The following is a 57,671-nucleotide window of genomic DNA, read 5'->3' on the forward strand; positions in this document are numbered from 1 at the left end:
CACGCGACTTCGACCGACAGATCGCCGAGGTCCAAGTCCGTATCGCCATCATGAACGGCTATACCGCGCTCGGCCTACCCGTCACGAAAACCGTGGGATAAATGTGTCCAGGGAAAGGGGAAGTCCGGTCAGCAAGAGTTTTGTGCAACAAAGCCATCCGAATGCAGCACACGCGGAAGCGAATTCAACGCGGGCACGCGGGTGTTGAAATGGTCGTGATACAATCCGGATAGTCTGACCCGAACTCTTTTCGTCGGGCTTTCAACAGCTTCTTGGGCAGGAACAAGTCTGCCTACTAGCAATGAAGCAGAAGTTCGGCTCCAAAGCATTTGCGCAAACTAAAGGAATACGGCCCTTCAGAGCACTGCGCCGAGAACCGATGCACCGCGTTCGCACGGTCGCCCGCTCTAGCAACTTTGATCCATCGTTTCCGATGGCATTTCCGTCGTGTCATGCCGCCGGACAACCCTGGCCGGGACGCCGGCGACAGTTGACCGATCTGGGACGTCTCTCAGAACAACACTTCCCGCTGCAATCTTGCTGAATTCGCCGATTTCGATGTTGCCGATGACCTTGGCTCCGGCACCGATCATGACACCGCGTCGCACTTTCGGGTGACGATCTCCGTGGATCTTGCCTGTCCCGCCCAACGTCACGTTTTGCAAGATCGAGACGTCGTCCTCGACAACGGCCGTCTCTCCGATCACGACGCCCAACCCGTGGTCAAGCATGATGCCCGTCCCGATCCGTGCGGCTGGGTGAATATCTGGCCCGAGGACCAGAGACGTCCGGTTGGACAACCAGAATGCCAAAGCGCTTCGGCCATCGTTCCAGAACCGGTGTGCAATCCGATGCGCCTGCAACGCCTGGAAACCCCTGTAGTTCAGCAAAGCATGGGCCCGGGTGGTGCAAGCGGGATCGCGTTCGAAGACGGCACACAGGTCACGGGCTGCGCTGGCGGCTATGCTTGGGTCGGCCTCCATGGCGTCGGAAAGGATAGCGGCAAGGGCGTCGCCATCCATATCCCGGGGCAGGAGGAGATCAGCAAGGTGGCGGGATAAAGCGTCTTGCAGGCTCTCTCTTTGAAAGAAGACGCGCCCAAGAATTCCCGCCAGAAACGGCTCATCTTTCGCAACGGCTTCGGCCTCGCTCCGGATTATTGCCCATGCTTGCGTTACGGGGTCTTCAATGTAAGCGGAAAGCTGTGTCTGCATTTCCCATCTTCCCTCTTTGTACCCCGAACAAGATCGGGTGAGCCGGATCAATGTAAGCACCCAAAAGAAAACCGCCAGCCACCAGCCTCGAATTTTCAGGGTCCCGTAAGGTCAACCACACCTGGTTCCGAACCGCATCTCCGGGCGCGCCCGGAGATGCCGGCCGGGAGGACCCGTCAGTCAAACGGGGGATTAGAAGAACTGCCGTTCCTCCGCGACCCAGCGATACCCGCTGCCGTCGCGCTCGACACGACCCAGACCGGGAAACGGGAAATGCATCCCGATCAAACGCTCACGGCTGGCCACCACTCGGTCGAAAACGCGATGTCGGATCGCGACCGCTGCATTTGCATCAACGTCAAATGCCACCGATACCTCGGGGTGCGCGAGCTGAACCACGGCATGATGCACTAGGTCCGACGTGACCAGCAAATGCTCGTTTCCGTCCTCGATGACATAGCCGACATGCCCGGGGGTATGGCCGAACATGGGCTCCGCGATGATCCCCGGAAGTCCGACATCGGTGCCCGAATGAAGCTTGATGCGACCGTCATAGGCTTTTGCGACGTTTTGCGCGATCGCGAAAAAACTTGCCATTTGCGGCAACCGGGCGTGCGCGTCGGACGTGACCCAAAAATCAAACTCCCGCGCGTGAATGATCATCTCGGCATTGGGATAGACCGCGGCATTTTTGGCACCCAGAACGCCCGAGACGTGGTCGGGATGCATGTGGGACATCAGGATGTGGGTGATGTCCTCCGGGTTGCAACCGGCGAACCGCAAGGCGTCAGGAACACCGCCGAGCGTGGGCAGAAACGACTTGCCGCCGCCTGCGTCAATCAGGATCTTCCGCGTGCCGTCTTCGATCAGGTATGCGTTGACGTCAGTCTGCCAAGCGCCGGGGCCGCGCCCGGCTTCGATCAGACTGGCTTCATACCCCTGCTCATCAATTCCGTTCAGCGTGTCTGCGTTGATGATGTCGACATACCCGTCGGACAACGCAGTGATGACGATTTGGCCGACTTTGAATCGTTGAGCACCTGAGAGCTGGTGCAATTCGAGTGCATTTGCCCCCAGCGGCATTGCCGCAGCAATAAGAGCACCAGAGCCATTCTTGAGGAAACTTCGTCTTATCATGATTGCGTTACCTTTCTTGATCATTGGTTTTTGAGCGTCACTCAGAATGCCCGATCAGCTCGATCCGATAGCCATCCGGGTCGGCAATAAACGCGATCTCCTCGCGTTCCCCTGTCTCCTGCGGTGCAGCTTTCATCGGGCCCGCCTCACGCAGGATTTCGACACCCATTTCGGCCAGCCGCGCACAGGCACCGTAGATATCCGACACCGCCAAAGCCACATGGCCATACCCGCTGCCGTGCGTGTAGCTGTCACTGTCCCAATTCCAGGTCAGTTCGACTGTCGCGCCGTTCGGGTGGGCCGCGTATCCCATGAAGACCAGCGTGAAGCGCGCATCGGGAAACGTCTCGCGTCGCAACTCGGACATGCCGAGTGCGTCACGGTAGAACTCAATCGATCGATCGAGGTTGGCAACACGTATCATTGTGTAAAGAACACCGTGCGGAACAATCGGTGACGACGGGGAGGAGGTCATGTCTGCGTGCTTTCTGAGTGGAGAGTTGTTGGGAGGCAGGACATGCCAGCCTCCCGATTTGATCTGAGATCAGCGGCAGATTTCGCCGCTATAGCGAACCAGCCCGACCAAGTTGTTATTGTCCCGCAGATCGACCAGACCGTAGCTGTTGAACTGGCCGGAATAGCCTTCCAGCGTGCCACGGGTGACATCCGGCTGAATGTCATATGTGATTTCGAGCATGAAGCGGCCGGGCTTCCCCGGAACTTCGGTCAAGATGCCGAGGTCTTTGGTCTGGAAGGCCCCGCCGTCGCTGCGCCCGAAATAGTGCTCCATGTCCATTTCCATACCGGTTTCGGTCACCCGAGTGGCCGTGATCTTGCCAGCTGCATTTTGGACCGTACCGGTCAGCACAGCCGAGATGATCATCGGCTTGTCGTCGCCTTCGCCAAAGAAATTCGGGATGGCGACGCCACCCATCCGGATGCACTCTTCAGCCGGCGCGGCGGTCGACTCAGCCATGGCGGCGGTCGACGAAACAGCCAGCGCAATCATCACTGTAGCGAATGAAGTATGTTTCATTGTTTTTCCTATTTTTCTTTATTTCAGAGGTAGTAGGGGGAGTTGAGGCCACGGCTTGCGGCCTCGGCGACACGCGCATCAAAGACGCGCGTATAGAACGCGGCGTTCATGTCAGCCGCGATTTTCGGGAATGCGTCGATCGCGAACGCAGTCGCATTTTCCTGGGTGTCGAATGCATAGAGGCCACCCACGGAGTCGGTGCCGTGCCCGCTAAGCCATGTTTTGGAGATCAGGCCCGCGTTCTCGCGCAGCAACGGGTTCTGCTCCCGCCACGGCACCTTGCCAAAGGGCAACGACACCTGAATTTCGGTGTAGACGAATGCACCCGGTTCCTGCTCGACCTTGCCCCCGAAATGCGGTGATGCGATATCCGCGCTGGCTTCCGCCGTAGCCGAGGTATCGAAAACACGGGTCGTTTGCGCCACACCGAAATCGCGGGCCAGCGCCGGGAAGAAGTGCGTGCAGTAGTGCAGCGCGCCTTCGATGCTATCAAAGCTGTAGAGCCCGCCGACCGAGTGCGTGTTAACGCCCGAAAGCCACGTCTTGTCGAGGAAACCGGTCTCCGCGGCGATCGCCTTGTTGAGATCACCCCACGGCACGTCCGAGAATGGGACCGAGGCTTGCAACTCGGTATAAACAAAAGCTTTACGTTCCATGTACTAAAGTACCCTTCTTTCTGGTTTGTGATTGCGATGACGGTGCCCCCTGCCCGGCAATTGCCACCGGCATTGTTGGGGCCGCACCACGAGGCCACGTCGCTCCAGCGACAAAGCTCCGCCACTCGCATGCCGGAACATGCGTGAAGTCACGGTCATTCGTTTGAGATTTGCTCCTCTACTCGGCTCTTGTCTTGCCGGGCAAGTCATAATATAACGATCGCTATGATGAGTACGTTGATCGCCGATTGCGGTCAACTACAAAATAGAACGATCGTTATTTTTTTGCGCAAGACTCGGAAACAAAATGAAGAAATCTGAACAAACCCGCATCAGGTTGATCGAGTCAGCAAGCAATGGCTTTCGGCGGGCTGGCTACGCGGGGGTCGGGGTCGACTCGATCGCCAAGGAGGCAGGCGTCACGTCGGGCGCATTCTACGCGCACATGGGGTCAAAGGACGGAGCCTTCCGCGCAGCGCTATGTTCCTCACTTGACCAGGTGCTCGTCACGTTGCCGAAATTCCGCGAGGAACACGGCGACGACTGGCCGATCGCGTTTGCCGACTACTACCTCGGGACCGAGCACCGGATGGACACGGAAAACGGTTGCGCAATGGCCGGGCTCTCGCCTGACGTGGTTCGAGCGGGCGACGACGTAAAACAGGAGTACGCCGCCTTGATGAGACGCATCGCGTTGGAGGTCGCAAAGGGCATCCCCGGAGACGGACAGCAGACCGAAAAGCTGGATAAGGCGTGGGCCTTCCTGTCGACCCTGATCGGCGCGCTCACCATCGCGAGGGCCGCAGGATCAGACGCGGTGGTTTCAAGGATCTGCGCCGCGGGCAAGTCAGCAGCCCTGGCCATCTTGGAATCGCGCTCGCAATAGGAAACCGGTCTTCGGGCACCTGACATTCCCTAGAAAGGCGCGTGTGCGTTTCAGGCAGGCACTGACCTGGGCCTCGCGCCGATACGTACCACGACCGTTCTGGTACGCCCCTTCCCCGGATACTCGACAATTGACCCATCAATGCCACGGCCATCCACGATGATTTGGGCTTGGCCGTAACCGATATGATCCGCGTCCCCGATCTCGATTTCCAGCCGTCCAAGTTCACCTTCAAGCATGAACTCCGCCTGTCCCCAGTCTTTCGGCAGGCACGGGTCCAGCCGCACGCCACCGGGCACCGGATGAACTCCAAGGATCCCTGAAACACCCAGTTGCCAGACCCAGCCGGCCGCGCCGGTATACCATGACCAGCCACCCCGACCGGTCTGCGCACCCGTTCCGGAGACATCGCCGGGTAGGACGTAGGGCTCGCGACGATAGTGATCGGCGGCTTCCCTTGTGCTGCTACGCCCGATTGGATTGATGATGTCGAACACCTGATACGCACGGTCGCCGTCCTTGATCTTGGCGTAGGCGGCACCAAGCCAAGCGGCGGCATGGGTATATTGCCCCCCATTCTCACGAACGCCGGGTGGATAGGCTTGAATGTATCCCGGATCACGGTGTGTCTGGTCGAAAGGCGGCGTAAGAAGCCGAATGAGCCGAGCCTCCTCATCGACGAGTTCCGTACCGGCCGACTTCAACGCGAGGCGCGCGCGCTCCCCCACCGGGCGGCCCGACAGAACCGACCAGGCCTGCGCAATGAGATCGATCCGACATTCGTCATTTACAGACGCCCCCCACGGTACGCCATCATCGTCGAAAGCCCGCAAGTACCATTTGCCATCCCAAGCGTGCGCTTCCAGCGCCTCGGCAAGATCATCCGCGTGGGCCAGCCAACGGTCCGCGTCATCAGGATGCCCCGCCTGTCGTGCCAGTGGCGCAAAGAGACCGACCGTCGCAATTTGGAACCACGCGAGCCAGACACTCTCGCCATGCCCCTTGTCCCCTACCCGATCCATGCCGTCGTTCCAGTCACCGCCGCCCATCAGCGGAAGACCATGTGAACCGGTGGCCATCATTCGATCCAGCGCGCGAGCACAGTGATCGAACAATGTGCCGGAGTCCCCGGTCTCAAAAAGTGCATATCGATCATGTTCCTCGGGCCGCAGTTCAGCGGCCCTGAGAAACGGAACTACTTCGTCGAGCAGCGCCAGATCGCCCGTCGCCTCGACATAGCGCGCGATGACATAGGGCAGCCAAAGATAGTCATCCGAGCATCGGGTCCGCACGCCACGTCCCTCCGGTGGATGCCACCAATGCAGCACATCGCCTTGCTCGAACTGATATCCTGCCGCCCTGACGATTTGCCGACGCGTCCCGGCCGGGTCGCCGATCAGCAAGGCCAGAACATCCTGCAACTGATCGCGGAAACCATAGGCCCCACCCGCCTGATAGAAGCCCGCTCGCGCCATGATACGGCACGACCGGTTCTGGTAAGGGAGCCACTTGTTCAACATCAGATCAAATGATGGATCGGGGGTTTTGGCCTGAACTGCACCAAGCCGGCGCGTCCATTTCGCGCGCAACGCCTCGAAGGCGCGCTCTACCTCACCGGGGTCTTTCCACCTCTCGACACTCCCCCCCAGACTGGCGGGATCGGTAACCTCACCCAATGCAAAGACAACCTCGGTGTGCCCACCAGCAGGAATATCCAGATGCACCTGATACGCCGCACATGCGTCTCCGCCTTTTGGAAAGCGGCCACCCAGATCCCAACGCCGCAGCCCTTCCGGAGCGGAGATATCGCCTTCTCGCCCAAGGAAATCATGCCGGTCGCCAGTGAGGCTGTGAGGGTCCGCCGAGGCAGTCAGGAAGGCCGCTCGCGACGCAAATTCAGCATTCCAGAGATTGCGACCGACGATGGCCTTCAGGTCCGCATCGTAACGGCTGACAACGTGGGGGCGGGAAATGCTACCAAGCGCTCCCAACAACCATTCGGCATAAAAGGTGCCCGATATTCGTCGGTCCTGACCAGACCGGTTGGTAAGCCGCAGCCGGACCAACTTGACCGGGGCGTCAGAGGGGACAAAGCACAGCAGATCCTGCTCCAATCCGTGACTGTGTTTGCGCCACCTGGTAAAGCCCATCCCATGCCTGATCTGGCAATCGGCTTCTTGGCCTGCCGGCTGCGGTGTCGTCGTCCAGACATCGCCATTGGCTTCGTCCCGAATATACAGGACTTCACCCGGCCGGTCGGCAACTGGGTCGTTCGACCAGGGTGTCAACCGATGTTCACCGCTGTTGATGCCCCAAGTCATCCCGAATCCGGCTTCGCTGACAAGACAGCCGAAATTTTCGTTGGCCAGGATGTTGCACCAAGGGGCAGGCGTCCGCACGCCGGGTGCCAAGTGGATCAGATAGTCGCCGTTTTCCGGGTCAAACCCACCGTATCCGTTATCAAATTGCAGATTGTCCGGCCTCTCGATGTCGGGGACCGGATCGTACTGAATCGACAGCCCCGGCTCGAATGGTGGCGGCTGATCCGAAGGCTCCAACGCCTTGTCCAGTATTTCCCCAAGGCTCTGGCTCCCATCGTGAAGCACCACGTGAGCCGCCGCTTCAAGGCCGCGCCGCAGAGGTTCATCCATCTGGTCACCCGCCAGAAGGTGAATACCGCCGCGCATTCCCAGCATTCCCGTCGCGTGCGTGTCGCTGATTACAGAAAGGACCTTTTCCCGCAGGGGTTCTTCATAGCTGGTCGCAGCGTCCCTCAAGATAACCAGATCGATCTTCAGCCCGGCCTGGTGCCACAGACGGTGACCCCGCACCAGAACATCCAGAAGCGAAGAATTTTCCAGATCTGACAGTTCGAGCAACAGTATAGGAAGGTCCCCGGAAATCCCGAAACGCCAAAGATCCGACTGGCCGTTCCATCCGCTCGTATCCGTCATAGGAGCGGTTCGGAACGTCTGGTGCGTATGTAACAGCAAGGATGACAACACCTGCAGTTCTGGCAAATGCTCGGGGGCTATTCCAAGCTTCTGAACCTTGCGTACAGCCTCAAGCAACGCATCCCGGAATGCGTGGTCGATAGTAGCAACAGGATATCGTTGCGCGACACGCAAACATTCATCACGCGATGCGCCCGCCACGGTCAGGAAGACGAGCTGCCTGCTCTCCATAGGCTGCAACGAGACCCGCACCTGAAGTGACATTACCGGATCCAGTGTCCACCCTGCCCCGTTGCCAAGACCGCGCTGCAAACCTTCTGGTGAGCTCAAGCTTCGATTGCGTCCCACAAAGCGGCGGCGATCCGTCTCATATGCCTTGACCATGTGACGCGTGTCGGTCGCTATCAGCTTGTGCAACAAGACAGGTGGCCGGGCTTCCGGACGCCGAGGCCTGCGCGTGAACACCAGCGCATCTTCATCAGGCAGATAATCGCTTTGCACGAAGAGCTTGCTGAAGGCCGGATGGCGCTCGTCTTCCAAGGCGGGGGCCAAGACAACCTCTGCATATGTCGTCAAATCGATTGTCCGTTCGGCCTCGCCCTCATTGACCAGCGTGATCCTCCGTATCTCCACGTCTTCGTGGGCGGCCACGGTCACATCCATCCGCGCCAGTATTCCATCGTGCCGCCGCAAGAGTTCGACCATGTGCTGATGAAAGACACATCGGGTTTCGGCTTCGGCATGTCCCGTCGGCGCAGCGCCAACCGACCACAAGTCACCCGTTTCAGCATCCTGAAGGTATATCCACATTCCGAACTCGGTGCGCGTCGGGTCAGGTCGCCATCGCGTAAGGCTGCTATCCTTAAGACGAAGACCACCGCCACCGCTCTGCGTCAGCACCGATGACATGCGTCCATTCCCCAGAATGTGCACCTGCGGCACGACCAGGCTGGACGACGGAATCCATGGTGCCAACTCTGGCACTTGATGCGTATCTGTGGCGTGGTCCCAGACCTCACCGGCACGGCCGCTTTCAAGTGGAACATCCCACGGCACACGCTCCTGCAACAGCAGATCCATGGCCCGGACGGCTTTTTCCCTCAGGAAACGCCGAACCATGATGTCATCCTGAAGAGCGTTGATGATTGCGGTTTGAACCATGCCCTGATGGTGCGCCATAAAGGCCGTCACTAAGACAAACTCGCGTCCGGGGCCGACCCGGTCGGGCGTGAAATCAAGGGCTTCGACAAAGCCATACTCGGTGAGTGCGCCAATCTTACCAAGCGCGGCAAGGTTCTCGGCTGCCGCCTCAGGCCAGCCGCACAGCGCCAAGGCCGAGCCATAGGGCGCGATGACAAGATCATCGGTAAGCCCTCTGCGGATCCCGAGACCGGGCACACCAAAGGCGCGATATTGAAAGGTTCCGCGCGCATCCACCGTGCCGAACGCAGATTCGGAGATGCCCCACGGCACACCCCGTTCCCGGCAATATGCACGCTGGAAGTCCACGGCGGTCAACTCGCTCTCTCCCAACAGCGTATCGCGAAAGCTGGGCAGGAAAAGCGGTGGCATCAGGTACTCGAAAATCGACCCGTTCCACGACAGGATCGAAGGTTTGCCCTGAAGCCGCGTGATCGGCCGGCTGAACGCGAACCAGTGTTCGATGGGCGCGTCATGTTTGGCGATTGCAAAATAACTGGCCAAGCGGGCCTCGGTCGCCAAAAGATCGTAATGGCTGGTGTCCATCTTCCCAAGGCTTTGGTTATAGCCGATCCAGAACAAGCGCGCGGACGTGTCGTACAGAAACTGGAAGTCCATACTGAACGCCAACCGGTCGGCATTGCCGGCCAACTCGCCGAGGGATGCGCGCAATGCGTCTTGCTGGGCTAACCCCAACTGCGCCGACCGCCGCAGTTCATCCACCCATTTCCCGGTGGCGCTGCACGCATCGGGGTTAGCTGTGTGCCAATCTGCAAGAATTTTAATAAGCCGTTCCCCCGAGACCGCCTCATCAATCGAGGACACATCTGATGTCAGGCTTTCAGAAATCTCGTGGGCTATCGACGCAACCGAATCCGGGCAATTCTCGATCACGTCCAGCCAGGGCATAAATGTCTCGATGTCGCGAACGATTGCATGCAGATCGTGGTGGAACCGTTCCAGCCATGTGGTAATTTCTGCTGCCTGCTCATTCGAAAGATCAGGCGAATTTTCGATCGCATCCAGGGCGTGCCTTTCGAGCGCCTGCCAGTGCTGCCCCCCGAGAGCCGATAAACCAGCCTTCAGTCGCATCGGCGATGCCACGGTAAATGCAATTTCTTCGCGAATGGCCCTCTCGCTCCGGCTCAAATCCGAAAGGCTCTGACCGGGCACGTCGCGGAGTGCCATGCATAAAAGATCCAGCGCGACCTCAAGGCTTTTGAAACTCGCCGCCTCAATCACCGGACGCTCGACCAGTTCGAGGCAACCCTGCTTCAGCGCGATCAGAGATACCGCCAGATTGCCGCTGTCGACGGTCGAGACGTAGCAAGGTTCCAGCGGCTCCAGCGTGCGAGTGTCATACCAGTTCAGGATATGACCGCGATACATGGTCACCTGCCCCAGCGTGTCGAGGGTGTTGCGACAGCGTGCGACGAGGTCGCTTGTCGTGATAAAGCCCATGTCACGCGCACCCAGGGCCGACACAAGGAACATGCCAATGTTGGTCGGTGATGTCCGGTGTGCGACCTCCGACATTTCGCCGAACTGATAATTGTCGGGCGGCAGCCAATGATCATCCGGCCCTACGAAGGTTTCGAAGAAATGCCAGGTACGCCGCGCAACCTGGGTCAGGAACCTGCGCTGAAGCTTGCTGAGGGACTGCGTGCGGAAATAGCGTGGCCGTGCGCTCCAGACTGACAACTCCGGCGCGATCAGCCAGAGAATGAGCACGGGAACAGCGGGCCAGATCGCCTGAGGATCAAAGAGCGCCAGGTGCCCCGCCATCAACACAGCGAGCACGGACGAGGGCCACATCAATTGCCAGGATGCCTTTCGGATGCTGCCCCGAGAGTACTTCGCCGACGAATGAGCCGCTGAGGTCCATTCCAACCGGTTTCGGCCGCTAACGCAGACGCGCCAAAGCGTGCTTAAAATCGCATCCAATGCAATCAGCGTGTCGCTGACCAGAAATGCGATGCTAAGAAACCAACGCCCCCCGGTCGCTCGGATATTGTGGATTGCATTGCCGAGTGCGCCGCGCCGGATCCCACCTGTTGCGATGGCGAAAACTTCACCGATCAGATAGCTTCCGGGGGCCGCAAGTGCCAACGCCGTCCAGATCAGCCCGCTGCCGGGCATGAGCAGCCAACCGCAAAGGAAGAACAGCAACAATGCAGGCGACATTAGGCTGCGGCGCAGGTTGTCGACGATTTTCCAACGATCAAGCGCCGACATCGTTGCATCCATTTTCCCGGCCGCCGTTGGCACCCTGCGCCCTAGCCATGGGATAAGCTGCCAGTCTCCGCGCATCCAACGGTGCTGACGAGCGGCAAATTCAGGATATGTCGCAGGCAGGTCTTCGTAGAGAACGAGGTTGCTGACCAGCGCAGCCCGCCCATGAAGGCCTTCGAACAGGTCGTGACTAAGGATATGGTTCTCCGGCACGCGGCCTGACATGCTTTGATGGAGGGCGGCGATATCATAAATGCCCTTTCCCACGTAAATGCCGGTTCCAAACAGATCCTGATAAACGTCGGACACGGCCCGGCTATAGATGTCGATGGCGGTGTCCCCGCCGTAGAGATGCGTGAAATGTGTCCCTTTTCCGAGCGTTGGCAGAATTTCAATCCGTGGCTGCAAAATGGCATGACCCGACACAACCCGTCGGCTTTCAGGGTCGACGACCGCCCTGTTCAGCGGATGTGCCAGAATTCCGACAAGGCGTGCCGAAGATCCGGGTGGCAATTGTGTATCTGCATCCAGCGTGATCGCATATCGAGTGCCATGCAGGGTATCGACCGGCCCCGCGACCAAATCGAACGCCTGCCTGCCCTCACCCAGAACATAACGATTGAAGTCCTCGAGCTTGCCGCGCTTGCGCTCCCACGCCATCCAGCATCCCTCGACCGGATTATGCCGACGGCGGCGATGCAATAAAATGAACGGCGGCCCGGCATCCGAGAGATAGCGGCGGTTGAGGTCCTCGATCCTATTTCGCAATTCGGCTTCGATGCCTGCGTCTTCGGGCATGACCTCGGACTCGGCGTCGGAAAGATCCGACAGGACGACAAATCGAAACGCCGGGTCCGGATTCGCAATGCGCAGTATTTCGATTTTTTCCGAGATCACATCCAGGTCTTCACCGGGTGCAATTATGACCGGTATCACGACGGCTGTTGCACAGTCCTGCGGTATGGCCTTGGAGAAATCCATCTCGGGCAATGCGCTTGGTTGGCTCAGGCGCGTAATCATCCAATGCCCGAACCAAACGCTGGGGATCGTTGCCGGCAGAAACGAAAGCGCAAGGCCGGCGATCCATTGGCCAATCGTCGCATCCTTGACCCAAAGATAGACCACCGGCACGCAGATCGCCGCGACCACCAGCGTGATGAGCCCTGCGGCGTAGAGCGCACCCTTGTATCTCGACAATCCGCGTCGAACTGCCAAGAACCACGCGGTCCGGCACTTCAAGACGACCTCTAACGCCGCTAGCCCGTCGCCAATCAGCCAGTATCCGACGTGAAATCTGTCTGTGCCGACGTTTTCGTTTTGGGCCAAGGCGATCGCATGGCGTGCAATTGCGGATTCCGAACTGTCACAACGCCACGCCAATTCTTCGACAATGCGCCGATACCGATTGCGGGTTTCGAACGTCATACGGGGGTATATTTCGGAGGGATCTGCTGCCAGTGCCGCTTCGATGCAACTGACTTCGTCAACGAAGTCCGGCCATTTGATTGCATCGACAATGATTAGGTTGGATATTGCTTTGGCAATGCGGTCGACAGGCAGGCCATCGCTCGCGGCATGGGTTTCGGCGCTCAGCTCCACCGGCGGCAACAACCTCGGTTCTATCGCACCAACCGCATCGATGAAACGCTCAAGGCATGTCAGCCGAAGCATGGACGGCATCGCCCACAGTTCGGCGTTCGTCAGTTCCGCCGTCTTTTGATATTGAGTGGTGAATTGCGTCAACGCTTTCAGCGTGATCTGTGGCTCCAATCCATCGAAGACGGCCTGCGACACCGCGAATATGCGCGGAGTTCCTGCGCCTTGCAGGCCTGCGATCCCCGGAAGCCTATCATAGAACTTGCGCGGCAAATTTTCGTTCAAGCGTCGCAGGGCACGGATGATCTGATAGTCATTGTCCAGAATCCACTCGGCCGCCCGTGCGTGATCCGGGTGCGGATCGGCGCAATAGAGGCGGACCTCCTCGAACCAGTCATTCAGCGTGGGCAGGGCACGATAGAGATCGATCAAGGCAGGCAAACCCTTAGCAATCGGGTGATGCAGTCCCGCGACGTCCAGTCCAAGCTTGCCATCAGCCGAGGTTCGGGCGGACTCTTTCATCAATCGGTGCCAACCGGTTGCCTGCCCTCCTTGGGCAAGGCTGTGCCAAATGCGTGATGTCCATTGCGACCGCTAAGACAGCGCACCAGCAGCACGGGGGTATCGGCATTATCAGTGACATACCGCGCCACATCACCGGTGGGCACGTCACCGTGACCACTTTGGCCATGTGTGGCCATGACCACGAAATCGGCCTTGTCTTGCAAAATGACATCGATCAGTGCGCGGCGAACGTCGCCACCGTGGCGGATCTTGATACTTGTATTCAGGCCGTTGTGTTCCAGTCTCTTCTTGATCTGAGCCAGATAGGTCCTTCCAGCCTGGTCATTTCGTTTCCTGACCAGGCTATGAAGGCGATCCGCCTCTGGATCATCTGAACCGAACTCCGTCAGGCCGGGCTCGGGAGCGATGTAGCAGAGCAATATCTCGGATGTTTCAGCTTTGGCCAGCAGCGTGGCCTTTGGAAGCGCCGCTTCCGCGCGGGAGGAGCCGTCGAGGGGCACAAGAATTCGGCGATAGCGCGTGTCAGGCTCGATCTTTGCGTCATCCGGTATCATCAGGATGCCCGCGCTACGTGATGAGAGGACCCCCCAGACCGTTTCGCTTGAATGCCAACCCATGCCGCCGCCGGATCGAGGCGAGGCCGCGATATCCCCTCGCCGCAACTCCATGAACGCCTTGATCTGGTTTATGCATTCGCCCTCAAGCAATTTGATCTTGCACGGCGTTCCGTTGCCTTCCGAACCTTTTGTCAAAAGTCCCAAGCGTATCAGAATACGTTGTTTTTTTATATCCCAGTCCACCGGGTCGATTGGACCTTGGCCGTCTGCGGATCCGCATAACATCTGCACCAGCAACAGATCACCACCAAAGGCATTGGCCACCTTTCGAGCATGGCGAACGCTCGTCATCTTTGCGCTGCTTTCATCCAAGAACAGCAGAACGTCCGAATGATCAATCCGTTCGTTTGCATCAGGTCGTCCAGACGCATCATGCGTAAGGGAATTTCGCGTTCGTACCGCCACCTGAGGATACCCCTTCAAAACAAAATTGGATTTAGGAACGAACCCGATCAGCCAAGGAGCGGGCGAAATTGTAGTGTCTGCGCAAGCAGGCAAGCGCCGCGGCGCACCTGAAAACAGGCTATTGCGCGAACTCTAGACCCGGCAAACACCAGCATCATTGACTCCCGTCAATGCCCAGCAAAAGCGATGCGTAACACTCTGCCTGACCGATGCGGTCATACCCGGCCTCGTTTCGGTATGATGCCTGATGTCGCAACCATCTGGCGGCACCTCAGGGGAAGGTCACGTGCGACGGCGTCAGTCAGCCCGATCAGAGTCAGAATAGAGAGCCGTGAAATGAAACAACTGCACAGGAATGCGCTGGCGAAAATGGTCGGCACTCTTCTTCAGGAAGGCTTTCTTCGCGTCGTCATGCCAGATGGCGACATATACGATTTTGGCGACAAGATCGGAGAGCCGATAACGGTTCGACTGCACGATAACGCGACTGTCGGACGCCTTGCGCTGAATCCCGAGCTGGCACTCGGAGAAGCCTATACGGATGGATCATTGACCATCGACGGCGATGACCTGCATGGCTTTCTCGCCTTGGTCATACGGAACACTCGCAAAGCCGCGGGGCAACGGATCTGGTGGCAGAAGCCGATTCTGAAATCTCGGGCCGCCCTGCGATGGCTTGCACAGAACAACTTCATTGAACGTGCTCGCGGCAATGTGGCGCATCATTATGATCTGTCAGGCGACCTGTACGACCTCTTTCTCGATGAAGACCGGCAGTATTCCTGTGGCTATTTCAAAGATCCCGGCGAGACGCTGGATCAAGCGCAGGCGCACAAGAAAGAGCATATCGCGCGCAAGCTGATGATCGAACCGGGCATGGAGGTGCTCGATATCGGCTGCGGCTGGGGTGGCATGGCGATTACCCTGGCGAAGGACTACGGTGCGCGGGTCACTGGCATCACGCTGTCGCAAGAACAACTTGCCTATGCGCAACAACGGGTGGAGCACGAAGGGCTTTCGGACCGGATCGACCTGCAGATCTGCGATTATCGCGAGGTGAAGGGCACCTACGACAGGATTGTCTCTGTCGGGATGTTCGAACACGTCGGCCTGCGGCACTACGGTGAATATTTCAGGATAATCCGAGACCGGCTATCGCCCAATGGCATCGCGTTGATCCATACGATCGGCTGGGCCGCCCCGCCGGAGGGCACAAACCCATGGATCGCCAAGTACATCTTTCCCGGCGGCTATGTCCCCACTGTCTCGGAAGCCGCAAACGCAGTGGAAAAGGCCCGGTTGTGGACGACCGATATCGAATGCTGGCGGCTGCACTACGCCTACACGCTGCGTCATTGGTACGACCGGTTCGCTAAGAATGAAGATAAAGTGGCCGCACTGTACGACGATCGCTTCGTCAGGATGTGGCGCTTCTACCTCGTGGCATGCGAACAGACCTTCCGTCACGGCCCGCAGGCCGTCTATCAGTTCCAGGTATCACGCAGCGTCGACGCAGTTCCGCTGACGCGCGACTATATCTACGACCGATCAGACCCTAGGCCGACGCCCCGTGCCATCACCGGCAAACGCCCCACGCTTGTCGCCGGCAACGCCGCGACATCCCAACCGGTGCCCGCCGTTGAACTGGATTTCACCCAACCACAGGAGCAAGGCAATGATCGGCAAAATCCTACTGGCCGTTGACGGATCTCAACATGCACACCGGGCCACCGGCATCGCTGCGGAATTGGCTGGAAAGCTGAACGCTGAACTTATCATCTCGCACGTCTTGATGCACGGTCGACCAGCCGATGAACTGGTACGAATGGCTGAGGTCGAACACCTCGTGGAGGAAGCCCACACGCTTGTCTCGCCCGGAATGCCCTATATCCGGGGCGCGCATCAGGAACTCCTGAGCGGTGATTCCTCCGATCCCAGAACGGCCCGGATCATTACCGCCTTGGGTGAGCAGCTGATCGCCAGGGCAAAGACGTCTTGCGCCGCACACGGCGTGAAGACGATCAAGTCGTCGATCCGGGCAGGCGACTACGCCGACGAGATCCTGAAGGACGCCTCGGATTTCAATGTCGACATGATCATCATCGGGTCACGAGGCCTCGGAGTAATCCGAAGCACCGTATTGGGAAGCGTGTCGCAAAAGGTGCTGCACCATTCGGAATGCACCGTGACCGTCGTCAGGTAGACATTCCGATGCGGGAGCCGAAACCGTCCAACATGATGCACGGTGTCAGACAGACCCGTCGATTCTCCACAACAGGCGAAATTCCGTCACGACGGTCCTCGGGATCCCGTGGTAGCGCGCGATTTGCGCATCCGATAGGCCCAGGTCCGCCAGCGCTTCAAGACACCGCTTCGGCGTTGGCCCCAGAATGTTCAGATAGTTTTGCAACGTGACGGGAACGTCATCGCGGCCCGGACGGGGACGGGGCCTGATCGCATGGGCACCCGGTCCAAAAACTCCCATTACATCAATTTTTCCGCAGTTATTGTTCATGTCGCGCCTCCCACCTCCACCATGAATACGGACGAACATGATGATACAGCTAGAGACGTTCGCGGGGCTGACCGTTGATCTGCGTCAAGACACCTGAAGAAGTTCGCAAGACGGCAGGATATCGCTGAACGCGCCAGATCGACCCGAGGCGCTGCATGGGTTATAATGAACCGCGTAGGTGTCCATGAATTGGCAATCGACCGACCTCCAACGATCCATGCGATCTACGTATGGAACTGCGTGATGATATCGACGAGAGGCTGATACGCGAGGCTCTGACGCCTTCCGGCAAAGTGAGACCAAATGCACGGGATAGCTGTCGCACCTCTCATCCGAATAGCAACGGGGCAGCCAAATTTTCTGCGTCGGGCTTTCTGGCGGTTCGATCAGGTGTAACTTAATGCAATCGCAAGAGTTAAGTTCAGAGGTTTGAACTTTTACGTGCATCGCGGATCAAGCAAAGAAAGAAACCGGTTGCACCAGCGTCAATGTATTTGCAGGAACCCCATCAGCTGAAGAAAGGGCAAGTGACATAGATCGACGTACTAGCACCCGGCAATCGGGGTGATTGCAATATCGGCCGACGGCACGTGTCGAAGGCCCTGCAATAACCGTCTTTCTGAACACTGCTTTAATAGGGCTGCACCCCGGCACTCAAAGATGCTGGCTGTCTACTGATGCTGCTGCACGAAATCGACAATCTCGTCCGACGGACGTGCCCCGGAGAGACGCGCCACCTCGCGACCATTGGCGTATAGGATCAGGAGCGGGATGCCACGGATCCCGAGCCGCTGCGACACGCCGCTGAACTCTTGTGTATCGATTTTTGCAAGGCGGACCCTTGACCGGAGCGATGCGGCCGCCTTGGCGAATTCCGGGGCCATCATCAGGCAGGGACCGCACCAGGAAGCCCAATAATCCACGAGTAGCGGAAGGCCGTCCGTGCGCGTGGCCTTGTCGTGGACCTGAGCATTAATTGCAGCAACTTCTCCATCGTTTAAGGCCGCCCCGCATGTCGCACACTTTGGGCGCGCGCCAAGCCTTGCAGTCGGCACCCGGTTCACCTGCGCGCAGGCAAGGCATGTCAGATTCACGACGTCCTGCATCTCTCCAACTCCCAATCTCCGGCCCCTGCCAGTGGCCCTTGCGTCATATATCCTTGGCACGCGGAACGTTCGGGCTAAGCCATCACGCATGCTCCGCCGTCAGGAGAAAAGGTGTTTTCTCAATGCAGCGTCGATCTTTTCAAGCGGCATCTGCGTGAAATCCTTGTCGATTTCCATCCAGATACTGGCCCGCGTCTCAGCATCCAGTCGGTCACGCAGAAAGCCCATCATCCGGGGTGCCGCGACAACGACCAGCTTTTCGAATGCCCCGGACTTCAAAGACGCCGCCAACCTGCTGGCAATTTCTCCTGCGAAGCCGTCCGGGCCCTTGTCGGGTGCGTTATGGGGGGCCAACCGATGTTGCGAAGAGCCCACGCTTGAATGGGTTACACCCTGAGCATCCGCAGGCGCATTCGTCGGCAGTGCGTCCCAAACATGATCTTCAAGCGGGATCAGGGGCTTGCGCCGGTCGAACGGCAGGTCAAACAGGCGTGCGGTTTGGCCATCGGCAACGATGACCCAAGTCTTTGTGCGTTTCATTGAATTTGGCCTTTCGGGATCTGTTGGGGGCCACGCTCAGGCGTGGGCGCGCGCATGTTCGCCTCGTACCCGCGAACCACGCGTCGACCGGCATATGGTCCGCGGGTGGCAGTCACGACCGTGCATTGACCCTCTGGCATTCCATCGCGTTCGTAGTAGACGACGACCCAATCCCGGGTACGCTCACGCCGATGTGCGTTCGGCGTGTTAGAATAAAGCGCGGTAAGCCGCCATGGACCGCGCCGGGTATGCAGGATCGGCAACCACGCGGTCCCGGACGGATTGAAGCGGCGCGGTGCAATCTTCGGGAGCACATCTTCAGCGGCCTTGCGGCGATACTCCGCATCGACGTCCAGAACGCGATTGACGGGCGGTGCCGGCGCGACCGGCTCGGCAAGGCGTGGACGGCGACGGGCCAGTATCTCGGCCAGGGAATGTCGGATCGCCTGCGCCCGTCGCGGCCCGATGCCCGGCAATGCTTCCAACCGCCCATCGTGCGCTGCCGCTTCCAGCGCTTCCAACGTATCGACGTCGAGCATGTCGTGGATATTCTCGGCCAACTTCGGGCCGATCATCGGCACGGTCTGGAACACCCTCATGGGGTCCACATCGCCCCGCAGCCGGTCGATCAGGCTGAGGTGTCCGGTTTCCAGCAACTCCTCGATTGCGGCGGCGATCGTCCGGCCGATGGTTGGCAGCGCCTCCAAGCCACGCCGCCCCTCGTTCGCTAGCACGTCGCGCAATGAACCGGGATACCCGGAGACGTAGTCCGCTGCCTCGCGGTAGGCGCGCACACGAAATAGTTCCGCATGCTGAGCTTCCAGCAGATCGGCGATCTCTCTCAGCTTCTGCGCGATGAAAGCATTTTCATCGTTCGGCAGTGACGCTGACATCTCCAAAGAACTCCTGCCTGATTGATCTGTCGCCACGATAGCGCGGCAGGGACCCCTGCCGGTTGATCTTGCTCAAGGCATTCGCACGTGCCTGCACCACACTGTTCCACAGGATTTGCGCCGCAGGAGTGGGTGAATTGACCAACGGATCAGAGCCGGAAAACAAGCCGCCAGCAAGATGGGGCTGGATCGTGCTGGCGGCGTTTGCCATTGGCATGGCCATCTTGCCGTGGCTGGAAGACAACTCCTCGACGCAGACGGTCTCCTACAGCGCCTTCAAAGCCCGCGTGGAAGAGGGCGCGATCCAGGACGTGCTGCTGAGCGAGTCGACAATCCTCGCAACACTAAAGGAAGCAAGTGCGGGCGCGCCACAGCTCCGCGCGATTGTCCCCGTGCAAAACGACCCGGATCTGCTGCCGCTCTTGGAAGAAAACGGTGTGGCGGTCACGGCCGTCAATGCGGGGGGGCCGTCGATCTTGTCGATGTTACTCCCGTGGGTCGTGCTAATTGGTTTCTTTATCTGGCTGACGCGGCGCATGAGATCCGGGCTGACCGGCCTGCCCGGCGGAATGGGTGGCCTGATGTCCGGACGGTTCGAGAAACCGTCGGAATCCAAGCAGAAAATCACGTTTGCCGACGTCGCCGGCCAGGACAACGCGAAACGCGAGGTTTCGGAACTGGTCGAATTTCTGCGCGAACCCGAAAGGTTTGCCCGCGTTGGTGCGCAGGTGCCGCACGGGGTTCTTCTGATGGGCCCGCCAGGCACCGGCAAGACCCTACTGGCAAGGGCATTGGCCGGCGAAGCGGAGGTGCCGTTCTTCTCGACATCCGGGTCCGAATTCATCGAGGTGTTTGTCGGTGTGGGGGCTGGACGCGTCCGCAAGATGTTCGAGGCAGCGCGGGCAGCGGCACCGTCGATTATTTTCATCGATGAATTGGACAGCATCGGGCGCACCCGCGGCACGGGGCTGGGCGGCGGCCATGACGAACGCGAACAGACACTTAATCAGATCCTTGCGGAACTAGACGGGTTTTCGGGCAAGGAGGCGGTCGTCGTCCTTGCGGCGACAAATCGGCCCGACGTGCTCGATTCCGCGCTTCTACGCCCCGGAAGGTTCGACCGGCATGTTACACTGAACCTGCCCGACAAGGCGGCCCGGCGCGCGATCCTTGATATTCATGCCAAGGATCTGCCCCTTGCCCCCGAAGTCGATCTGGACACGGTGGCCAGCGGCACGCCCGGATTTTCGGGGGCCGACCTCAAGAACCTGTTGAACGAGGCGGCGATCACGGCGGCGCGGACATCGGGAGATATGGTCCGGGCCGCCGATATCGAGGAGGCCCGTGACAAGGTGATGATGGGCACCGTCCGCACGCTTGCGATTCAACCCGACGAGAAACATCGCCTTGCCGTTCATGAGGCGGGCCACACTGCAGTCGCCCATTTTCTGCCCGATGCCGATCCGCTCTATAAAGTCACGATCATTCCGCGCGGTCAGGCGCTTGGAGGGACGCACATGCTGCCGGTGAACGAGCGTCATACCTTGCCCGAGCCATATCTTAAAGCGCAACTCGCCACCTTGCTGGCGGGACGTGCGGCAGAGCGGCTGGTGTTGAAATCCGTAAGCTCGGGGGCCGACGACGATATCCATCGCGCAACGTCGCTGGCGCGGGCGATGGTCGCGCGCTGGGGCATGGACGAAGACCTGGGGCCAATTGATCTGCGTGAAAGCGAAGATCACCCATTCCTTGGCCAGTCTATCGCAAAACCCCGACATTTCGCTGATTCCACGGCTGGCCGCGTCGACACCGCAGTCCTCGCGCTGCTCAAGGAGTCCGAGGCGACGGCAACCGCGATATTGACCAATCATGAAGGCGAGCTCCTCGCGCTTGCCGCAGAACTCGAACGGGAGGAGACGCTTGACGCAAACGCCATCCGCAAATGTCTTGACCCGGATAACGTCACCCCCTTGCATGATAGATCACGCCCGACCTGACAGACCTGCAGAGGCCTCCGGGCGGTCATGATCAATCAGACCGACACGTTTGGCGTGGCGCGACCGGTTACTCGTGGCGCAGCGCTTCTATCGGGTCGAGCCTTGCCGCACGGCGGGCCGGAAAGTAACCGAACACAACGCCCACAGCCGCAGAAAATGCAAAAGCAATCAGGATGATGGAGATGTCCGGCTTGAACGGAACCGACAGCGCGCGTGCCCCGGCGTATCCGAACGCAAGGCCGAGGACGACGCCGATCACCCCGCCGACCAGCGACAGCACGATCGCCTCGACCAAGAACTGCATCAGGACCTGGCTGGCCTGCGCCCCCACGGCCAGGCGAATGCCGATCTCGCGCGTGCGCTCGGTGACGGACACGAGCATGATGTTCATGATCCCGATCCCACCGACCAGAAGGCTGACCATCGCGACGGCCGCAAGAAGCCCGGTCAGGATATCGGTGATTCCCGACAGCATGGTCGCGATTTGCTTCATGTCGATGACGTCGAAATCGTCCGCCTCGCCCGCGCTGATCCGGCGGCGCTGGCGCATCAGCGCCTCTATCTCCTCGGCGGCGCGCTTGGTCGACACGCCATCGCGCACCGAAACGAACAAGACCGAAACGTCGCTGTTCCCCGCGATCCGGCGCTGGAATGTCCGCAGCGGCATGATAACAAAATCGTCCTGATCGCTTCCGAAGGTCGACGCACCCTTGGACTTCAATAGCCCGACAACTTCGCAGGACAGGTTCTTTATCCGTACCGTTTGGCCCAGGGGATCGGTTCCGCCAAAAAGCGTATCACGCACGGTTTCCCCGATGATGCAGACCGGCCTGCCTGATTGCAGTTCTGCAGACGAGAACGGGCGTCCAAGGGCGAACTCCCATTGCGCGGCCTCGAAGTAGCGGTTGTCAGTACCGACGACATCGGTCTGACGGTTTTCGCCGCCAAAGATCACACGGGACCGCGTCTGGCTGATTGGGGCCGAAACCGCGACACTGGATATCTGCTCGTGCACGGCGTTATTGTCGCTCAGACTGAACATCGCCACGGTGGTGCCTGGCGGGCCACCACCCATCGGATCCTCTCCGGGCAACACCATGAGCGTATTGGCCCCAAGCTTTTCGACGTCGGCCGTCACCTGCCTGGCTGACCCCTGCCCCACGGTGACCATCGCGATAACTGCTCCGACGCCGATCACGACCCCCAGAACCGTCAGGAAGGACCGCAGCGCATTTCGAAAGATCGCCTGAATCGCCAGTCGGATCGTTTCCAGCAGCATGTCAGACCACCCGGCGTGCCAGTCCGTCACGTTCGATCTTGCCATCGACCATCCAGATCAGGCGCTCGGCGAACTCGGCCATGTCCGGCTCATGGGTGACCATGATGATCGTCAGACCCGCCTCCTTGTTTAGTTTCTCAAGGACCTCCATGATTTCCACGGAGCGCTTGGTGTCCAGGTTGCCAGTTGGTTCATCGGCAAGCATGACACGCGGGTTTCCGGCCAGCGCGCGGGCGATCGCAACGCGTTGTTGCTGACCGCCAGAGAGCTCGGACGGGTCATGCGCGGCGCGATGTTCCAACCCCATCTTCGCCAGGGCGGCCATCGCGGTACGCGCCCGTTCAGCCCGCGGCATGCCTTGGTAGATCAGGGGCAGTTCCACGTTCTGAAGTGCGCTTGTTCTGGAAAGGAGATTATATCCCTGAAAGACAAACCCCAGGTAATGCCGACGCAGAAGCGCCCTCTGGTCCCGCGTCAGAGTCGCGACTTCGGTCCCGGCGAAATGGTAGTGACCGGAGGTCGGGCTATCCAGGCAACCGATCACGTTCAGGGCCGTAGATTTGCCCGATCCACTGGGGCCCATGATTGCAACGAAGTCCCCTTCGTTGATGGTCAGGTCGATCCCGTCCAGCGCACGCACCTCGGCCTCTCCCCGGCCATAGACACGGCTGATGCCCGACAGCGCAATCAACGGCTCCTTGGTGACAGCCTCAGCCATCGAGCTGCTCCACGATGATCCGGTCATCCTGACCAATGCCACCGCCAAGAATCTCCGTCACCTTGCCGTCGCTCGCACCCCGCACGATCTCGACTTCGCGGGGTGCTCCGTCATCAAGAACCCATAAGGTGCGGTCGTTTGCCCTTGTCAGACCGGCATCGGGGGCGTCGGGTATCAGCATTCCCAAAAGGCCACTGCGCTCTTTCGACGTATCGTCCTTTTCCGGCATGATCGGCGGCGCGTATCGCAACGCCGCATTCGGCACGACAATGGCATTCCTGATTTCGGCCACGTTGATGTCCGCGGTCGCCGTCATGCCGGGACGCAGCAACATATCCGCATTGTCGATGGTCAGGATCGCCTTGTAGGTCACGACGCCATCCACGGTTTCAGGTGCGAAGCGTATCTGCACGATCTCGGCGGGAAATCGGCGGTCGTCATAGGCATCGACGGTGAAATACGCTTGCTGTCCCATGCGCACCTGTCCGATGTCGGCCTCGTCTATGTCGACGCGCAATTCCATCTGCGAAAGGTCTTCTGCCACGGTGAAAAGCACCGGGGCCGACAGGGCCGAGGCGACAATCTGCCCCGTATCCGCGGTGCGATCCAGTATGATGCCCTCGATCGGGGAACAGATGCAGGACTTGTCGTACTCGGCCTGATGCAGATCCAGATTGGCCTCTGCCAGAGCACGGTCCGCCTTGGCTGACTGTAATTCGGCCTGCGCCCGGATAAACCGTGCTTCGGTTCCTACAAACTCCTGCCGTGACGTGACCCCGCGCTGTTCCAGGCGGACCGCATTCTCATAGACTTCTCGTGCTTCATTCCGCGACGCCTCGGCCATCGTCACGCGCGCGATCGCTGCATCAAGCGCCGCCTTGCTGACAGCCAGTTCAGCCTCCAGTTTGGTGGTATCAAGCGTGGCCAGAACAGTGCCCACGCTGACGCGGTCGTTATAGTCGACGTGCACTTTGGCCAGTGTGCCCGAAAGCTCGCTTGAGATTTCAACAAGATTGGTCGGCTCGACCGTCCCGGTCGCCGTCACGATCACATCGAAGTCGGCCGTGGCAACCGGAACCGTGACGTATATCGGCGCATTTGAGCGGCCGGACATGGACATGCCCAGATAGGCCAGAACAAGCACAATAACGACGAACATACCGATCAACGGCGCGCGCCGCCGGCGACGCGTCGGCGTGTCCAGCAACAGCGTGGTTGCAATATCGTTTGTTCTATTGGCCATTTCCCAAGCCCGCCGATTACGCCCTTACCCTTAAGTTTAGGAGTATACGCGAGCCTCAGATTGATCGGAGTCAAATCTGCCGATAAGCCCGGTTGTCGCAAGCAGACCTCAAGCCGCCCCGGCGCGATTTGGTCTTCCGAGACCGCAATGACGAACGCTGCCCCCCACGAAGGTCGCGCTGAACTGGCGCAGGCGCATGGTGAACGTTCCGTCCACCACTGGCGGTCCATTCTCGTCGCGTGGCCCGCGATATCTGAACCGATGGACTGCCAACCACGATGTCGGCTCAAACCGGCACGAGGAGTGATAAGGGCCACGCCAACCACCTGAGCATTGCCGCAGATCCGCCCCGGCCCCTGGCCGGAGAAATTGAGCGCGGTCAAGACGTGGCGATCAGATCGCGCCAGAGTTGGATCAAGCGCATCAACGAAGGGCAGATCATGGCACAGAACTCCAATATCGTCCTCGACTTCGCGCAGGTAAAGCGGGGCGACGTCGGCCTTGTTGGTGGCAAGAACGCCTCTCTGGGCGAAATGATCGGCGCGCTTGGACCGAAGGGCATTCTGGTTCCGCCGGGCTTTGCCACGACGGCGGATGCGTTTCGTTCCTACCTTGCACACAACAATCTAAGCGACGCGATCGCAGAACAAATGGACGCGCTTGCCGCTGGTCGGGTCAGCTTGCATGCGGCAGGCGAGCGTCTGCGCGCGCTCATCCTTGGCGGTGACTGGCCGGAGGAGATTGCCGATGCCATCGTGACCCACTACCGCGCCCTCGGTCGCGCGGCGAACGAGGCGGACCTGCCCGTCGCCGTCCGATCCAGCGCCACGGCAGAGGACTTGCCCGACGCAAGTTTCGCAGGCCAGCAGGAGACGTTCCTGAACGTTGTTGGCGAAGCGGCGCTGCTGGACGCTTGCAAGCGGTGCTACGCGTCGCTGTACACCGACCGGGCCATTTCTTACCGCCATATTCAAGGGTTCGACCACGATCAGGTCGTGCTTTCCATCGGCGTTCAGCAGATGGTGCGGGCCGACGTCGGCGGGTCGGGCGTCATGTTCTCCATCGACACGGAATCCGGCTTTCCGGATGTCGTGCTGATCAACGCGGCCTGGGGACTGGGTGAAAACGTCGTCCAAGGCGCGGTCGACCCGGACGAATACCAGGTCTTCAAACCATTCCTCGACAACCCAGACATAGTGCCGATCCTGGAAAAGCGGATCGGGGCCAAAGCGATCAAGATGATACATGACCGCGACGGTACGCCGCGAAACGTGCCGACATCCAAGGCCGAGCGAATGCACTTCGTCCTTAGCGACGCCGAGATCCTGACACTGGCGCGGCAGGCCTGTATCATCGAAGACCACTACGGTCATCCGATGGACATGGAATGGGCGCGCGACGGCGTGACGGGTAAGCTCTATATCGTGCAGGCCCGGCCCGAGACGGTGCAATCGCGCCTGGATGTGGGGTCATTGAAAACCTACGCCGTGCGCGACCCCGGCCCCCTGCTGCTGAACGGTCTCAGCGTCGGAAGTGCTGCGGTCGCGGGGCGTGTGTCGATCATCGAAAGTGCCGACGAAATCGATCGCTTCGTCGATGGCTCGATCCTGGTGACCAGCACGACCGACCCCGATTGGGTGCCGATCATGAAGCGCGCGGCGGCCATTGTCACCGACCACGGCGGACGTACATCGCATGCCGCCATCGTCAGCCGCGAACTCGGTCTGCCGGCCATCGTCGGATGCGGAAACGCGACGCACGTCCTTCACGATGAACAAGATGTGACCGTTTCCTGCGCGGGCGGCGAAGAGGGTGTCGTGACCGCAGGAATCTCCGAGGTCATTGTGACCGAACAGACGTTGGGGGATCTGCCCAAGACCCGCACCAAGATCATGCTGAACCTTGCCAATCCCAGTGCGGCGCTGCGATGGTGGCACCTGCCGGTGGATGGGGTCGGGCTGGCGCGGATGGAGTTTGTCATAAACAGCGCGGTGCGCGTTCACCCCATGGCATTGGCGCATGGCGAGCGTGTGACTGACCCCGATGCACGTAAACAAATCGCGCGCCTGACCGCCGGATATGACAGTCAGCCCGATTACTTCGTCGACAAATTATCCCGCGGCCTGTCGCGGATCGCCGCGTTCTGTCATCCGAAGCCGGTGATCGTGCGAATGAGCGACTTCAAGACGAACGAATACGCCGACCTGCTGGGCGGGCCCGATTTTGAGCCACGGGAAGCAAACCCGATGCTGGGGTTCCGTGGCGCATCCCGCTATTATTCCGACAATTACCGCGACGGATTTGCGTTGGAATGCCAGGCGATTGCGCGATTGCGCGGGAAAATGGGCTTTGACAACGTTGTCGTCATGATCCCGTTTTGCCGCACCCCCGAGGAAGCAGATCAGGTCCTCGCCGTTATGGCGGAGAATGGGTTGGAGCGCGGTCAGGCCGGGCTTGAAGTCTATGTCATGTGCGAAATCCCCTCAAATGTCCTGCGCGCCGCGGAGTTCGCCGCCAAGTTTGACGGATTTTCAATCGGATCCAACGACCTGACGCAATTGACGCTTGGCATAGACCGCGATTCCGACGCGCTGGCCCCATTGTTCCGCGAAGACGACCCCGCCGTTCTGTGGATGATCGAAACCGTCATTCGGGAGGCACATAAGGCAGGGTCCAAGGTCGGTTTCTGCGGTCAAGCTCCAAGCAACGATCCGGCCTACGCAAAATACCTAGTTCAGTTTGGCATCGACTCCATCTCGGTGACGCCCGACAGCTTCTTGGACGTGCTGCGCAACGTCGCGCAGGCTGAATCCAGCTAGAAGGCGACGACGGAACACGTCTGAAAAAGGGCCGCCGTCTCGACCGCATCGCAAAGTTCCGTGCCCTCGGTGCCAACGGTCGCGCTGGCGGCGGCAACGCCCCACCGCAGCGCCTCCTCCGGCGGGTCGCCGCGAGCCAGTGCCAGCGTCATGGCCCCGACAAAGGCATCCCCCGCCCCGATCTTGCTGCGCACGGGGACCGGGGCAGCCTGACACAGGAACCGCCCGGTCCGGGTCACCATGACCGATCCTTCGGCCCCCCTGCCGGTGACGACTATCTCAGCCACGCCCCGCGCAACGAGGCCTGACGCGAACGTCAGACTATCGGCGATCATGTCCATCGCGTGGGCGGCGGCCCGCGCAGCCTCCTTCTGATCGACCCGCAGCAGGAGGAGCGGTGACCTGGGCTGCGCAATCAGACGCGCCAGCGGTGCCTTCGAGGTATCCACGATCAGCTTGTCAGTGCGGGGCGCGATGGCGTCCTGGATCAATTGAGGGAATTCTTCGGTCAGCCCGGGTGCCACGCCCCCACTCAGCACGACCAATCCATGGACCGGCGCGGCGGCCGCGATCTCCGACAAAAGACGGGCCGCGTCCGGCTCCCCCAGTGTCTCGCCGGGAACGCTGAAGCGGAACTGTTCGCCAGTGGTCTCGTCCGTTACGGCGAAACTCTCGCGCGTCTCTCCGCGAACCCGGACAGCGTGCGTCGGCACTTCTTCCTCCGCCAGCAAGTCGCACAGACGATCGCCCATGGCCCCACCAACTGCGACCAGCGCTGTCGCCCTCCCACCCAGCTTGCGGATCGCGCGCGCGACATTCACGCCCCCGCCACCCGGATCGACGCGGGGTGATCGACAATACAGTTTCGGGCCCGGCACGACCCGTTTGACCGACGTGGCAAGATCAACAGCCGGGTTCAGCGTGATGGTCAGGATGTCCGGCATTCGCTTCACTCCCTTTCGACGACCATGTTCCAAACTTTCCGGTCAGCGCTTGAGCCAAATCAAAAGGATCCGGTCGAACCGGCTATATTCTTATCGCGAAAGGGTTCGGCCGATGACCGTGCGACCGCTGATGTTTCAAGACAGAGCTGATGCCGGTCGCCGGTTGGCCGCCGCCCTGCCCCCACTGGACGCCGCCAATGCGGTCGTTGTCGCCCTGCCGCGCGGCGGCATTCCCGTGGCCGCCGAAATCTGCGCCACGCATGGCGTTCCGCTCGATCTGGTGCTGGTTCGCAAGATCGGGGCTCCGGGTCAGCCTGAACTGGCCATCGGTGCGGTGACGGATGGAAGCGTTCCACAGGTCATTGTGAACGAGGCCATTGCCCGACAGTTTGGTCTTTCCGCCGATAAAGTCCGGGGAATGGGCCAAACCCTGTTGCCCGAGATCGAGCGGCGGCGGCAAAGCTACCTCTCCGGACGCGACCCGCTGGCCCTGCAAGGCAAGACCGTGGTGGTCGTCGATGACGGCGTGGCAACCGGTGCCACCTTGCAGGCCAGCCTGACGGCCCTGAAGGCGCGCAAACCGGGCCGCGTGATCGTGGCGATACCGGTTGGCCCGCACGATATTGCAGATCGTCTGCACAGCCTTGCCGATCAGGTGATCTGCCTGAGTGACCTGACGTACTTCGGTGCGGTTGGCGGGGCGTACGTTTCCTTTCCGCAGGTGGACGACGCGACCGTTCGGGCGGCATTCGACCGTTTTGCTCCGCCAAGGGCGGGGTAGCGCCATGCTGCTCTTCGCCCTCCCCGAGGCGCGGCACCTTGCCGACCCTCTGGCCCGTGCGTTGGCCATCGCCCTTGCCCCGCTCGAAGATCGTGCATTCGAAGACGGCGAAGGCAAGCTGCGACCATTGACGTCGGTGCGCGGCCACGATGTTTTCGTCATCCAGAGCCTGCACAGCAGGGCCGACCTTTCCGTGAACGACCGGCTGTGCCGCCTTCTATTTCTGATGGGCGTCCTGCGCGATCACGGAGCGGCGCGTATCACGGTCGTGACGCCTTATCTCTGTTATAGTCGCAAGGACCGGCGCACCAAGCCGCGCGATCCGCTGACCCTGAGATACGTCGCGCAATTGATCGAGGCGCTCGGCTGCGACCGGATCGTCACGCTTGAGGTGCACAATCTCATGGCCTTCCAGAACGCGTTCCGCTGCCAGACCATCCATCTGGACATGGCGACCGTGTTCGAGAAAGCGGTAGCAACAACCCTCGCCGACAAGCCCGTTTGCGTTTTGTCCCCCGATCCCGGCGGCATCAAGCGCGCCCAATTGTTCCGTGAAGCCTTGGAAGCGCGACTTGATCGCCCGGTGGGGTTTGCGTTTGTCGACAAGCGACGAACCGCGGGCGTGCAGACCGGAGGCGCGTTGTCCGGCGATGTCGCGGGTGCGCGTGTTCTGATCGTGGACGACATCATCGCAAGCGGTGGCACCATTCTGGCTGCGGCCAGGACGTGCCACGCGCATCAGGCCGCCGATTGCATCGCGATCGCGGCGCATGGTCTGTTCACGTCCGGTGCTGATGCGTTGTTCCAGTCCGGTGAGGTGTCGAGAATTCTCGTCTCGGACAGCGTGCCAGCCCAACAGGCGCAGATCGAAGTCGTCAGCGCGGTTCCCGCGCTGGCCACGACGATCCGCAGGCTGGCCAATCGTTCAGGGCAGTAACCGCTCGGCCACCTCCAGGTATCGCAATCCAAGCGGAATCCATTTTTCCGGCGTGCGGGGCATAGGCACCAGCATATGCGCAAAGCTCAGACGCGCACGCACAATGGCGTGGCAGACTTGATAGAACCGCAGAAGCTGCTCCTCCGGGCCGGGGCCAATACTCGCCTCAAGCGCCGAGATCAGATGCGGACCGATCCAGTCAGCCCCCAGCATGGCACATTCCAACCCGAGAAAGGCAATCTCACTGAACGGATCGACCAGCCGCAGCGTGCGGTTGAACTCAAGACAATCATAGATCACCGGGACATCACAAAAACAGATATGCTCGGGCCGCAGATCGCCGTGACCTTCGACGATGCCCCCAGCGTGCACTCGTCGTGCCAACATGGCGGTCATCTTTGGCCGCAAAGCGTTCAACCCATCAAGAATGGCACGAATACGGGGGTGATGGCCGGCAAAGCGGGGGTTTAAAAGAACCTGCCGCGCCATCTCCAGTTGATCCTCCTGCACGGTCAGGAGTTCAGGTGCCTTCAGCCGCGTTGCGGGGGCACTGCCGTAAAACGCCGCAAGCACCGGCACCAGCGCATCGACATGCTTCGCCAGCATTGCATGGGGTCCACCAGCAGCAATCTGTGCGTCCAACATCCGCTCCGCTGGCAAACGGCGCATCTCGACCAGCCAGTCGATTGTGTTAAGGCAGGGGTCGCCAGCCGCAAGACAGCCGTCCGCGTTCCGCCCTAGCCGCACAGCCCCCAGATACAAATCGGGCGCAAGCCTGCGGTTAAGGTCAATTTCAGTCAGCGTGTTGTCATGACGCTCCCGCAGGTGCGTCAGATCCTGGAGTTCATCCCGGATCGCCTTCTTTAGCTTGAATACCTTGTCAGGTCCGATGAACAACCACGACTTTGATGTTTCGGTCAGTTCAACCGGTCCTGCCTCGGCAAGAAGGGTCCGGACTTCGGATACCAGCTCATTCCTTGACATATGGCTTGCCATCGGCGGCTGGCGGGCGCGCACGACCGACAAGCCCGGCCACCACGATGATCGTAGCGATATAGGGGGCCATCGCAAGAAACTCCGACGGGATCGGGGTGCGCAACAGGGCAAGCTTCTGCTGAAGCGAATCCGCGAAACCGAAAACCAGTGCCGCCAATAGCGCGCCCACCGGATGCCAGCGCCCGAAGATCATGGCCGCAAGTCCGATGAACCCGCGTCCTCCCGTCATGCCTTCGTCAAAGCGCCCGACCGACCCCAGCGTGAACCACGCACCGCCGAACCCCGCGACCATGCCAGCCACAGTCACGTTGATATAGCGCGTGCGATAGACGTTAATGCCCAGCGTGTCGGCGGCACGTGGATGTTCCCCCACCGCCCGCGCCCGCAATCCGTGGCGCGTGTGAAACAGGTAATAGGTCGCAAGCCCCGCGATTATAAAGGCCCCGTAGACGAATATGTTCTGACTGAACAACACCGGGCCAACCACCGGAATGTCGCTGAGCACCGGGATCTCGATCGCACGGAAGACCGGGGCATTGTTGAGCGCGCGGTACTGCTGAAACACCTGGCTTGAGATGTAGCTGGTCAGGCCCAGCACGAACAGATTGATGAACACCCCGGCGATGATCTGGTCCATCCGGTAGGTCACCACAAGCGCGGCCAGAACAAAGCCGAACAGACCGCCCACCGCAACGGCCGCCGCCAGCCCGGCGACCCCGCCTGCCAGCGATCCGACCAGTGCGCCGGTAAACGCCCCCGCCAGCAGCATACCCTCGATCCCGATGTTGACGACGGCGACACGCTCCGACAGGACGCCTGCCATTCCACCAAGCGCAATCGGAACGGCCCGGACCAGGCTGGCCTGAAGCATCCCGGTCAGTGAGAAAGATTTTCCCGCCGTCGCCCAGACCAGAAACGCGGCCACGGCAATAGCCAACCCGATGCCAAGGGATAGCGCGCTCCATCGCGCCGCGCCGCGCAGATACTGGCGCACACCAAGAAATGTCAGGAATGCCGCCGCGACATAGATGAAGGGTCCACCCGGCACGACGAGGTTCGGCACCGGCCAGACGTCGGTCGGGCGTGACAATCGGAAGGTGGCCACGCCGTTGGCATCCGTCGCCAGGAACACCGCGATCAGCACGCCCAGCACGATCAGGATGGCTCCCGTAATTCGCGTGTGCCGTTGTTGCGCCTTGTCAATCAACGCGGTCATGACTTGCCCTCCGCCGATGGCCCGCGGCGAAAGCCCCAAGGGAAAAGCGCCCGCACAAGAAGTGGTGCCGCGATGAAGACGATGATCAGCGCTTGAATGATGCCGATCAGGTCGATGCTGACCCCTGCGTCGATCTGCATCTGCCGGCCCCCCGCCTCCAGCGCGCCGAACAGCAGACCCGCGAACAGCACGCCAACCGGATGAGAGCGGCCCATAAGGGCAACCGCGATCGCGTTGAACCCGATCCCGGCCGAGAAGCCCGGCGTTGCACGGTCCAGCACACCCAACACCTGATTTGCCCCCGCAAGCCCCGCCATGGCTCCGGCGACAGCCATGGCCAGGACGATTGTCAGACCGGCATTGATCCCAGCAAACCGGGCCGCAACCGCGTTTTCCCCGCTTGCGCGAAACTCGAAGCCGAGCTTGCTGCGAAACAGGAGCCAGTAGGCGACCACCACCATGACAAGGGTCAGGAATATCCCGGCATGCAGCCGCAGGTTCGGATCAAAAACCGCCAGGAGCCGCGGCAGTTCGGCCGCGTCGGGCACCGATTTCGAAATGGGATCGGCGCGTCCTTCTTTCTGGATAAAGGGCGTGCGCAGCAGAAAGTCGAGCAGGCGATAGGAAATCAGGTTGAGCATGATGGTGGAAATCACTTCATGCGCACCAGTCGCCGCACGCAGCCAGCCCGCGATCCCGGCATAGAATGCCCCCGCAATCGCCCCCGCCAGAACGGCACCTGGAAGGGCGATAACTGCGGGCATGTCGCCCAGGACCACACCCGCGGCAACGGCGGCCAGACCCCCGATGATGATCTGCCCCTCGGCACCGATGTTGAACAGGCCCGCGCGAAAACCCAGGGCCAGCCCAAGGCCCGCCAGAACCAACGGACACGCGGCCGTCAATGTCTCCGACACCGCGTTGATCGACCCGACCGACCCCACCACAAGGGCCATATATGACTTGCCGATCGTGGCCAGATCGACGCCCGTGCCGGCCATTACGACGGCTCCGAGGATAAGGGCGGCCGCGAACGCGAACAGGGGCACGATCACCAGGTCCTCGACCTCGGTCCGCCCGATGAGCTTGCCGCGCACCGCTTGGTCCATCGGCGCGGTCACGACGCGGCCCCCGCCATGGCAAGGCCCACGGCTGCCTTGTCCACATGTGCCTCATGAGGGTGGTATTCCGCGACGATCCGGCCCTTGAACATCACGAGGATGCGATCGGACACCGCAAGGATTTCATCCAGCTCGGAGGAGACGATCAGCAACCCGTCACCCTCATCCCGGGCGGCCATCAGCCGCGCATGGATATAGGCAATAGACCCCACGTCCAGCCCGCGTGTCGGTTGTCCGGCAATGATGAAGCGGGTGTCACGCGACAACTCGCGGGCGACCACAAGCTTCTGCTGATTGCCGCCCGACAGATGACTGGCGGTGGACCGAACCGACGGGGTGCGCACGTCATAGGCCTGCGTCACCTTTGTCGCGTCTGCGGTCACGCGATCCCAGTCGATGCTGGCCCCCTTTGAGAACCGCGCGTCGTAGTAAGTATCGAGGACCATGTTCTCGGCCACGGTGAAATTACCGATCAGTCCCGCGTGCTGACGGTCTTCGGGGATATGCCCGATCCCCATCCGATGACGCGCACGCGCCGACGCGAAAGTGATGTCCGTGCCGTCGAAAGCCACCCTACCCGCCGCAGGCCGCCGCAAGCCGGCAAGCGCCTCGATCAGGGCCGACTGACCGTTGCCCTGTACCCCGGCGATGCCCACGACTTCTCCGCTTCGAACCTGAAGCGAGATATGATCGACCGCCACGGCACCGTCGTCGCGAAGCACAGTCAGGTCGGAGACGTCGAGAATGGCCTCGCCCGGAGCAAAGGTCCCCCGCGCGACGTCGAAGTCCACCGGATGGCCCACCATCATCTCGGCCAACTCCGGTCGTGTCAGTTGCTTCGGGTCGCCGCCGCCAACGATCTCACCACGCCGGATCACGCTTATCCGGTCAGAAACCTCCAAAATCTCGTTCAGCTTGTGAGTAATGAAAACGATCGCCTTGCCCGCTTCGGACAACGACCTGACAATCTGGAAGAATTCGTCCACCTCCTGCGGTGTCAGAACCGCCGTTGGCTCGTCCAGAATTAGCAGATCCGCCGCCCGGAACAGGACCTTGATGATCTCGACCCGCTGTTGCACCCCGACCGGGAGGGTTTCGATAATTGCATCGGGATCGACGGCCAGACCATACGTTTCACCAAGGCGACGCACCTCGGCACGGGCGCTGGCAAGGTCCAGGCGATCAAGCCTCCCGACCGGCTCCACCCCCAGAACGACGTTTTCGGCCACGCTGAATACCGGGACCAACATGAAGTGCTGATGGACCATGCCGATGCCCGCCCGGATCGCATCGCCCGGACCGTCGAAGCGCACTGCCGCACCGTCGATCTCGATCTGGCCCTCGGTCGGGCTGTAAAGCCCGCAGAGGACATTCATCAGCGTCGACTTCCCGGCACCGTTCTCGCCCAGAAGGCCAAGTACTTCGCCGGGACGGATGGTCAGGTTGACGCCCTTGTTGGCGACGACCGGGCCGAACCGTTTGGTGATATCCTTCAGTTCGACCTGCATGGGGACGCCCCTAGTCCGTGACCGGGATACTGCCGTCGATGATGCCTGCCCGGATCGCGGCCAGTTCGGCCTTCAACGCGTCAGGGACATCGTCCTCCATCGCGTGCAACGGGGCCAGATCCACGCCGCCGTTTTCCAGCGTGCCGACCAGAACACCCCCCTCGAACGCGCCGTTCATGGTATCTTCGATGACCGCGCGAACGGTCGCGTCCATGCGCTTGGTGATCGAGGTCAGGTAGACATGCTGCCGCTCGGTATCGGTGAAGAACAGGTCCGCATCCACGCCTATGATCTTGAGCTTGTCAGTCCCCAACTCGTCGGCCAATGTCGCCGACCCGAGACCCACCGGCCCCGCCACCGGAAGCACGATGTCCGCCCCCTCGTCATAAAGGTTCTGCGCATAGGCGCGCCCGTCGTCGAGATTATCGAAATTGTTGGTAAACAGCCCCTCACGCGCAACTGGGTCCCAGCCCAGGACGAAGACATCGTCACCCTTGGCAGCGTTCCAGTAGTCCACACCTTTCACAAAGCCATCCATGAAGATGGTGACCGGCGGAATGTTGATGCCGCCAAAGGTGCCGAGGATCTTGGTTTGCGTCATCCCCGCAGCAAGGTATCCGGCCAAAAACGCCGCCTCGTCAGTGGCGTAGACCTGCCCCAACACATTGTCGATTGTCGGATCGTAGGCGAAGTCGACGATGGAGAATAGTTGATCCGGGTTCCCCCGCGCCGCTTTGGCGGTCGCATCCCCCAACAAAAAGCCGACAGTGATGATGATGTCGCAATCGCCGTCGATCAGAGAATTGATGTTGGCTTCGTAGTCTGTTTCGGCTTGGGATTCGAGGAAGCGCCCGTCGATCGCGAAATCTTCCATTGCATCCTCGACGCCCTTCCACGCGGTCTGGTTGAAACTGTTGTCGTCGATCCCGCCCGTGTCGGTGACTTGGCAGGCGGTGAAGGCCGCTGCCGGGTCGGCCAAAGCCACGATGGATGCCGTGGCGATGACCACCAGCCCCAGGTTCGATCTTGAATGTGTCATCTCCCGATACCTCCTCCGCGCTGCATGATGTTCGGTGTCCCGGGCGCGGGCCGTTTCGCGCCCAGAATGAAATCAGGTGCTGCCGGGACCTTTCTTCAGCGCCATCGCAAGGCGCAGGACGGCCGCGAGGATGGCCTGAGCCAGAACCGGGGACTTTCCGATTCCGATCACGGCGTCGTTGTCACGGCTGTCGTTTTCACGCAGCGTGCAATGCCAATGTCCGTCACGATCGTTGGCCCTGCCATGAATGTGCACCGCCCAGTTGGGATAGGCATCGTCGGCGACAACCATCGCCCCGTCCGTGGTGCTGATAACCTGCGGCATTGCCGCGTCCCCCGCCTTTTCCGGAAGCAGAAACGCCAAGGCGTGAACAACGGCGTCGAAATCCGCGACCGTCATGTCGGCTCGGGTTTCCAACTCCTTGATGAGAACGTCCAGTTCGGGGTCTTTCATGGCTTAACGCTCCTGTTGGTAAGATTTCGGTCAGACCTCTGCGATCCCCACGACGTAGTTTCTGCCATGGGCCCGTTTGCAGGGCGAACAGGTCGTGTAGAACATGAAGATGAGTTTGGCCGTGCTGCCAACGGCTTCCGCTGCGATCTCCATCTCGTGAATCCAGTCCTTCAGATGCCGATAGGGGCCTTCGAAGACGCGTGATGTAACGACCTTTCAGGGTGATCATCTCCTCGTCTGGAACATCACGGACCACCGAGAACGGATGCTCGGATTCCGTCGCCGACAGATCACGGCTAAGGACGAGGTATCCTTCTGGATCCTGCGCGCCGACGTCTTCGATGCGCGACTGGACGCGGGTGAAGGCGGAACCCATGTCGACCGGGACGTGCACAAGGCTTCGGATCGTCGCTCGCACGAACAGATTGTCCCTGAAGTGGGGATGCCGCCCCTCCCAAACCTCGGGGTTGAACTCAGGGCAGCACCCCGTCGTGTTGACGGACACATCCACCTTTTGAAGAACGTGGGCCTCCATCTAATAAATGCTCCGTTTCCTTACCTTTGGAAGCAGGTTAACCGGTCTGCCCCAATCCAATTTGATTTCCGTCAATGGTGGAGTTCGCAAACGTCTCCGGGCCGCTTGGCCTGCCGTCTGATCGCAGGCACGGGCTGATGCCGTCACACGAAAGCCGGTACCCAGTCCTGACCCTCGCATCAGTTCATCAAGAACGATGACTTACATCGAGCCGACCCGCCTGATGGCTGCGAGTTCCCCGCACCGATCGGCTCGGACACTCGAGCCTGAGGCGCATCCCCCGGCATGGTGGGAAAGACACGATACCATCGGTTCAATTCCATCGACCAAGGTGCCTTCCGGAATTGCTACCCAGTGTGTTGCCAGACGCCCAAGCAAAGTTGATGGACATCAACTGGGCACCCGCGAGTGGCTAAGCTCCGTCTCTGCCGTCAAGGCCCCTTTCGGGTCCGGCGATCAGCCCGGTCCAACCCTTCTTTGCAGACCCGAAAGTTTTGCAGTCTACGCGCGACCGCACACCTATATCTTGAGCGCCCGCAATCGCAGCGCGTTGCCGATCACCGACACCGATGACAGGCTCATGGCAGCCGCCGCGATCATCGGCGACAACAGCACGCCGAAGACAGGATAGAGAATCCCTGCCGCGATCGGCACCCCCGCCGCATTGTAGATGAATGCGAAGAACAGGTTCTGGCGGATGTTGCGCATCGTCGCCTGCGCAAGATGCCGCGCCCGCAGGATGCCGATCAGGTCGCCCTTCACCAACGTTACACCCGCGCTTTCGACGGCGACATCGGCCCCGGTGCCCATCGCGATCCCGACATCGGCCGTGGCCAGCGCCGGCGCGTCGTTGACGCCGTCGCCCGCCATCGCGACGCTCAGACCCCTCGACTTGTAGTCGGCGACCAGCCTGCCCTTATCCTCTGGGCTGATGTCGGCGTGGACTTCGTCGATGCCGAGCTGCCGTGCCACCGCATCCGCCGTCCGGCGGCTGTCGCCGGTGGCCATCACGATCTTCAGGCCTGCCTTATGCAGCGATTTGATCGCATCCGCCGTCGTCTCCTTGATCCGATCGGCCACCGCCACGATGCCCACGACCTGCTCGCCGCGTGCCAGCAACATTGCGGTCTTACCCTCGGTCTGCAGCGCCTCCAACCGTTCGGAAACATCGTCCACCGACAGGCCAAGGTCCAGCATCAAGGCGGGGTTACCCAAGGCAACCTGGGTGCCGTCGACCGTGCCCCGTACGCCCTTGCCGGTTATGGCCTCGAAGTCGGTCACGTCGAGCACCGACGCGCCCTCGGCATCGGCAGCGGCGAGGATCGCCTCGGCCAAGGGATGCTCTGATCCCCGTTCCAGCGCCGCCGCAAGGGCCAAAACCTGCGACGCATCAAGGTCGCCGACGGCAACCGTGTCCGTCAGGCTGGGCCGTCCCTCGGTCAGCGTCCCCGTCTTGTCTACGATCAGAACATCGACACCCGCGAACCGCTCCAACGCTTCCGCGTCCCGGATCAGCACACCCGCCTGCGCCCCGCGTCCCGTCGCCACCATGATCGACATCGGCGTCGCAAGGCCGAGTGCGCAGGGACAGGCGATGATCAGGACGCTTACGGCGGCTACGACGGCAAAGGCCAGCGCCGGTGCCGGCCCAACGATCAACCAGGTGACGAAGGCCAGCATCGACACGCCCACAACCGCGGGCACGAAATATCCCGCAACCCGGTCAGCCAATGCCTGGATCGGCGCGCGGGAGCGTTGCGCCTGCGCGACCATATTCACGATCCGCGACAGCACAGTTTCGCTACCCACGGCGCGCGCCTCCATCACGAACGACCCAGTCTTGTTGAGCGTGCCCCCCGTAACCGTGTCGCCTGCGGTTTTCTCGACAGGCACCGGTTCGCCGGTGATCATGCTCTCGTCAACCGATGATCGCCCCTCGACCAGCGCGCCATCGACGGGGACAGCCTCGCCCGGTCGCACGCGCAACCGGTCTCCGGCCTTCACATCATCCAGCGGGACGTCCTCCTCGCCCGCGTCGGTCACACGCCGCGCGGTCTTTGGGGCCAGGTTCATCAACGCACGGATCGCATCGCCCGTCCGATCCCGCGCCGTCAGCTCCATCACCTGCCCGATCAGCACGAGGATCAGGATCACCGCCGCCGCTTCAAAGTAGACCGGAGGCTGGCCGTTCATCCCCCTGAGCGAGTCCGGGAAGAGGCCCGGTGCAATCAGGGTCGCGACACTGAACAGGTACGCCGCCCCTGTCCCCAGCATGATCAGAGTCCACATGTTCGGAGAGCGGTTCACGACCGAGGCCCAGCCGCGCTTGAAGAACGGCCAAGTGATCCAGAGCACGGGTGTCGCCAGCAGGAACTGAAGCCAGACGAAGAAGCGCGCGCCCAGCCATTCGTCAATGGGCACACCCACGTGCGTGCCCATCTCCATTGCGAAGACGGCCCCGGCCAGCGGGGCTCCGATCCACAGACGCCGCCGGAAATCGACCAGTTCGGGGTTCGGGCCCGCGTCCGCCGATGGCGTCATCGGTTCCAGCGCCATGCCGCAGATCGGGCAGTCGCCGGGTTCGTCGCGGATGATCTCGGGGTCCATGGGACAGGTGTATTGCGTCCCTTCCGGCATCGGTTCGGGCGCGGGACGGTCCCCAAGGAAGCTCTCGGGGTCCGCTTCGAAGCGGGACTGGCACCGATCGGAGCAGAAATAGAACCGCTCGGCACTGTGCGTGGACATGAAACGCGCGCTGCCTCGGTTCACCGTCATGCCGCAGACTGGATCCTTGGCCTCCGCATAGGCTTCGGGGTCGGCAACGAATTTTTCGCGGCACCCTTCCCGGCAGAAATGATAGACATGGCCGGAATGTTCAAATGTCGATTTGCCTGCATTCGAATCGACGGTCATACCGCACACCGGATCGCGCGTTACGGTGTCTGCTGCCTGTTTCGTTTCGGCCATGGTCCTGCCTTTCAGTGATGACGACGGAAGAGTTCCAGCAGTTCACATAGGTGTTCCAGTAACTGGAAGGTCAATGCCCCTTCCTGGCTAATTTCATTGGCCGCATCGCGGACGTGTCCTCAACCGCCGCACGCTCGCAGCGGGAACAGCGACACCGCATCACGTGTGCCCTACGATAACACGTGTTTGAGTCATCCTTGACCTTCCCGCAACTAGAACCCCATATGACCTCCAAACAGGAGACAACATGAATATTGGCGACGTGTCCGACCTGAGCGGGCTGCCCACCAAGACGATCCGTTATTATGAGGATATCGGCCTCGTGCACCCCGCGCGGGGTGCCAACGGGTATCGCGACTTCAACGAGCGGGAGGCTCACAGGTTGACGTTTCTGGCGCGCGCCCGCTCGCTCGGCTTTTCGATCGAGGAATGCCGTACCCTGTTGTCGCTGTACGCTGATCGCAGCCGCGCCAGTGCCGAGGTCAAGGACCTGGCGCGTGACCATCTCGATCGGATTGCCCAAAAAATCCGGGAGTTGGACGCCCTGCGCAGGACGCTGGAAACACTCGTGTCACAATGCCACGGCGACGACCGGCCCGATTGTCCGATACTCGACGACCTGTCGGGAACGTTGGGCAAACCGACCTGACTGGACGCGTCCCAAGCCTTTGGCGGTCGTTAAGAACCTCTGGTTTATCCAGCCGTCCGAACCATTGCATGTCGCCGGCTTCGGGCAGACCGGGATACCTTTGAGCGGCGGGTCGCTGGTACAAATCAAATCGAAGAAACGGAAATTTCCACATGGGCACGGCACTGCGAAAAACCATTGCAACCGGAATGGCTATCCTGGGCATCGCCTTGGCCGCCGGAGGTGCGGAAGCGCATTCCAAGGACAAGGAGACGACCCCCGCAGATGGCACCGTTCTACAACTCAGCGCCGAGAACGTTGGCATGACCTCAGACCGGCCAATGCGGATCTCGGAAATCACGTTGCGCGACGCGGCGGGCGATGAGCATGCGCTGGCCCGCAGCGACGACATGACCCCGGTGACGGAGTTCGAGGCGACGCCCGCAACGCTTCCCGGAGGAAGCTACACCATCGAAAGGCGCGGCCTGTCTGATGACGGTCACCCGATGGAGGGAACCTTCTCGTTCGAAATCGGAAGCTGAGACACTTTGGACGTGGTATCGGGACCCGCGCATGGCGTTCGGCGGATCACATTTATCGTGAAGGCATTGGGCCCCTGCGGCCACGTTGTAGTGACAAGCACGTGCCATAAGATGCCGCCGCCGATATAATAGCCTGACGGTGCACCGTATGTCCCACCGCTAAGAATCATAATACGACCAAGGAGAGAACTGCCATGAACCGTAGAGCATTTATCGTGGCAAGCCTGAGCGCGCCCCTTTTCGCGCATCCGGCCTTGGCCGCCGCCCCGCGCATGAGCGTCGCGAAGTCACCGACATGCGGTTGCTGCTCGGCATGGGTCGATCATGTGCGCGCGGCCGGATTTTCGGTCGACGTCACCGAACAATCGCAGGAGGCGCTCTGGATGCTTAAGAACAGCCTGTCGATCGCGCCCGACCTGTCATCCTGCCATACGGCGCGGATCGACGGGTATTTCGTTGAAGGGCACGTTCCCGCCGCCGACATATCGCGCCTTCTGGCCGAGAAGCCTGACGCTCTCGGCCTGACGGTTCCGGGCATGCCGGTGGGTTCACCGGGCATGGAAATGGGTGCGCGGCGCGATCCTTTCGAAACGCTCCTCATCCTGCGGGACGGCAGCGTGCAGGTGTTCACCCGCCACACCTGACTTAGGGGTACCACATTCAGGCGGTGGCATTGCCGTCCGGTAAATGATTAGGTCGAAAAGCGGCGATCCGCGAGGCGTGCGAGTGCCGTCCGCCTACCGGAGCCGCATCTGGCAAGTCGGAAGGAGGACCGCGTCGCGTGAAACAAAGAAAGCTTGGCCAGCACGGGCCGCTTGTCGGGGCCGTCGGCTATGGCGCGATGTCGCTGACGGATTTCTACGGGCCAGCCACCGACGAAGGATCCCTGCGGATCCTGGATGAATGTCTCGACCTCGGGATGACACATATCGATACGTCCAATCGCTATGGTTCAGGCCGGTCCGAAACGTTGATCGGGACATGGTTGAAGCGGCGGCGCGGCGCGACACCGTTCAGCATCGCAACCAAGGGCGGCATCACGGCCAATCCAGACCGCCCGCAGAACAACGAAGCGAATTACCTGCAGCAGGAACTTGACGCCAGTCTGACCCGACTGGGTGTCGAGATGATCGACCTCTACTATGTTCATCGCCGCGATCCCGCATTGGATATCGAAGCGGTGACCGAGACGTTGGCCGGTTTCATCAAGGCCGGCAAAATCAAGTCCTTCGGGTTTTCGGAGATCGCGCCCACGTCGCTGCGCCGCGCCCACGCCATCCACCCGGTCGCCGCCGTGCAATCCGAATACTCCCTGTCGACCCGCTACCCCGAGTTGGGCCTGGTACAGACATGCGCAGAACTGGGCACCACGCTGGTGGCTTTCTCGCCGGTCGGGCGGGCCCTGCTGACCGATCGCCCGCACACTGCGGCGTCGATCGCGGAGTCACCCTTTCTGCAAGGCAATCCGCGGTTCATGGAACCCAACCTGAGTGCCAACTTGGAGGTGAATGCACGCTTCCGAACGCTCGCTGCCGATTTCGGCGTCTCGGCGGCAGCGCTGGCCATCGGGTGGCTGGTCCATCAGGGGGATCATATCCTGCCGATCCCCGGCACCCGGCACGTCGCGCACCTTCGAGAAGTGGCCGCCGGTGGCAATCTGAACCTGACCCAGGATGATCTGGCGCGGATCGATGCGGCATTGCCTGTCGGCTGGGCACACGGCGACCGATATTCAGTCGCGCAATGGAATGGGCCGGAGAAGTATTGCTAACAGCGCGGACGCAAGCGACGGGGTGCCACCGCCGACCGCGCCGTCCCGAAGGTCATCGCAGCAAGTCGAACTCCGACATGTCCCGGCCCGTCGACCGGGCAAGATCCTCGATCGAATCGTAGAGCAGCTCCAGCGCATAATGCGGGTTGTGCACGTGGATGCCGGGGTCTGCCTTGACGAACTTCCAGTTGTAGATCGCCTTGAGCAGGCGCGGCGTGAAAGCCGTGTAGGAAGTTGCCCGCCCCCCTGCTTCATCCGCAAGACCGTCGGCATTGGCATCATTGAAGAAATAGGGATAACGCGCACCGTCATAGATGATCGACGTGCCCGCGACCTGCACCGCGTAATCCTCGATCAACGACATCAGAAGCGTGGCATTCACGTCGATGTCATGGAAAATACCCTGCTTGGTGTCACCGCTGCCATCGTAACTTTGGCGCGAGATCCGGATGGCCTTGGCATCGTCGGACATATGACACGTCAGGCAGGTGTCCGTCGCGACCTCAAGGCTGTGCGGCTCATGACAGGATACGCAGGTCGCCACCGGCTTTGCATGGTTGAAACGCCCGGAGTAGGTCTTGCCCGGATATTGATACCCAAGCTGGCCGTAGCCCCCGAGGTTCGTCGCCGCGGCGATATTGTAGTGCGGATTGATGAACCGCAGGTCCGCGTCGGGCCGGTCATCGTCCAATCCGTCCACCGCTGCATTGACGCTCGCACCGCTTGCGCGGCCTTGGTGGCATGTGACGCAAGAGGCCTCACCGCCCCGCACCGGGTGCATCGCGCCGGTCGGCAGCGCGATCTCGGTGATCCGGGCCATCCCTTCGTTGTGACAGGTTTCGCAATCGACGACGCCACCCACCGGGAACGGATCTTCGGACATGCCCTTGGGGCTGCCGTCCAGGTCGTGAAACGCGCGAAACCCCTCGCCCGAGTGACAGGTCGCGCAAGCGGCCGGAATCTTGCCCTCCTCATCCCAGTGGGTGAACGACTCCGACGTGGCGTCGGCATGGCCCGACCGTGCCCAGGCGGCGATTGCCGTCGCATTGGGGATGGAAATGCTTTCGGGCGCAAACGGCCCGCTCTTTGGCATCGTGAACATCGGCTCAACGGGTGCCTGGGGGGCTTCAACCTGTTGGGATTGGCCGCGACGCGGCTCAATGCTCATCCCGACCACGAAAAGCGTGGCAAACGTCGAAACAAACAGGAATGCCTTGGTCGAACGATGCATTTCTTAAACCAGTGCTGTCTATTGATGCGATCTTGACGATACGGTTACTGTGAAAGCCAAGGGATGTTCATTGTTCTGGATCAATTCTCGGTCGTGAACCCCATTTCGGGCGGAGAGACGTCAGTGCTTTGGACGCGCCAGACAGGTTTGACCCTCGATCTCGCCGGCCCCGCGCCACAGGCCCGGGCCACGATTGAGACATTGATAACCGATGAAGCGGCCCTGAGCGCCTCGGCCGACCAAGACCTGCGGGTGACGATGCTGGTCAAAGACGATCAGCTGGTGGCGCAGGGCGCACCGATCCTTGAATTGCGGCATCAACCCGGCATCGTCTTCACTGCGCCGATGGCCGGACGCATTGCCGCTATTGACTTGGCCCCCGGAAGGCGATTGTCCGAGGTCCGGCTCTTCCGGGAGGACGCCGCCGGGCGGCACGAACATGCCACGACCCATGCTCAGGCCAGTGACGCTGCACTGCGCGAGCTGTTGCTCCAAAGCGGCCTATGGCGCGCGTTCAGGTCGCGTCCATTCGGTGGGCTGCCGAATCCCGACACTGTGCCCTCGGCGATCTTCGTGGCAGGGCTGGACACCCGGCCACTCGCTCCCGATCCCGCGTTGGCGGTGCGCGACCGGGAGGAACACATCGCGCGCGGCGTCGCGCAGCTTTTGCGCCTTACGAATGGCCCGGTCTTCCTGTGTCAGGAAATGACCGGTGCGGATCTGTTTGCCGACGCTGCGCGCAAGGACCGAATTCGTGACTTGCGGGTACCGGCCATCCATCCATGGGGGCTGCCGGGGTTTCTGGCACACAGGCACCAACCCGCCACGATCACGAGGCCGGTGTGGGACATTCACGTTGAGGATGTGGCCGCAATCGGCGCGCTGCTGGCGACCGGCCTAGGCCCCGAGACACGCCTGATCTCCGTCGCTGGCCCGGCCACGACCGAGGCGCGGCTGGTACGGTGCCAGCCGGGTGCGGATCTGCGTGGCCTTTGCCGTGGCCGCGTCGTGCATGGGCCACACATCGTACAGACAGGTTCGCCACTCGACGCGCGCCCGGCCCGCTGGCTGGGCGCACGGGACAGGCAAGTCACCGTGATCCACGGCGCGCCCCCCGCACGACCCCGCCACTGGCTGATTGCCGCACTCAGGCGCGGAGCGCGGCCGCATCCCATCATCCCGACCGCCGCCGCCGACCGGGCCTTGGGCGGAGCGATGCCCACAATGGCTCTGCTGCGCGCCTTGGCCGTCGGCGACCGGGAGACGGCAATTCGCCTGGGTGCATTGTCGTTGGTCGGAGAGGATCTGGCCCTTGCAGACTACCTGACCTGCGCAGAGCCACGTCATTCCACCCTGCTTGAGAAGATACTGCACGACATCGCCGAGGAGGAAGCACCATGATCCGTGGGCTCTGGGATCGGGAGATGGTTGCCTTGCTTCTGGTATGTGCGATCCTGCCGGTCGCGGTGACTTGGCTTCTGACAAACGGCTGGCCCGCCGCGACGCGTCTGTTGCTGTGCGCGCTCTGCATCGGCGCGTGGCAACTGGTCTGGATGCTGGCGCGGGCGCAACCGCCCTCTACGGCCGCCCTGATCACGGCGATCGCCGTTGCGATCCTCGCCCCCGAGAACCTTGGACTCCTGCCGCTGCTTCTGGGCGTGAGTTTCGGGATCGTGTTCGCGGAGCTGGCTTTCGGCGGATGGGGGCGAAATATCCTTAACCCGGCGACCGTCGCCCTGGCCTTTCTGGGGTTCGGCTTTCCGGCCTTTCCTTGGCCCGAGGTGCCGATCCAACTGGGGTGGGCCGCGATCCCCGCCGTGCTGATCGCGGTCGTGTTCGGAATTGCCCGGATACGTATGGTTCTGGGGGCAGTTCTGATTTTCGCACTGACGATTTATGTGTTTCCCGACGTTTCGACAATCTGGCCCGCCGTGCTTGTCGTCTTCGCCCTTCTGGTGATGGACCCGGTTGCCAGCGCCTCGACGCCGCCGGGGGCTTGGGTGAACGGTGCGCTGTATGCGGGGTTGGTCGTGCTGTTTCACGCGACGATGGACGCGGCGACTCCGGCTCAGATCGCGGTCTCAGCGGCGCTTCTCGTTTCCCTCGCCGTGCCACTGGTGGATGAAATCGCTGTCGCGCTCTGGGTGTATGGAAGGAGGCGCAAACTTGGCTGAGCTGAACCCGATATCCGCCTGGAAGCGACTGCTCGCATTGCCGAATGAAAGCCGCACCAAGACACTTGTCGTGGCTTTCCTGCTGTCGACAATCTGCGCGGCACTGGTGACGACCGCGACTGTCGTTCTGCGCCCGATTCAGGCCCAAAACCGAGCGGCAGAGGAGCAGATCCGGCTGGAGCAGCTCCTTTCCTCCACCCCGGGCATGTCCGAAATCGTGGCCGGGTCCGACGGCGGCACATTGTCGTCCGTGGTGGTTGACCTCGCCGAGGGACGGGCCGCAGCTGACTTGGGGTCGGCCACCGTTCAGGCCGCGCTCGACGATCCGGGCAACTGGACCCAGCTTGCACCGGAGGATGATATCGCGGGCATCGGGGCACGGCCCGACATCGCCCAGGTCTTCATCCTGCGCGATCAGGACCGGGTGTCCCTGTTGATCCTGCCGATCATCGGCGCGGGATACAACGGACCGATCCGGGCGATGCTTGCGCTCCGGGGCGATATGAACACGATCGCCGGGATAACGTTCACCGATCATTCGGAGACCCCCGGTCTTGGTGCCCGGATCGCGGAGGAAGCGTGGCAGGCCCGGTTCGCGGGCAAACAGTTGGTCGATGCTTCCGGGTCCCTGCGCTTCGAAGTGACACGTGGGGCGGCCAATACCCATTACGAAGTCGACGGCATCACCGGCGCGACCCGCACCAGCAACGCGATCACGCGGATGGTCCGGTTTTGGGTCGGACCGTTGGGTTACGGCCCGTTGATCGACGCGGTCCAGCGCGGGGAATTCTGAGCGATGGCCGCGTCCGCGCGATATTGGACACGCCTGACCGAGCCGCTCGTGCGGCAGAACCCCGTCACGCTGCAAATCCTGGGCATCTGTTCGGCACTGGCCGTGACCACGACGCTCGACACGGCGTTGACCATGTCCGCCTCACTGATCGTCGTGATCGTGGCCTCGGCCGGGATCGTCAGTCTGATCCGTCGCCACATCCCCTCCACGATACGGCTAATCGTCCAAATCGTCATCGTCGCCTCGCTGGTCATTGTGATCGACCAGTTTCTGCAAGCCTTCTTCTTCGACATCAGCCAGCGGCTGTCTGTCTATGTCAGCCTGATCACCACGAACTGCCTGGTTCTGGGCCGGACGGAGTCTTTCGCACGCAACAACCCGCCGCTGGTGTCGATGACTGACGCGCTTGGCAATGGGCTTGGCTATGCACTGGTCCTCACGATCATGGGCGCGGCGCGCGAACTCTTCGGCACCGGGCGACTGCTGGGGCAACAGCTTCTGCCGACGATCGAACAGGGCGGTTGGTTCCAGCCGCTGAACCTGATGCTGCTGGCCCCGAGCGCCTTTTTCCTGCTGGGCGGGCTGGTCTGGATCGTCCGTTCGATCTGGCCCGAACAGGCCGAGCCGGAGGACTTCGTCGCCCCGAACGTCGGGGAACCGGGGCCATGAGCGATCTGGCGGATCTGTTCTTCTGGGCGATGTTCGTCGACAATATGCCTCTGACCCTGTTCCTGGGGCTTTGCACCTTTCTGGCCCTGTCCCGAAGGCCAGATTCGGCGCTTGGCCTCGGCGTTGCAATCACCGTCGTTCTTGGCATCACGGTTCCGCTCAACAACCTGATCTACAGCGCTTTCCTTGCCCCCGGCGCGCTGTCTTGGGCCGGATATGGTTCGCTGGATCTGTCGTATCTGTCGCTGATCGCGTTTATCGGCGTGATTGCAGCTGTCGTGCAGTTGGTTGAAATGCTGCTCGACCGCTTCCTGCCGCGCGTGCATGCGTCTTTCGGGGTCTTTCTGCCGCTTCTGACGGTGCAATGCGCGATCCTCGCCGGCAGCCTGTTCATGGTCGAGCGGCGCTACGATTTCGCGGAATCGCTCGTCTTCGGCCTGGGCAGCGGGGCGGGCTTTGCCCTCGCCGTCGTGCTGCTGGGCGCGCTTCGGGGGCGGCTTGCCTATGCTGACATTCCAGATGGGCTGCGGGGCCTCGGCGTCGCCTTCGTTCTGACCGGTCTCATGTCCCTCGGCTTCGCGGCTTTCGCTCAGATGGTGGCCACATGATCGAGGTTGCGATCGGAACCCTTCTGCTAACCCTGCTGGTCATGGCCTTGGCGATAGGGCTTCTGGCCGCGCGCCGCGGGCTGATCCCGCAGGAAAACATGATCGTAACGGTAAATGACACGATGCGAATTGACGCCGCGCGCGGCGACACCTTGCTGTCGGCCCTGCAGGGGGCGGGCGTGGCGGTTCCGGCGGCCTGCGGTGGCAAGGGCACCTGCGGACTTTGCCGCGTGGCTGTAACCGGCGACGGTGCCGGCGTGCCGGTCGCAACGGAGCGGGGCATCCTGTCTCCGTCGGAACGCCGGGATCATGTGCGGCTGGCCTGCCAGGTCAGCCTGCGCGGCGCAGTCGACGTGTCGGTGGCAGCCGGTATCCTGGAGGCCGAGAGCATCGCCTGCCGGGTTCTGTCCAACAGGATGCTTGCCCCCCTTATCCGGGAGTTGGTGTTGGCCCTGCCTGACGGAACGAAACTTGACTTCATTGCCGGCAGTTTCATGCAACTTAACGCGCCAGCGTTCGACCTAGACTTTTCCAGTCTCGACATTCCCACACCGTATGAGGAGGCGTGGCGGATTGCAGGTTGGACCGATCTTTCCGTCCGGTCCGACACGCCGGTCACCCGCGCCTATTCCATCGCAAACCGGCCCGAAGACACCGAAAAACTGGTATTCAACATCCGTCTTGCGGTTCCCCCCGCCGGGCAGGAGGGAGAGGTGCCTCCGGGCATCGTTTCGTCCTACCTGTTCAGCCTTGAAAATGGTGACACCGTTAGCGCCGCCGGCCCCTTCGGTGACTTCCGGACACAGCCAACGGATAAGGACATGGTCCTCATCGGCGGCGGCGTCGGAATGGCACCGCTGCGCGCCATGATCCACGAACAGATCGGACAGGGCACCGGGCGGCGTATGTTCTACTTCTACGGCGCGCGGACCCGCGCCGACCTGTTCTATGTCGATGAGTTCGATACAATCGCGGCCAGTCACGAAACGTTTTCCTGGACCCCTGCCCTGTCTGATCCGGCCCCCGGTGACCGTTGGACAGGCGAGACGGGCTTCATCCACGAGATTGTTTACAGGCACTTGTCCACACACCCCGCTCCGGAGGACTGCGAATATTATCTGTGCGGGCCGCCGGTCATGATCTCCGCCGTCAGGTCCACGCTTGAGCGTCTGGGCGTGGAACGCAGTTCTATTTTCAACGATGACTTCGGGACCTGAGCCATGACAATCACACGCCGAAATTTCACCACTCTGTGTGGCACCGCCGCAGTCTGCGCCCTCTCCGGGGCGTCCCGCGCAGCCAGCCCTCCTTCCATAGCGGTATTGAACGACCAGGCCTTCGGCACGACGTGGCAGGTTCTTGTGCCCGCCACTGCCGACCTGTTCGCGATCAGGTCGGACATCGATGCAGTGCTGACGCTGGTGGACAATCAGATGTCGCCTTGGCGGCACGACAGCGACATCTCACGGTTCAACCGTGCAGCGGCGGGGCGGCATACCCTGCCGCCCGAAACGTTGAAGGTCACGCGCGCCGCCTTGGACATTGCCCGGCAAAGCGACGGGGCATTCGACCCGACTGTCGGCCCCCTTGTTGCGCGGTGGGGTTTCGGCCCGATCAAGGGAGACAGCAAGCCGGACTGGTCCGCCCTTACCCTGTCCCAGACGGCATTGGAGAAGGCGCGCACCGGCCTCACCCTTGACCTCTGCGGCATTGCAAAGGGGCGCGCATTGGACCTGATCGCCGACAGATTACGGAGCGCCGGCCTGACCACCTTCCTGATCGACATCGGTGGCGAATTGCTAGCGGCCGGTCGGCACCCCGACGGTCGCCGTTGGCGCAGTGGTATCGAGGATCCACGGCAGTATGTGACAGAACTGGTGGGCGTCTTGGAACTGCAAGAGTTCGCCGTCGCCACCTCCGGCACGCGGTGGAACTCCGTTCAAGTCGGCAACCGCCGTTTAAGCCATATCATCACCCCATCGGCACGACACCCGGTGCCCGAGCCGCTGGCACAGGTCTCGGTCATCGCGCCGAGTGCCATGATGGCCGACGGGTGGGCGACCGCGCTGATGGCGGCGGGTGAAGAAAAGGGCGTGGAACTGGCCCGAAGCCACGGGATCGCGGCGCTGTTCCTGATCCCCGCTGGCGGCGCGCTGCGGCGGATCGCGACCGGGGAATTCGATGATCACGTTCTGTCCTGAACGGGTCCCTGAATAGCGCCTTTCAGGTTGCACTCCCACGGGGACATGACTGCGGCGGTCACCGGTTAGGGTTGTGGGATGGCTGACCGCTCCGAGGATCTTCCTCGTTACCGAAAGACCCTGATATATGTGTGTAAGAGTGGTGCACCCAATAGGATTCGAACCTATGACCTCTGCCTTCGGAGGGCAGCGCTCTATCCAGCTGAGCTATGGGTGCCTTGAGCGTCGGGATAGCCGTGAACCCATCGGGCTGCAAGAGACTTTGGCGCACGTCACTTAGACAGTTTGTCAAGAACCGACTGGGCCGCGCGCAGACCAGGCGCTGCCCCCCCTCGGCCCAGCCGGTCCATGGTTCGGTTCAATACATCGGCCTGACGCTCCTGCTCGGACGGAACCGTCAACAACCGACGGAACGCTGCGCCCACAGGGCCGGACCGACAGGCGGGACCAAGGAATTCAGGCACGATCTTCTTTTCGGCCACCAGATTGACGAGCGTAACGGTATCAACCTTCATCATGCGACTGATGATCTGCCAACTCAGCCAACTCATGTCATAGGCGATTACCATCGGCGTGCCCGACGCTGCCAACTCCAGACTAACCGTGCCCGATGCCGCGAGCGCAGCAGTCGCGGCAGCAAACGCCGCTCGTTTTTCAAAAGGGTCTGTCACAACAATCGGATTGCCCGGCCAGGATGCGACCATCGCACCGATTGTATCGGCAAGATGTGGCACCGTGGGAACGACCACGCGCATGTCGCGGGGGATTTGCTCCAACGCCTCTCCGAAGATTGGGCCCAAACGGGAAACCTCACCGCGACGGGAGCCTGGCAAGACAAGTGCGACCTTCTCGCCATATGCATCCCGGAAAGCGGCGATTTCAGTCGCGCTGGCCTGTGGCTCAGCCACGACCGGGTGCCCAACGAAATCGCAGGTCATGCCCGCCGCTTCCATGTAAGGCGGCTCGAACGGCAAAAGCGCCAGTACGTGATCCACGTTGCGCGCCATCTTGGCCACCCGCCCTTCCCGCCACGCCCAAACCGAGGGCGCGACGTAATGGATGACTTTCTGTGCCGGGTTTTTCTGCCGCACCTTCCCGGCCACGCGCAGGCAGAAATCGGGGCTGTCGATGGTGACAAGGGCATCCGGTTGCATCGCCATGATCGCCGCCACAGCCTGATCACGGCGTCGCAGCAGGTCGGGCAGACGCGGCAGCACCTCGGTCAGCCCCATTACCGACAGGACTTCCATCGGGAACAGGCTCTCCAACCCCTCCGCGATCATTTCCGGCCCGCCAATCCCCGCCATTTCGACCGTTGGGTCCAACTCGCGCAATCCACGGATCAACGCAGCCCCGAGCCTGTCGCCCGACGGCTCCCCTGCAATGAGGAATAGCTGCGTCACGGCGCGATGGTCGTCAGGAAAAGGCCGCTTTCCTTTAGACGCGCCCGCACAGAATCCGGCTCCAGCACGATCACGGAACCCTGCACCACTGCAATGCCAGACAATCCGGCCCGCGCGGCCCCCGTGACCGTCTCAGGCCCGATGGTTGCGATGTCGACGCGCCGGTCCTGTCCTCGCTTGGCCGATTTGAACAGAACACCCCCATTGGGACGCGCGAAGGGCGCAGTCAGGCTGGCCAGCATCCAGTCGGTGCCCGGCGTGGTTTCAACCGCCAACACCTGCCCACCCGCGACGACACAGCCCTGTCCGATATCCAGATCCGACAACGCGGCGTGCACCGCGCGGGCCTTGTCGATGTCGGCAGCGTCGCGCGCGCCCACCTCGCCAGCCACCGGCACATCCAGCAGCGCAGGGGCCACGTCCTGCGCGGCCAAGATCGTAATGCCCGCCTCCTCGAAGAATGCCAGAACAATGCGCAGCGCGGCGTCGTCCCCGGCCTGAAGCGCCTGCATCATGCGCGGGGCAAGCGGCATCGTCGCCGCGTCGATCATCGTCGCGTCAAGCCGAGGGCGCGCGATTGCCCCGGCAAAACAGACCTCGGTCACGCCACGGCCCTTGAGGTCGGCAATGAAGCTGCCCAGTCGTTCAACCCGGAACGGCTCGGACGTTATGCCGTCGGGCGCATATCCCTCTAGGTGAAAACAGGTCCAATCCTGTCCCGTCAACCCGCCCGCGACCGCATGCGGCAAAGCACCCGATCCAGCAATCAGCGCCAGCGTCACTTGGGGACCAGAAAATTGCGGTCGGAGGCCCCGGTGATGAAGCTCACCATGCGTTGGACGTATTCGCTATCACTTTCATCGCCCAGACGCTTGGCACGTTCAAGAAAGGTCCCCTCGCCCTGCTTGAGCGTCAGAAGCGCAACGCGCAACGCCTGAATATCGGACCGGGCCACGCCCTTGCGCTTGAGCCCCACAAGGTTCAGCCCGTCCAATTCGGCACGCGGACCGGCAACAAGGCCGTAAGGCACCACATCGTTCGTAACCATAGACAGCGCGCCTATGATGGCCCCCTGCCCAATACGCACCCACTGGTGGACGCCAGACAGACCGCCGACGATCACATCATCCTCGATCTGGCAATGTCCCGCGATGGCGGACTGGTTTACGACGATCACGCGGTTCCCAATGCGGCAGTCGTGCGCGATGTGACAGCCGGCCATGTAGAGCCCATCGTCGCCCAGTACCGTTTCGCCCCCGCCCTGCGCGGTGCCTGTATTCATCGTCACGTGTTCGCGGATGCGGTTACGTGCGCCGATTACCAGGGAAGTCTTCTCGCCACCGAACTTCTTATCCTGTGGAATCTCCCCGATGGAGCAGAACGGGAAGATCACTGTCTCCGCGCCGATGGTGGTCTTGCCAGTGACGACATTGTGGCTTCGCACATCGACACCAGCCCCCAGCGTCACCTCGGGCCCGATCAGCGAGAACGCCCCAACCGAGACACCGGGGCCCAGCACGGCCCCAGGTTCGACAAAGGCCGTCGGATGGATATTTGCGGCTGGATCGATGCTCACGCGGGGTCCTTGGGCAGATCCATCATAGCGGTGAAATCAGCCTCGGCGGCCGTTTCACCATCGACGGTGGCCACACCGTGGAACTTCCAGACCTTGGCACCAGGCTTGCCGCGCGTGACGTCAACCTTCATCTCCAGTACGTCGCCAGGGATGACCTTCCGGCGAAACTTGCAGCCGTCAATTGCCATGAAATATACAAGGAAGTCCTTATCGGCCAAATCGTTGGATACGCCGACCATGACGGCGGCGGTTTGGGCCATCGCCTCGACGATGGTGACGCCGGGCATGATGGGCGTCCCGGGGAAGTGGCCCTGAAAATGCGGCTCGTTGAAGGTGACGTTCTTGACCCCGACAGCGGAGGTATTTGCCACGATGTCGCGCACCTTATCGACCAACAGGAACGGATAGCGGTGCGGAATGATCCTTTGGATCAGGTGAATGTCGGCTTCGGTGGTCATGGTATCCCCTATCATCCTGGCGTATGGCTTAGCGCGCGTGCGGGGGCCGGGGCAAGCGGTGCTAGTCTCCGGTTGGCGCATCAGGCTCTTGTGGGGTCGTGGGCGGCGTGTCGTCCAAAAGGCTGCCCCCGTCGCCAAGTGCGGCGTCGATCCGGGTCAAGGCCAACGCGGTAATATCGACCTGGTCGGCCGACGCGATGACGATACGCCGATCAAGGATGACCAAGGCCCCTGTCTCGCGGGCCAGCTGCACCAGGATCGGATTGGCCTTCTCTAAGAAAATCTGTTGCGCGCGCTCGGTCTGCTGGCTAATGGCGCGGGCCTTGGCGTCTTGCGTCTGGCGTATGTCCGTCACGCGGCTGTCGAACTCCGAGGCCAGCTCGCGGAATTCGGAAATACCCATGGTATCACGCTGCTGGGTCAGCCGGCGCTCCTCCGCTTCCAACTCGGCTTCAATCTGGCGATTTTCGGAAGCAAGTTCAGCCGAAGCGGCATCGATGTCGCGCGCGATACGCTGGCCAAAAAGGCTCTCACTAAACAACGCATCACGGTCCAGCACCACGACGGCAGACGTCGGAATCCCGACTGTAGGCGCGCCCCCTCGCTGTTGCGCCAATGCCGGAGCAACAGCGAAGGCGGCGGCCAAAGCCACCGCCAGAAACCGCATCAGAACCGCGTCTGGATCGTCAGGTCGAACGTCTGCTCTTGGTCGTAGTCACGCTTGTTTATGGCGCGCGTGAAATTGAACCGGAGCGGACCGATTGCCGTGTCCCAGAGGAATCCGACGCCGACGGCGGAGTTCAGGTAAAAATCGTCGTCGACGGGAATAGGGCCCGACAGGCTCGTGTCGTCCAATCCCCAGACCGATCCGACATCAAGGAACGTCGCTGCTGTGATACCATACTCGTCCGGGATGAAACCCAACGGGAATTGCGCCTCGAACCGGGCAGCAACGAAGTAGTTTCCGCCCAGCGAGTCGTTCGAGAAGTTCAGGTCGCGCGGACCGATTCCACCGGATTCAAACCCCCGGATGATGCTGGGGCCGTTGAAGAAACGGTTAGACTGGCGGGATGCATCGTCGTTTAACGTGCTGATAACCCCGCCCTCGAGTGTCGCGTTCAGCGTGATTTCATCATTGCGAACCGTACGCTGCGCGGAAGCCAAGAACGTCGTTTTCACGAATTCCTCGTCGCCGCCGACACCGGCAAACTGCTGACCGAAACGCAACCGCACACCACGTGTGGGGTCCAGACCCTGACCGATGGTGTTGAAGTTGTACGTGTAACCCACGAATGACGTAATCGATTTGCCTTGATCAGCAAGCAAAATTGGCGACAGGGCCGTTCCCGGCCGCGCGTCCAGTTCATCCTGGCTGATCCCGTAGAACACGCCCAAACGGCTGTATTCCCCTGCGGGGAAATCCAGCCCCGTGCGGAACCCGACGCTTTTGGTGTCGAAGGTGAAGGCGTCGTCCGTATTCTCCGAATAGTAAGCCGAGAAGGACAGCGCCAGATCGCGGTTCAGGAAGTAGGGTTCGATGAAGGACACCCTGGTGGACCCGCTATCGCTACTGGTATCGACTCCGACATTCAGGGTCTGCCCGCGCCCGAGGAAGTTGGTCTCCGAGAAGTTCACCGACACGCCGACACCGTTCTGAACGGAGTAGTTCGCACCAAAGCCCAGCGATCCGGTCGGCTGCTCCTCGACATCGACGTCAACGATGACCTGATCGGGACCCGAGCCTTCGCGCGCCGTGACATCGGCCTGGCTGAAGTAACCCAGGGCGCGAATACGCTCGGCTGCGGCGCGAATCTCACGGGGGTTGAACGGATCACCCTCTACAGTGTCAAATTCCCGACGAATGACTCGGTCAAGCGTCGTCGCGTTGCCTTCAATATCGATCCGTTCAACGAATTGCCGCTCACCCTTCTCGATTACGAAATCGACGTCCAGCGTCAGATCGGCATCGTTCCGACGGACCTGAGGTACGACACGCACAAAGGTCAGGCCCTGCTGCGTTGCCAGAAGCTCCAGCCGCTGAATCTGCCGCTCGATCGTCTGCGGATTAAATATATCACCGGGACTGACTCGGACTTCGGACTGGTATTTATCCGTGTCGATCTCAGGCAGCGTCGAAACGGCGGTGACGGTGCCAAAACGGAACTGCTGCCCTTCCTGCACACGGAAGGTGAGGTAATAGGCGTCGCGGCTCGGCGACAATTCGGGCGTGGCCGACAGAACCTGTATATCGGCATAACCGCGCGAAAGGTAGAAATCGCGCAGCAATTGCGCGTCCAACGCGACGCGATCCGCCACGAAGGTATCGGCACTTACAAGCGCACGGAAAATACCCGCCTGCTTGGTTTCCAGCACACGGCGAAGACGACGGTCGGAAAAAGCCCTGTTCCCGACGAAGCTGAGCCGCTCCACCTCGGTCACGCGTCCCTCGGCGACTTCGAAGACGAGGTCGACGCGATTGTCGCTGCGCCGGATGATCTTGGGCTGAACCGTTGCCGACAGGCGACCGGACGACGCATAGGCCTCGGACAGGGCTGCCGCGTCCTGCTCCGCTTGGCGAGGCGAATAGACGCGCCGCACTTGGCTGCCGACTACGGTCAACAGGTCGTCGTCATTGAGGCGATCATTTCCTTCAATCGAAATCCGATTGATGGTTGGATATTCGTTGACGATTACCAGCAGCTTGGAGCCTTGCGGCACGATCTCGACTGTTTCGAACAGGCCGGATGCCTGAAGACGCTGAAATCCGTCGTTGAGTTGACCGGCCTCGATGGCCTGACCGGGCGTTACGCCCAGCGTCGCAAGCACAGACGATGTCTCGATCCGGGTATTTCCCTGCACCTCGAAAGTCTGGAATCGGTAGGTCTGCGCCGCGACCGAAGTGACACTTGAAAACACAAGAACTCCGGTGGTCGCCATGAGACTAAGCCTGAGGCCCGTAAGTCCCGCTGCAACCAGCTTTTTCGTATCCAACCCTGCCCGAACGCCGTCGTGATCCATCATGTCATCCGCCTCATTACGACAGTCTTTTGTCGTCAGTACCGAACGCCATGGAGCATGTCAAAGACGGTGAATCTCGAAAGTTGGTGTGTGTTGCCTGAAATTCAACCTCGGCCCACGACACCTGCCATGATTACAGCGACTGCACCCAGGCAGCCAGCAGGATCGCGCCTCCGATGGAGAACGCGGCAAGGAAGCGGTCGATGTTCAGGCCCATGAAGACCGAGAGACCGCGGTATCCATTCTGTACGTGACGCATTTCTTCACCCTCAGTTAAAGCTGTCACAACGATGCCAACAGAATGGGGCGGGAATTTGGCAGTCATGGGGCCATTCTGGACCGTCAATCGTCGCGATAACGAAACGATCAGGCGCAATCGATCAGGTGCATGTTACATCGTTGAATAGCACGAACACCATCAGCGCGCCCATGAGAGCCAGCCCCATGACCATCAAAACCTTGACCGCGCCATCCGACGGCGGCTTGCCACGCACGGCCTCGTAGGCGTGAAAAACCAGGTGCCCGCCATCCAAA

At 61.2% G+C, this 57,671-nt stretch carries 48 protein-coding genes, 1 tRNA gene and 2 pseudogenes (1 of these 51 running past the window's edge); 19 read left to right on the plus strand and 32 right to left on the minus strand.

Annotated features, from left to right (window positions below; translation table 11 throughout):
- A pseudogene (locus tag BLV27_RS19095) lies at nt 1-101 on the plus strand (IS5/IS1182 family transposase); the annotation flags it as partial.
- A 306-nt stretch (nt 102-407) separates the two neighbouring features.
- Here the strand turns inward: BLV27_RS19095 and cysE are convergent.
- The 5 genes from cysE to BLV27_RS12140 all read right to left on the minus strand — a co-directional run bounded on the left by cysE (nt 408) and on the right by BLV27_RS12140 (nt 4,043).
- Entirely contained in the window at nt 408-1,214 is an 807-nt protein-coding gene (gene cysE / locus BLV27_RS12120) for a serine O-acetyltransferase (protein WP_092646338.1), read from the minus strand.
- Between the two features lie 192 nt (nt 1,215-1,406).
- Nucleotides 1,407-2,351 carry an MBL fold metallo-hydrolase gene (locus tag BLV27_RS12125; RefSeq protein ID WP_170831439.1) on the minus strand — a complete coding sequence of 315 codons (945 nt, stop codon included), beginning with the start codon at nt 2,349-2,351 and terminating at the stop codon, nt 1,407-1,409.
- A 37-nt stretch (nt 2,352-2,388) separates the two neighbouring features.
- Nucleotides 2,389-2,775 (minus strand): lactoylglutathione lyase, encoded by a 387-nt coding sequence (gloA, locus tag BLV27_RS12130; RefSeq protein WP_211605507.1) that lies wholly within the window; start codon nt 2,773-2,775, stop codon nt 2,389-2,391.
- Between the two features lie 120 nt (nt 2,776-2,895).
- Nucleotides 2,896-3,387: a hypothetical protein gene (locus tag BLV27_RS12135; RefSeq protein ID WP_139176618.1), complete on the minus strand. Its 492-nt coding sequence runs from the start codon at nt 3,385-3,387 to the stop codon at nt 2,896-2,898.
- Nucleotides 3,388-3,410: 23 nt separating this feature from the next.
- Nucleotides 3,411-4,043 (minus strand): YdhR family protein, encoded by a 633-nt coding sequence (locus BLV27_RS12140; RefSeq protein ID WP_092646346.1) that lies wholly within the window; start codon nt 4,041-4,043, stop codon nt 3,411-3,413.
- Nucleotides 4,044-4,350: 307 nt separating this feature from the next.
- Between BLV27_RS12140 and BLV27_RS12145 the strand changes: the two genes are divergently transcribed.
- Nucleotides 4,351-4,929, plus strand: a complete 579-nt coding sequence (locus tag BLV27_RS12145; protein WP_092646348.1) for a TetR/AcrR family transcriptional regulator — start codon at nt 4,351-4,353, stop codon at nt 4,927-4,929.
- 50 nt (nt 4,930-4,979) lie between these two features.
- Here BLV27_RS12145 and BLV27_RS12150 read toward each other — a convergent pair whose 3' ends face one another.
- Together BLV27_RS12150 and BLV27_RS12155 are read right to left on the minus strand one after the other, a co-directional pair.
- Complete coding sequence (locus tag BLV27_RS12150) at nt 4,980-13,433, minus strand: glycoside hydrolase family 94 protein (RefSeq protein ID WP_092646350.1); 8,454 nt, start codon at nt 13,431-13,433, stop codon at nt 4,980-4,982.
- Nucleotides 13,433-14,365 (minus strand): universal stress protein, encoded by a 933-nt coding sequence (locus BLV27_RS12155; RefSeq protein WP_139176620.1) that lies wholly within the window; start codon nt 14,363-14,365, stop codon nt 13,433-13,435. Before BLV27_RS12155 ends, BLV27_RS12150 begins: the two co-directional genes overlap by 1 nt.
- 429 nt (nt 14,366-14,794) lie before the next feature.
- Between BLV27_RS12155 and BLV27_RS12160 the strand changes: the two genes are divergently transcribed.
- Both BLV27_RS12160 and BLV27_RS12165 read left to right on the plus strand, forming a co-directional pair.
- On the plus strand, nt 14,795-16,162 hold the full coding sequence (locus BLV27_RS12160) for an SAM-dependent methyltransferase (RefSeq protein WP_092646354.1): 1,368 nt from the start codon (nt 14,795-14,797) through the stop codon (nt 16,160-16,162).
- Nucleotides 16,134-16,661: a universal stress protein gene (locus BLV27_RS12165; RefSeq protein WP_092646356.1), complete on the plus strand. Its 528-nt coding sequence runs from the start codon at nt 16,134-16,136 to the stop codon at nt 16,659-16,661. The genes BLV27_RS12160 and BLV27_RS12165 overlap by 29 nt, the downstream gene beginning before the upstream one ends.
- A gap of 983 nt (nt 16,662-17,644) precedes the next feature.
- On the opposite strand, the gene BLV27_RS12175 is transcribed toward BLV27_RS12165, so the two are convergent.
- The 3 genes from BLV27_RS12175 to BLV27_RS12185 are packed head-to-tail and all read right to left on the minus strand — an operon-like array spanning nt 17,645 to nt 19,512.
- A complete protein-coding gene (locus BLV27_RS12175; protein ID WP_342024848.1) occupies nt 17,645-18,169 on the minus strand; it encodes a thioredoxin family protein in 525 nt (174 codons plus the stop codon).
- 9 nt (nt 18,170-18,178) lie between these two features.
- Entirely contained in the window at nt 18,179-18,619 is a 441-nt protein-coding gene (locus BLV27_RS12180; protein ID WP_092646362.1) for a host attachment protein, read from the minus strand.
- Entirely contained in the window at nt 18,616-19,512 is an 897-nt protein-coding gene (locus tag BLV27_RS12185) for a helix-hairpin-helix domain-containing protein (RefSeq protein WP_092646364.1), read from the minus strand. The genes BLV27_RS12180 and BLV27_RS12185 overlap by 4 nt, the downstream gene beginning before the upstream one ends.
- Before the next feature lie 128 nt (nt 19,513-19,640).
- Between BLV27_RS12185 and ftsH the strand changes: the two genes are divergently transcribed.
- Nucleotides 19,641-21,509: an ATP-dependent zinc metalloprotease FtsH gene (gene ftsH / locus BLV27_RS12190; RefSeq protein WP_425283658.1), complete on the plus strand. Its 1,869-nt coding sequence runs from the start codon at nt 19,641-19,643 to the stop codon at nt 21,507-21,509.
- A 67-nt stretch (nt 21,510-21,576) separates the two neighbouring features.
- Here the strand turns inward: ftsH and BLV27_RS12195 are convergent, their stop codons facing one another.
- Genes BLV27_RS12195 through BLV27_RS12205 form a run of 3 tightly spaced genes read right to left on the minus strand, consistent with a single transcriptional unit; the run spans nt 21,577 to nt 24,749 of the window.
- Nucleotides 21,577-22,833 (minus strand): ABC transporter permease, encoded by a 1,257-nt coding sequence (locus BLV27_RS12195; RefSeq protein ID WP_244504645.1) that lies wholly within the window; start codon nt 22,831-22,833, stop codon nt 21,577-21,579.
- A complete protein-coding gene (locus BLV27_RS12200) occupies nt 22,790-23,506 on the minus strand; it encodes an ABC transporter ATP-binding protein (protein WP_092646368.1) in 717 nt (238 codons plus the stop codon). The genes BLV27_RS12195 and BLV27_RS12200 overlap by 44 nt, the downstream gene beginning before the upstream one ends.
- The gene (locus tag BLV27_RS12205) at nt 23,499-24,749 is read right to left on the minus strand and encodes an efflux RND transporter periplasmic adaptor subunit (protein WP_092646370.1); all 1,251 of its coding nucleotides are present in this window, start codon (nt 24,747-24,749) and stop codon (nt 23,499-23,501) included. The genes BLV27_RS12200 and BLV27_RS12205 overlap by 8 nt, the downstream gene beginning before the upstream one ends.
- A 440-nt stretch (nt 24,750-25,189) precedes the next feature.
- Here BLV27_RS12205 and ppsA point away from each other — a divergent pair, with 440 nt between their 5' ends.
- Complete coding sequence (gene ppsA, locus BLV27_RS12210; RefSeq protein WP_092646518.1) at nt 25,190-27,568, plus strand: phosphoenolpyruvate synthase; 2,379 nt, start codon at nt 25,190-25,192, stop codon at nt 27,566-27,568.
- Here ppsA and BLV27_RS12215 read toward each other — a convergent pair.
- A complete protein-coding gene (locus tag BLV27_RS12215; RefSeq protein WP_092646372.1) occupies nt 27,565-28,512 on the minus strand; it encodes a 1-phosphofructokinase family hexose kinase in 948 nt (315 codons plus the stop codon). The two genes, ppsA and BLV27_RS12215, sit on opposite strands and share 4 nt — an antisense overlap.
- Before the next feature lie 130 nt (nt 28,513-28,642).
- On the opposite strand from BLV27_RS12215, the gene BLV27_RS12220 reads away from it, so the two are divergent.
- Both BLV27_RS12220 and BLV27_RS12225 read left to right on the plus strand, forming a co-directional pair.
- Complete coding sequence (locus tag BLV27_RS12220) at nt 28,643-29,293, plus strand: phosphoribosyltransferase (protein WP_211605509.1); 651 nt, start codon at nt 28,643-28,645, stop codon at nt 29,291-29,293.
- Nucleotides 29,294-29,297: 4 nt separating this feature from the next.
- Complete coding sequence (locus BLV27_RS12225) at nt 29,298-30,230, plus strand: ribose-phosphate diphosphokinase (protein WP_092646374.1); 933 nt, start codon at nt 29,298-29,300, stop codon at nt 30,228-30,230.
- On the opposite strand, the gene BLV27_RS12230 is transcribed toward BLV27_RS12225, so the two are convergent.
- The 8 genes and pseudogenes from BLV27_RS12230 to BLV27_RS12265 all read right to left on the minus strand — a co-directional run bounded on the left by BLV27_RS12230 (nt 30,219) and on the right by BLV27_RS12265 (nt 40,065).
- Nucleotides 30,219-31,214: a hypothetical protein gene (locus tag BLV27_RS12230; RefSeq protein ID WP_092646376.1), complete on the minus strand. Its 996-nt coding sequence runs from the start codon at nt 31,212-31,214 to the stop codon at nt 30,219-30,221. The two genes, BLV27_RS12225 and BLV27_RS12230, sit on opposite strands and share 12 nt — an antisense overlap.
- A complete protein-coding gene (locus tag BLV27_RS12235; RefSeq protein ID WP_092646378.1) occupies nt 31,201-32,442 on the minus strand; it encodes an ABC transporter permease in 1,242 nt (413 codons plus the stop codon). Before BLV27_RS12235 ends, BLV27_RS12230 begins: the two co-directional genes overlap by 14 nt.
- Nucleotides 32,439-33,563 carry an ABC transporter permease gene (locus tag BLV27_RS12240; protein WP_092646380.1) on the minus strand — a complete coding sequence of 375 codons (1,125 nt, stop codon included), beginning with the start codon at nt 33,561-33,563 and terminating at the stop codon, nt 32,439-32,441. Before BLV27_RS12240 ends, BLV27_RS12235 begins: the two co-directional genes overlap by 4 nt.
- Entirely contained in the window at nt 33,560-35,071 is a 1,512-nt protein-coding gene (locus BLV27_RS12245; protein WP_092646382.1) for an ABC transporter ATP-binding protein, read from the minus strand. The genes BLV27_RS12240 and BLV27_RS12245 overlap by 4 nt, the downstream gene beginning before the upstream one ends.
- Before the next feature lie 10 nt (nt 35,072-35,081).
- Nucleotides 35,082-36,110: a BMP family lipoprotein gene (locus BLV27_RS12250; protein ID WP_092646384.1), complete on the minus strand. Its 1,029-nt coding sequence runs from the start codon at nt 36,108-36,110 to the stop codon at nt 35,082-35,084.
- A gap of 72 nt (nt 36,111-36,182) precedes the next feature.
- Entirely contained in the window at nt 36,183-36,563 is a 381-nt protein-coding gene (locus BLV27_RS12255) for a hypothetical protein (protein ID WP_092646386.1), read from the minus strand.
- Between the two features lie 30 nt (nt 36,564-36,593).
- Nucleotides 36,594-37,098, minus strand: a pseudogene (locus tag BLV27_RS20220) (hydrolase).
- A gap of 519 nt (nt 37,099-37,617) precedes the next feature.
- Entirely contained in the window at nt 37,618-40,065 is a 2,448-nt protein-coding gene (locus BLV27_RS12265; RefSeq protein WP_092646388.1) for a heavy metal translocating P-type ATPase, read from the minus strand.
- A gap of 247 nt (nt 40,066-40,312) precedes the next feature.
- Here BLV27_RS12265 and cueR point away from each other — a divergent pair, with 247 nt between their 5' ends.
- From cueR to BLV27_RS12285, 4 genes are all read left to right on the plus strand, one after another.
- Nucleotides 40,313-40,714 carry a Cu(I)-responsive transcriptional regulator gene (cueR, locus tag BLV27_RS12270; protein WP_092646390.1) on the plus strand — a complete coding sequence of 134 codons (402 nt, stop codon included), beginning with the start codon at nt 40,313-40,315 and terminating at the stop codon, nt 40,712-40,714.
- Between the two features lie 152 nt (nt 40,715-40,866).
- The gene (locus BLV27_RS12275; protein WP_092646392.1) at nt 40,867-41,235 is read left to right on the plus strand and encodes a copper resistance CopC family protein; all 369 of its coding nucleotides are present in this window, start codon (nt 40,867-40,869) and stop codon (nt 41,233-41,235) included.
- A gap of 194 nt (nt 41,236-41,429) precedes the next feature.
- Nucleotides 41,430-41,879: a DUF411 domain-containing protein gene (locus tag BLV27_RS12280; protein ID WP_092646394.1), complete on the plus strand. Its 450-nt coding sequence runs from the start codon at nt 41,430-41,432 to the stop codon at nt 41,877-41,879.
- A gap of 137 nt (nt 41,880-42,016) precedes the next feature.
- Nucleotides 42,017-43,006 carry an aldo/keto reductase gene (locus BLV27_RS12285; protein WP_092646396.1) on the plus strand — a complete coding sequence of 330 codons (990 nt, stop codon included), beginning with the start codon at nt 42,017-42,019 and terminating at the stop codon, nt 43,004-43,006.
- Between the two features lie 52 nt (nt 43,007-43,058).
- Here BLV27_RS12285 and BLV27_RS12290 read toward each other — a convergent pair whose 3' ends face one another.
- A complete protein-coding gene (locus BLV27_RS12290) occupies nt 43,059-44,237 on the minus strand; it encodes a cytochrome c3 family protein (protein ID WP_139176624.1) in 1,179 nt (392 codons plus the stop codon).
- A 63-nt stretch (nt 44,238-44,300) separates the two neighbouring features.
- Here BLV27_RS12290 and BLV27_RS12295 point away from each other — a divergent pair, with 63 nt between their 5' ends.
- From BLV27_RS12295 to BLV27_RS12325, 7 genes are read left to right on the plus strand one after another with little or no spacing between them, the layout of a single operon-like run.
- Nucleotides 44,301-45,638, plus strand: a complete 1,338-nt coding sequence (locus BLV27_RS12295; protein ID WP_092646398.1) for a hypothetical protein — start codon at nt 44,301-44,303, stop codon at nt 45,636-45,638.
- A complete protein-coding gene (locus BLV27_RS12300) occupies nt 45,635-46,411 on the plus strand; it encodes an RnfABCDGE type electron transport complex subunit D (protein WP_092646400.1) in 777 nt (258 codons plus the stop codon). The genes BLV27_RS12295 and BLV27_RS12300 overlap by 4 nt, the downstream gene beginning before the upstream one ends.
- Complete coding sequence (gene nqrC, locus BLV27_RS12305) at nt 46,404-47,204, plus strand: NADH:ubiquinone reductase (Na(+)-transporting) subunit C (protein ID WP_092646402.1); 801 nt, start codon at nt 46,404-46,406, stop codon at nt 47,202-47,204. Before BLV27_RS12300 ends, nqrC begins: the two co-directional genes overlap by 8 nt.
- A gap of 3 nt (nt 47,205-47,207) precedes the next feature.
- A complete protein-coding gene (locus BLV27_RS12310) occupies nt 47,208-47,873 on the plus strand; it encodes an NADH:ubiquinone reductase (Na(+)-transporting) subunit D (RefSeq protein WP_092646404.1) in 666 nt (221 codons plus the stop codon).
- Nucleotides 47,870-48,481 (plus strand): NADH:ubiquinone reductase (Na(+)-transporting) subunit E, encoded by a 612-nt coding sequence (nqrE, locus tag BLV27_RS12315; protein WP_092646406.1) that lies wholly within the window; start codon nt 47,870-47,872, stop codon nt 48,479-48,481. Before BLV27_RS12310 ends, nqrE begins: the two co-directional genes overlap by 4 nt.
- The gene (gene nqrF / locus BLV27_RS12320) at nt 48,478-49,698 is read left to right on the plus strand and encodes an NADH:ubiquinone reductase (Na(+)-transporting) subunit F (RefSeq protein WP_092646408.1); all 1,221 of its coding nucleotides are present in this window, start codon (nt 48,478-48,480) and stop codon (nt 49,696-49,698) included. Before nqrE ends, nqrF begins: the two co-directional genes overlap by 4 nt.
- 3 nt (nt 49,699-49,701) lie before the next feature.
- Complete coding sequence (locus BLV27_RS12325; RefSeq protein ID WP_092646410.1) at nt 49,702-50,682, plus strand: FAD:protein FMN transferase; 981 nt, start codon at nt 49,702-49,704, stop codon at nt 50,680-50,682.
- A 140-nt stretch (nt 50,683-50,822) separates the two neighbouring features.
- On the opposite strand, the gene BLV27_RS12330 is transcribed toward BLV27_RS12325, so the two are convergent.
- From BLV27_RS12330 to rseP, 9 genes are all read right to left on the minus strand, one after another.
- Nucleotides 50,823-50,899 (minus strand) — tRNA-Arg (locus BLV27_RS12330).
- 55 nt (nt 50,900-50,954) lie between these two features.
- Complete coding sequence (gene lpxB, locus BLV27_RS12335) at nt 50,955-52,085, minus strand: lipid-A-disaccharide synthase (protein ID WP_092646412.1); 1,131 nt, start codon at nt 52,083-52,085, stop codon at nt 50,955-50,957.
- Nucleotides 52,082-52,867, minus strand: coding sequence for an LpxI family protein (locus BLV27_RS12340; protein WP_244504646.1), 786 nt, complete (start codon nt 52,865-52,867; stop codon nt 52,082-52,084). Before BLV27_RS12340 ends, lpxB begins: the two co-directional genes overlap by 4 nt.
- Nucleotides 52,864-53,661, minus strand: a complete 798-nt coding sequence (lpxA, locus tag BLV27_RS12345) for an acyl-ACP--UDP-N-acetylglucosamine O-acyltransferase (RefSeq protein ID WP_244504647.1) — start codon at nt 53,659-53,661, stop codon at nt 52,864-52,866. The genes BLV27_RS12340 and lpxA overlap by 4 nt, the downstream gene beginning before the upstream one ends.
- Nucleotides 53,658-54,119 carry a 3-hydroxyacyl-ACP dehydratase FabZ gene (gene fabZ / locus BLV27_RS12350; protein WP_092646414.1) on the minus strand — a complete coding sequence of 154 codons (462 nt, stop codon included), beginning with the start codon at nt 54,117-54,119 and terminating at the stop codon, nt 53,658-53,660. The genes lpxA and fabZ overlap by 4 nt, the downstream gene beginning before the upstream one ends.
- A 61-nt stretch (nt 54,120-54,180) precedes the next feature.
- Nucleotides 54,181-54,786: an OmpH/Skp family outer membrane protein gene (locus tag BLV27_RS12355; RefSeq protein WP_092646416.1), complete on the minus strand. Its 606-nt coding sequence runs from the start codon at nt 54,784-54,786 to the stop codon at nt 54,181-54,183.
- Nucleotides 54,786-57,056, minus strand: coding sequence for an outer membrane protein assembly factor BamA (gene bamA, locus BLV27_RS12360; RefSeq protein WP_092646529.1), 2,271 nt, complete (start codon nt 57,054-57,056; stop codon nt 54,786-54,788). Before bamA ends, BLV27_RS12355 begins: the two co-directional genes overlap by 1 nt.
- A gap of 214 nt (nt 57,057-57,270) precedes the next feature.
- On the minus strand, nt 57,271-57,462 hold the full coding sequence (locus BLV27_RS19370; RefSeq protein WP_092646418.1) for a hypothetical protein: 192 nt from the start codon (nt 57,460-57,462) through the stop codon (nt 57,271-57,273).
- Nucleotides 57,463-57,517: 55 nt separating this feature from the next.
- Nucleotides 57,518-57,671 carry the 3' portion of an RIP metalloprotease RseP gene (gene rseP, locus BLV27_RS12370; protein ID WP_244504648.1) on the minus strand. 1,190 nt of this gene lie beyond the right edge of the window, so 154 of the gene's 1,344 nt are visible here — the last part of the coding sequence; its start codon lies beyond the right edge, outside the window; it ends in the stop codon at nt 57,518-57,520.

It is taken from the genome of Jannaschia faecimaris, from assembly GCF_900107415.1.
Taxonomy (GTDB): Bacteria; Pseudomonadota; Alphaproteobacteria; order Rhodobacterales; family Rhodobacteraceae; genus Jannaschia; species Jannaschia faecimaris.

Coding starts and splice junctions, on each gene's coding strand:
- cysE (WP_092646338.1), bottom strand. CDS start 1,214: ATGCAGACACAGCTTTCCGCTTACATTGAAGACCCCGTAACGCAAGCA.
- BLV27_RS12125 (WP_170831439.1), bottom strand. CDS start 2,351: ATGATAAGACGAAGTTTCCTCAAGAATGGCTCTGGTGCTCTTATTGCT.
- gloA (WP_211605507.1), bottom strand. CDS start 2,775: ATGATACGTGTTGCCAACCTCGATCGATCGATTGAGTTCTACCGTGAC.
- BLV27_RS12135 (WP_139176618.1), bottom strand. CDS start 3,387: ATGAAACATACTTCATTCGCTACAGTGATGATTGCGCTGGCTGTTTCG.
- BLV27_RS12140 (WP_092646346.1), bottom strand. CDS start 4,043: ATGGAACGTAAAGCTTTTGTTTATACCGAGTTGCAAGCCTCGGTCCCA.
- BLV27_RS12145 (WP_092646348.1), top strand. CDS start 4,351: ATGAAGAAATCTGAACAAACCCGCATCAGGTTGATCGAGTCAGCAAGC.
- BLV27_RS12150 (WP_092646350.1), bottom strand. CDS start 13,433: ATGAAAGAGTCCGCCCGAACCTCGGCTGATGGCAAGCTTGGACTGGAC.
- BLV27_RS12160 (WP_092646354.1), top strand. CDS start 14,795: ATGAAACAACTGCACAGGAATGCGCTGGCGAAAATGGTCGGCACTCTT.
- BLV27_RS12165 (WP_092646356.1), top strand. CDS start 16,134: ATGATCGGCAAAATCCTACTGGCCGTTGACGGATCTCAACATGCACAC.
- BLV27_RS12175 (WP_342024848.1), bottom strand. CDS start 18,169: ATGCGTGATGGCTTAGCCCGAACGTTCCGCGTGCCAAGGATATATGAC.
- BLV27_RS12180 (WP_092646362.1), bottom strand. CDS start 18,619: ATGAAACGCACAAAGACTTGGGTCATCGTTGCCGATGGCCAAACCGCA.
- BLV27_RS12185 (WP_092646364.1), bottom strand. CDS start 19,512: ATGTCAGCGTCACTGCCGAACGATGAAAATGCTTTCATCGCGCAGAAG.
- BLV27_RS12195 (WP_244504645.1), bottom strand. CDS start 22,833: ATGGCAAGATCGAACGTGACGGACTGGCACGCCGGGTGGTCTGACATG.
- BLV27_RS12200 (WP_092646368.1), bottom strand. CDS start 23,506: ATGGCTGAGGCTGTCACCAAGGAGCCGTTGATTGCGCTGTCGGGCATC.
- BLV27_RS12205 (WP_092646370.1), bottom strand. CDS start 24,749: ATGGCCAATAGAACAAACGATATTGCAACCACGCTGTTGCTGGACACG.
- ppsA (WP_092646518.1), top strand. CDS start 25,190: ATGGCACAGAACTCCAATATCGTCCTCGACTTCGCGCAGGTAAAGCGG.
- BLV27_RS12215 (WP_092646372.1), bottom strand. CDS start 28,512: ATGCCGGACATCCTGACCATCACGCTGAACCCGGCTGTTGATCTTGCC.
- BLV27_RS12220 (WP_211605509.1), top strand. CDS start 28,643: ATGTTTCAAGACAGAGCTGATGCCGGTCGCCGGTTGGCCGCCGCCCTG.
- BLV27_RS12225 (WP_092646374.1), top strand. CDS start 29,298: ATGCTGCTCTTCGCCCTCCCCGAGGCGCGGCACCTTGCCGACCCTCTG.
- BLV27_RS12230 (WP_092646376.1), bottom strand. CDS start 31,214: ATGTCAAGGAATGAGCTGGTATCCGAAGTCCGGACCCTTCTTGCCGAG.
- BLV27_RS12235 (WP_092646378.1), bottom strand. CDS start 32,442: ATGACCGCGTTGATTGACAAGGCGCAACAACGGCACACGCGAATTACG.
- BLV27_RS12245 (WP_092646382.1), bottom strand. CDS start 35,071: ATGCAGGTCGAACTGAAGGATATCACCAAACGGTTCGGCCCGGTCGTC.
- BLV27_RS12250 (WP_092646384.1), bottom strand. CDS start 36,110: ATGACACATTCAAGATCGAACCTGGGGCTGGTGGTCATCGCCACGGCA.
- BLV27_RS12255 (WP_092646386.1), bottom strand. CDS start 36,563: ATGAAAGACCCCGAACTGGACGTTCTCATCAAGGAGTTGGAAACCCGA.
- BLV27_RS12265 (WP_092646388.1), bottom strand. CDS start 40,065: ATGGCCGAAACGAAACAGGCAGCAGACACCGTAACGCGCGATCCGGTG.
- cueR (WP_092646390.1), top strand. CDS start 40,313: ATGAATATTGGCGACGTGTCCGACCTGAGCGGGCTGCCCACCAAGACG.
- BLV27_RS12275 (WP_092646392.1), top strand. CDS start 40,867: ATGGGCACGGCACTGCGAAAAACCATTGCAACCGGAATGGCTATCCTG.
- BLV27_RS12280 (WP_092646394.1), top strand. CDS start 41,430: ATGAACCGTAGAGCATTTATCGTGGCAAGCCTGAGCGCGCCCCTTTTC.
- BLV27_RS12290 (WP_139176624.1), bottom strand. CDS start 44,237: ATGCATCGTTCGACCAAGGCATTCCTGTTTGTTTCGACGTTTGCCACG.
- BLV27_RS12295 (WP_092646398.1), top strand. CDS start 44,301: ATGTTCATTGTTCTGGATCAATTCTCGGTCGTGAACCCCATTTCGGGC.
- BLV27_RS12300 (WP_092646400.1), top strand. CDS start 45,635: ATGATCCGTGGGCTCTGGGATCGGGAGATGGTTGCCTTGCTTCTGGTA.
- BLV27_RS12310 (WP_092646404.1), top strand. CDS start 47,208: ATGGCCGCGTCCGCGCGATATTGGACACGCCTGACCGAGCCGCTCGTG.
- nqrE (WP_092646406.1), top strand. CDS start 47,870: ATGAGCGATCTGGCGGATCTGTTCTTCTGGGCGATGTTCGTCGACAAT.
- nqrF (WP_092646408.1), top strand. CDS start 48,478: ATGATCGAGGTTGCGATCGGAACCCTTCTGCTAACCCTGCTGGTCATG.
- BLV27_RS12325 (WP_092646410.1), top strand. CDS start 49,702: ATGACAATCACACGCCGAAATTTCACCACTCTGTGTGGCACCGCCGCA.
- fabZ (WP_092646414.1), bottom strand. CDS start 54,119: ATGACCACCGAAGCCGACATTCACCTGATCCAAAGGATCATTCCGCAC.
- BLV27_RS12355 (WP_092646416.1), bottom strand. CDS start 54,786: ATGCGGTTTCTGGCGGTGGCTTTGGCCGCCGCCTTCGCTGTTGCTCCG.
- bamA (WP_092646529.1), bottom strand. CDS start 57,056: ATGGCGACCACCGGAGTTCTTGTGTTTTCAAGTGTCACTTCGGTCGCG.
- BLV27_RS19370 (WP_092646418.1), bottom strand. CDS start 57,462: ATGACTGCCAAATTCCCGCCCCATTCTGTTGGCATCGTTGTGACAGCT.